We start from the raw sequence: 55,240 nt of genomic DNA on the forward strand, positions 1-55,240 counted from the left end.
ATGCGGTAGAGCGGCGGCGCGACCGCCTGCGGCGTGCTAGGTGCATGCCGCCGGGGGCCGCCTTGCGGGACGGTTGGATGATCGCCACCCCGGCGTTGCGGGCCATGGGAAGAACGCCAGCCGGTTAACACAGGCGATCTGGGGTAGGTCGGGAGGTATGACGAGATCGCAGCCCCGGCGCGCCCGTGGCACGGTCGGCCACGCGTACAGCGCGCTGAACCTCCGGCTCACCCTCGCCGGCTTCGGACTGGTGATCATGGTGCTCTTCGCGGTGCTGGCGTTCTGGGCCGACCTCGCCTGGCTCGGCGTGCTCTGCGCGATCTTCGCCGTGGTCGCCGTGGTCGACCTGGTCGTGATCCAGCGCCGCCGCGCCGCCCGCCGCCGCGAGCAGCCGGGCGTCCGGCACTCACTGTTCGAGTGACAGGAGGACGAGATGCCCATCGCCACCACCAACCCGGCCACCGGACAGGTGCTCAAGACCTACGAAGCGATGTCCACCGAGCAGCTCGACGCCGCCATCGAACGCACCGACCTCGCGTACCAGCAGCTGCGCGAGACCACCGTCGACCAGCGTGCACGGTGGATGCACGCCGCGGCCGACCTGCTGGAGGCCGACCGGGACGAGATCGCCCGGATCATGACGACCGAGATGGGCAAGACGTACGTCGCGGCACAGGCCGAGGTGACCAAGTGCGCCTCGGCCTGCCGGTTCTACGCCGACCGGGCGCCCTCGTTCCTCGCCGACGAGCCGGCCGACGCCAAGGCGGTGACGGCGACCCGGGCGTTCATCCGCTACCAACCGATCGGCCCGGTGCTCGCCGTGATGCCGTGGAACTTCCCGCTCTGGCAGGTGATGCGCTTCGCCGCGCCGGCGCTGATGGCCGGCAACACCGGCCTGCTCAAGCACGCCTCGAACGTGCCGCAGACCGCGCTGCTGCTGGAGGACGTGTTCCGTCGGGCCGGCTTCCCGGAGGGCGCGTTCACCACCGTGCTCGTCGGCTCGGAGGCCGTCGACCGGATCCTCAGCGACCCCCGGGTACGCGCCGCCACGCTCACCGGTAGCGAGCGCGCCGGCCGGTCAATCGCCCAGGTCGCCGGCCGGGAGCTGAAGAAGACCGTGCTCGAACTCGGTGGCAGCGACCCGTTCGTGGTGATGCCCTCGGCCGACGTGGACCGGGCCGCCGAGGTGGCCACCACCGCCCGCTGCCAGAACAACGGCCAGTCCTGCATCGCGGCGAAGCGGTTCATCGTGCACACCGACGTCTTCGACGCCTTCGCCGAGAAGTTCGCCGCGAACATGGCCGCCTTGCGGGTCGGCGACCCCATGGACCAGGACACCGACGTGGGGCCGTTGGCCAGCCAGAGCGGTCGCGACGAGGTCCACGCTCAGGTACGCGACGCGGTGGACAACGGCGCGACCGTGCTCTGCGGCGGCGAGTTGCCGGCCGGTGACGGCTGGTTCTATCCGCCGACTGTGGTCACCGACCTCACTCCGGAGATGCGGATGTGGCGCGAGGAGGTCTTCGGCCCGGTCGCCGGCCTGTACCGGGTGTCGTCGTACGAGGAGGCGATCGAGGTGGCCAACGGCACCTCCTTCGGGCTCGGCTCGAACGCGTGGACCCGGGACGAGGCCGAGCAGGAACGCTTCGCCACCGACCTGGACGCCGGCAACGTCTTCATCAACGGCATGACCACCTCCTTCCCGGAGCTGCCGTTCGGTGGCGTGAAGAACTCGGGCTACGGCCGAGAGCTGTCCGCGCTGGGCATGCGGGAGTTCTGCAACACCAAGACGGTCTGGGTGGGACAGGGCGCGGCCTCGGCCGGCGCCGGCGCGCACGCCGAGTAGCCCGCGGTTCCTTGCAGGCATCAGCGGGGGCGGTCGCGGGTAGGAAGTGCCGGCATGACGCTGTTCGGATTTCACGCCTCGCACGAGCAGATCGGTCCGCGTGCCCTGTTGGAGGCGGTGCTGCACGCCGAACGGGCCGGCTTCGACGCCGCCATGTGCTCCGACCACTTCTCCCCGTGGAGCGCCCGGCAGGGCGAATCCGGCTTCGCCTGGTCCTGGCTGGGGGCCGCGTTGCAGGCCACCGGCATGTCGTTCGGTGTGGTCAACGCCCCCGGCCAGCGCTACCACCCGGCGATCATCGCGCAGGCGATCGGCACCCTCGGCGCGATGTACCCGGGTCGGTTCTGGGCCGCGCTGGGCACCGGTGAGGCCAGCAACGAGCACATCACCGGCGACCCGTGGCCGCGCAAGGACGTACGCGCGGCCCGGCTGCGCGAGTGCGTCGACGTGATCCGGGCGCTGCTGGCCGGCGAGGAGGTCAGCCACGACGGCCTGGTCCGGGTGGACCGGGCCCGGCTGTGGACCCGGCCCGAGCAGCCGCCCGCACTGGTCGGCGCCGCGGTCAGCGTGGCCACCGCCCGCTGGTGCGCCAAGTGGGCGGACGGTCTGATCACCGTGAACGCGCCGGTGGCGCACCTGCGCGAGATGATCGACGCGTACCGGGACGCCGGCGGGCGCGGCCCACTGCACCTGCAGGTGCACGTCAGCTGGGCGCCGGAGCAGGCGCAGTCCGAGGCGCTCGCGTACGACCAGTGGCGCAGCAACGTCTTCGCCCCGCCGGTCTGCTGGGACCTGGAGACCGTCGAGCACTTCGACGTGGTCTCGGCCGACCTGCCACCGCAACGGGTCGCGGAGGTCGTGAACGTCTCGGCCGACCTGGGCCGGCACGTGGGCTGGCTGGAGGAGTACGCGGAACTCGGGTTCGACCAGATCGCCCTGCACCACGTCGGGCAGGAGCAGCGCGGGTTCATCGACGCGTTCGGCGCCGAGGTGCTGCCGAAGTTGCGCCCGGCCGGCTGACCAGGGGTCCACTACCTGGGACCCCTAGGCTTCTGTCCCATGGAAAGCCTGTTTCCGGTCGTCGTGTTCCTGGCGATCGCCACCCTGGGCGCGGCGCTGGCCCGCCGGCTCGGCCTGCTCGCGCCGATCCTGCTGGTCGTACTCGGTCTGGCGCTCTCCTTCGTGCCGGGCCTTCCGCAGGTGCACCTTGACCCGGAGCTGGTGCTGGTCGGAATCCTGCCGCCGCTGCTCTACGTGGCAGCGCTGGAGACCTCGGTGCCGGCGTTCAAGAACAACATCCGGCCGATCCTGCTGCTCGCCGTCGGCCTGGTGCTGTTCACCGCGTTCGTGGTCGGCCTCGTGCTGCACCTGCTGCTGCCGCAGCTGCCGTTCGCGATCTGCCTGGCCCTCGGCGCGGTGGTCGCGCCCCCGGACGCGGTGGCCGCCACCGCGGTCGCCCGACGGGTCGGGCTGCCCCGCCGGGTGGTCACCATCCTGGAGGGGGAGAGCCTGATCAACGACGCGACGGCGCTGGTGCTGCTGCGGGTCGCGACGCTGGCGACCGCCGGTTCGGCGGTCGGCACCGCCGACGTCGCCATCGAGGTGCTGCGGTCCGCCGGCGGCGGCATCCTGATCGGTCTGCTCGGCGCGCTGGTCTTCGGCTTCCTGCACCGGCGTATCCACGACCCGCTGCTGGACAACGCGTTGTCGTTGATCATTCCATTCGCCGTGGTGTTCGGCGCCGAGGAGGTGCACGCCTCCGGCGTCGTCGCGGTGGTGGTCACCGGGCTGGTGCTCGGCCACAAGCTGCCCCGGTTGCTCTCGGCCGCCTCCCGGCTGCAGGTCGGCGCGTTCTGGCGGCTGGCCCGCTTCCTGCTGGAGGGGCTGGTCTTCCTGCTGGTCGGGCTCCAATTGCCGGACGTGCTGCGGGACCTCGACGAGCCGTTCGGCTCGCTCACCGCGATCACCCTCGCCGTGCTCGCCACGGTCTTTTTCACCCGGTTCGTCTGGCTCTTCCCGGCCACCTACCTGGCCCGGTTGGTGCCCCGGATCCGTCGCCGGGATCCGGCCCCGCCGCCGAAGTTCCCCATCATCATCGGCTGGGCCGGGATGCGCGGTGTGGTGACCCTGGCCGCCGCGCTGGCCCTGCCGCTGACCCTGGCCGACGACGAGCCCTACCCCCGGGCGTTGTTCATCTGGCTGGCCTTCGCGGTGATCGTGGTCACCCTGGTCGGCCAGGGAGCCACGCTGCCGGTCGTCGCCCGCCGGCTGAAGCTGCCGCAGGACGACCCGGTGCAGGACGCGCTGTCGGCCGCCGGGGTGCAGCAGCAGGCCAGCCGGGCAGCCCAGGACCGCCTCGACGAGTTGGCCGACGACGCGCCACCGGCGGTGGTGGACCGGCTGCGCCGGGCGCTGGACGACCGCACGAACATGGCCTGGGAACGGCTCGGTGGCTCCGAGCGGGAAACCCCCTCGCAGGCGTACGGTCGGCTGCGACAGGAGATGATCGACGCCGAGCGGGACGTCTTCCGGGCTGCCCGGGACGCCGGTCAGATACCTGAGGAGGTGCTGGTGCAGGCCTATCGTGACCTGGACCTGGAAGAGTCGTTGCTGCGGGAGGTCGAGAAATGAGCTGTCAGCACCTGACCGAGGCCGGAGCCGCCGAGGCGCGTACCGCCGACGAGTGCGCGGACTGCGTCGCCATCGGCGACACCTACTGGGTGCACCTGCGCACCTGCCTGAGCTGCGGGCAGGTCGGCTGCTGCGACTCGTCGCCGAACCAGCACGCGAGCAAGCACTTCGCGTCCACCGGTCACCCGGTGATCCGTTCGGCGCAGCCCGGCGAGGCCTGGCGCTGGTGCTACGTCGACGAGGAGATCGGCTGACCGGGCTCGCGGCGACGTGCCTCCACCCGAACGTCAGTCACGGGGTAGCGCACGCCGAGTGAGCGCAGGGCTGGCCAGGCCCACCACGGCGAAGAGCCCTCCGACGGCCAGCCAACCGGGCACGCCACCGTCGAGCACCACCAGCGTCAGCAGAGCCGGGGCGACGGCGCGGGCCAGACCGGCGAACATCCCGTCCGCCCCCTGGTAGGCGCCGATCGCGTCCGGCGGCGCCAGATCGTAGGTCAGTCCCGCCCCGGCGGCGCCGTGCCACAGGTCGCCGACGGTGTAGACGACGGTGGCGACCAGCAGGAGCGCGACCGCCGGCGCGGTGGGGAGGCCGGCGGTGGCGGCGTACAGCAGCATCGCCGTGGCCAGCACCAGGCCGGCTCGGCGCATTTTCCGGGCGGCCGGCGCGGCGGTGTCCGCGCCCCGACTGAGCCGCACCGCCAGCAGTACGGTGAGCACGGTGTTGGTCAGCAGCACCGCCGACACGATGGGCGGGGGCGCCCCGAGCAGGTTCACCGCCCAGAGCGGCACCACCAGCGTGAGCACCGTCTGATGGAGGGCGAGCACCGCCGACGCGCCGCTCACCGCGAGGAAGCGGCCGTCACGCAGCGGCCGCCCCCGGCGAAGGGCGGCGGCCGTCGACGGACGCGTGGGTGGTGCGAGGGCCGGCAGCCGCATCAGCAGGGCCGCCGACACCAGATAGGTGGTCGCGTTGCCGGCCACCAGGATCTGGTACGCCAGATGCGTGTCGGTGGCCAGCGCGAACCCGGCCAGCCCCGCCCCGACCGCGATGCCCAGGTTCGCCACCGCCCGCAGCGTGGCGAAGGCGTGCACCCGTCCCTGCGGGCCGGCGACGGCGGCCACCAGCGCGGCACGAACCGCCAGGTTGCCGGAGACCAGCAGCGCGTCCAGAGTCGCCACCAGCAGAAAGACTGGAAACGAGCCCACCAGCAGGTACGCGACGGCGACGGCGGCCTGCGCCAGTTGAAGGACCGCACGGAGGGTCCGTGGGTCGCGGCGGTCGGCCAGCCCGCCGAGCGGCACACTGGCGGTCAGCCCGACCAGGCCGGCCAGGGTGAGCCCGAGCCCCACCTGTGTCGGGGTCAGCCCGACGACGCGGGTGAGGTAGAGCGCCACACCGGTCAGCCAGAGCCCGGCACCGACCGTGTTGGCGAGGGTGGCCAGCGACAGGGTGCGCAGGTGGCCGGGTGGCGGCAACGGCGACAATGACCGCCATCGGCCACGAATCCCCGCCTGGGTACACACACAACGACCCTATGGCCGACGTATACGCATCGACGTCCCTCGTGGTGCGGTGCCCGTCACAGACCGACTCCGGCGCGTTCGTCGAATTCTGCGGTGGACAGGTCGACGTGGGACCAGTGCGGGCGGGCGCCCGGCATCGAGCCGGCGGGAGCCCGGGTGCCGCAGTCATGCCTGGTGTATGGAGTGTCTTCACGTGCGCCGGTGGTATTGGTTGCGGCGGGGGAGGCGGTCGGGATCGAGCCAGGCTGGTGGGACGAATTCCGGGTGGCCGTCGCCGCTCTGTCGGACGGTCCAGTCGTCGTGGTGGATGTGTCGGTGGTGGTGTGCGCAGAGCAGCACGGCGTTCGTCAGGCTTGTGTCGCCGCCGTCGGCCCAGTGTCGGATGTGGTGGGCGTCGCACCAGCGGGGTGGGCGGTCGCAGCCGGGGAAGGCGCAGCCGCGGTCTCGCAGGACCAGGGCGCGTCGGAGGGGCCCGGTGATGAGGCGGCGTTGTCGGCCGACGTCGAGGACCTGGCCGGTGCTGCCTAGAACGGCGGGCAGAATGGTGGCGTCGCAGGCGACACGGCGCACGGTTTCCGGGGTGAGTTCGAGGCCGGTGTCGAGAGTGCCGCCGTTGAGCTGACGGACGAGGCCGTCGAAACTGGTGGTGACGACGAGATGTGCGGGCTCGCCGCCATGTTCGGGTAACTGCCCGGAGCGCAGGGCGAGTCGGCAGAGGTCGGCGAGCGCGTCGTGGCGGCGTTGCCCGGGTGATCTCGGATCGTCCACACCCGACGGCGCCGTCAACGGCTCGATCGCGGCGCGCAGCAGGCCGGCCGCCTCGGCGTCCAGGGTGCCGCTCAGCCGCAGGCAGCCATCCCGCAGCCCGGACAAAGTGACATGACGGTCTCGACAGGCCCGGCGGGCATCGGCCTCAATCGTCGCCCGAGCCGCGGCTTCGGCGACCTCCGGCGCGACGTGATCGAGGACCCGGGTGCCCAGCTTGCGCAGCAGGGTCGGCTCGAACTGCCTGGCCCACTCAATCAACACCGCAACCGCCTTCTCGGCCACGTCGGCGCCGGCGGTCGTCTGCACGGTGCTGACCGTGTCGCCGATGACACGGGCCTGCCCCACATTGATATCGCCGCTGGCCAGAGCGGCCCGCACCTCGGGCACCCCCGGTGTCCAGAGCTGCAGCGAGGTCAACCAGCCGACGAGCGGCGGGGACGGTGAGCCGGAGCCGGTCACGCAACCACACCGACGTCGACGACGCGCCCTGCGTCGCGGCCGTGCCACGGCCGTCCAACTCTCGTACCGCGGTGAACTTCACCGCTGCCAGACGCTGTTCGAGGCGGTGTGCGGCATCGAGCGCCGCGATGAGGTCGTGCTCCGGCAGGGCCCACGTCGCCACGTCGACGCACACGGCGACTGCCGCCTCAGCCTGCGCCAACTCCTCAACCACGTCCAAATATTAGAACAGCCGTACGACAACTTCTGGTGCTCGGTGTCGGCGGAATTCGTCGGCATTCTGAGCGTGCTGAGTGCCGGCGGTCGGGGTCGTTGTGCGGTCGATTCAGCGCTCGACGCAGTCGACGAGGCGTTCGGTGGCGAGGCAGGAAACGAGGCAGCGCTCCTTGGCGTCGCCGCTCAGCCGGGCGGTCCAATCGGTGAAGCCGCCGTCGCCGACCTCCAGGCTGCCGCCCAGGACGGTGATCCGCAGTGCGCAACCCGTGTAGTAACCCCGGCCGCGCTCCCGCTCCGACTCGTCCACGAGCAGCACCGCGTTCTCACCAAGTGCCGGTCGGACGGTGTCGGCCAGTCGCTCGCCGATGATCCGGTCGTCGAAGACCGTGACATGCAGCTGTGGTGTTGCCGCTGGTGCCAGTTCGGCGAGGACGGTCCGCCAGTAGGTGAGGTGCCGGATCAGCAGCCGGGCCTCGGTGCCGCCCGAGCCAGCGTCCCGGGCACTGGACACCAGGGCGAAGAGTCGGAAGTGCGCCGACGCGCCGGTGCCGAAGTCCTGCGCCCGCAGCACCCGGTGGGCGGCGGCAAGGTGCACTTCGCTCTGCCGACGGCGACGCACAGCCGCCTCGATCGCGAGCGCGTTGGTGGGATCGCTCAGCACCTCGCTGGCACGCATCGTGGTGACGATCCTGTTCTGGCTGACCGGTGCGACCGTCGCGCAGGTGCCCACCGGTACGACCGGCGACAGCTCCACTCCAGAGACGTCGGCCGGTAGGAGTCGCCACATCCGCGCTTCGACCTGAGCGAGCGCGCGGGGGTCGGCGCCGGCCGGGCGGACGAAACGGTCCTCGCGCCAGCGGCGAACCAGATCGGGCGGGCGCATGGTGGCTGCGCGGTCGCGGGCCACGGTCAGCAGCAGGGTGCGTAGGTCCGCGCTGGGTAGGCCGGCGAGTGCGGCCCGTGTCCCCGCCGGCATCGCCGCCCACACCCGACGCTCCGCGCCGGCCAGTTCGCCGCCATCCATGGCCCTCACCATGGTCTACGGGGCCAGCCCGGTCCACCTGGTTTGTGAACGGCTGGCGGCCGCCCTTGCGGGAGGCCACCAGCCGTTCCGGTCAGGTCAGGGAGCAGGCAGCGCCGTTGACCGTGACCAGGCCCGGGTTGGGGTTGGCGCCGCCGGTGGTCGTCGCGTTGAAGCCGAACGTCACCGTGCCGCCGGGCCCGATCCGGGCGTTGTACGACTCGTTGCGGGCGGTCACCGTCGCCCCGGCCTGGGTGACCTTCGCCAGCCACGCCTCGCGCACCCGCTGGTCGCCGGTGAACGCGAACCGCATGGTCCAGCCGTTGACGGTGGTGGCGCCGGTATTGCGTACGGTCAGTTGTGCGGTGAACCCGCTGCCGCCGTGCCAGGCGCCGTAGTTGGTGTAGCGGATCGCGCAGGTGGTGGCCGGCACCGCGCCGGCGTCACCCTGGTCGGCCAGGAACGAGGCGATCCAGGCCAGCGCCGAGTTCCAGTTGATCGCCACCTCGTTGGTCGCGTACGAGTTGATGTCGTCGACATAGCAGAACATCGGCTTGCAGCCGGCGAGCAGTTGCGCCGCGAACGGGTCCTGGAGGGCAGCGTTCGCGCCACCGGCGAGGGAGCCGGCGGGCGGACGCGGCAGGTTCGGGTCGAGCTGGTGGCCGAAGATCCGGCTGTGCTGGTTCTCCGCCGCGTGCTCGCCCCACCCGGTGACGTACGAGATGTTCAGCGCGTTGCGCCCGAGCAGGTAGTCCATCGCCTGCACGGCGCCGTCCCGGTAGGTGGCGTCGCGGGTCAGGTCGAAGGCGGTGACCAGCACGACGGCGTTGTTGATGATGTTGCTGTTGGCGCCCCAGAAGTAGCTGCTCTCGTCCCCGGGCATCGGCAGCCCGTACGCCTGCCGGCGCAGCTCGGCGAGGTACGCGTCGGCGGCGCCGGTGACCGAGGCGCGGATCCGGGTCAGCTCGGCGGCGGGCAGCCCGTTCGGCACGGTGGCCAGGTCGAGGCGGCCGAGCGCGGCGGTGCCCTGCCAGCCGAATTCCTGTGGGGCGAACACGTCCCCGCTGTGGTGCGGCGAGGCGGTCAGGTCGGTCAAATAGGCCTGCCCACCGGTGGTCAGGTACAGCTCGACCGCGGCCCAGTAGAACTCATCGGTGACGTTGGTGTCGTCGTACGCGCCGCCGCCGGTGCTGTCGCTGGGGCTGGCGTACACCGCCGGGTGTGCCTTGGCGGCGGCGTAGGCGGTCGTCGCGGTAGTGCCGCAGCGGGCCGCGAACGCCGCGTCGTAGGGGGCGTAGAGCCGTGCGCACTGGGCGGCGGTGGCGGCCAGGTTGAGGGTGGCCGCGGTGGACGGCGGGTGCAGCTCGCGGGGCTGCGGGTCGTCGTGCGGGGCGAGCGGCAGGCCGGTCCAGTTCCGGTCGTGGATCTTGTGGTGGGCCATCCCGGCGAGCGGCTTGCCCGCCGGCACCTGCATGCGCAGCAGGAACTCCAGCTCCCAGCGGGCCTCGTCGAGGATGTCCGGCACGCCGTTGTCGTGCTCGGGCACCCGCAGCGTGCCGTCGGCGAGACCGACGCCGCCGGCCGCGGTGACCGCCGTCCTGGTCCGCTCGAAGGTGCTCAGCAGCTGGTAGGTGGCGATGCCGCCGTTGACCACGTACTTGCCGTGGTCGCCCGCGTCGTACCATCCGCCGCGCACGTCGAGGGAGTAGTCGCAGACGCCCGGCTGGCAGGGCACGGTGGTGTCGCCCTGGTTGGGCGCGACGCCGAGGTGGCCAGCGGGCCGGGTGTACTCGTCGCCGATCAGGTGGCCGTCGATGGCGATGCCGCTGCGTTGGGCGTAGAAGAACTGGAGCGAGTCGGCGCGCAGCCGGTCGTAGAGGGTGCCGGAGATGTCGAACGGGTGGCTGGTGTCACCGTCCACGGTGAGCGTCAGACCGCTGCCGGGTGTGCGGTAGCCGGAGAAGTCGGCCGTGTGCACGTTCTGCCCGGAGGCGGCGTCCACGCCGCGCGCGGTGGTGGTGCCGCTGGCCAGGACCGTGCCGGCGGCCGAGCGCAGCTGCCAGGGGAGCGGCTCGGTGGCCTCGGTGACCACGGTGGCGTTCTTCGGCCCGCCGGGCAGGTAGCCGACCTGGTTGACCCGTACCCGCGGCCCGGTGTCCGGCTCGTACGGCTCGGGCGGCTCACCGCCGCGCAGTGAGACGTCGTCCAGGCAGACGGTCTGCGTCTCGGCGGCGCCACCGACCTGGAAGATCAGCTGGGCGCCCGGGTTGTCGTCCGGGACGGTGAAGGTCTGCTCGACCCGCTGGGCGGTGCCCGTGGCGGTGGCGTCCACGGCGGCGTACGTGGTGTACGGGGCGCTGCCGAGCTGGAGGACGGCCTTGACCGCGGCGCCGGGGGTGGCGGACACGGTGAAGCCGAGGGTGTATTCGGCGCCGGCGATCAGCGGTACGCCGTCCTGGCCGATGCCGGCGTCCCACGGGTTGGCCAGTCCGCCGGGAACGGTGGTGCAGAGCCGGCCGTCGGTCACCGCGAGCGCGCCGGTGCCGTAGGAGAACCAGGGGCTCACGCCGGCGCTGAAGTCGCCGTTGTCGATCTGTTCGGGGGCGTCCGGCGGCGGGTCGGCGTGGGCCGCGCCGGCGCCCGCGCCGGTGAGGGCCAGGGTGGTCGCCGCGGCCAGTAGGAGGCGGCGTCGGGATGGCGTCACGGGGAGTCCTTCCGGGACGGGATGCGGGGCGGTGGTGGTGAAATCTGGGAGCGCTCCCAACTCTCGGCTCGATGTTTCCAGCGTCCGTGCGCCGTGTCAATCGATCTGACTGGATGGGTTGTGGCGTACGACGAGGGCGGCCAGCCCGGCCGGGTCCGCCATGACGCGCCAGGGCGGACACGTGAGATTGGCCGCGCCACGCGCCGTCGTCCTGATCTCCTAGAGACAACTGCGCCCTTCGCCTGGCAGGCTGCCTCCCATGACCCTGAAGCTGCGTTCCGTGGGAACGAGCGACCGTGGGCTGATCCGCAGCGGAAACCAGGACGCCCTGCACGCCGGGACCTGGCTCGTCGCCGTCGCCGACGGCATGGGCGGAATGGCGGCCGGCGACCTGGCCAGCGCGCTCACCATCGACGCGGTCGCTCCTCTGGACGTGGAGACCCCCGAGGACGCCCTGGTGGCCGCGCTCCAGGGTGGCATCGCGCTGGCCACCACCCGGATCCGGCAGGCGGTCGCCGAAGACCCGGAGCGCCAGGGCATGGGCACCACCCTGACCGCCCTGCTCTTCGCCCGCACCGGCAGCTGCCTCGCCCTCGCGCACGTCGGTGACTCGCGGGCCTATCTCCTCCGCGAGGGAGTGCTCAAGCAGGTCACCCGGGACGACACGTTCGTCCAGATGCTGGTGGACCAGGGCGTGATCACCGCGGACCAGGCCAGCAGCCACCCGCGCCGGGCGGTGGTCACCCAGGCGTTGCAGGGCGACGACGTCTCCCCGTCGTACGCGACGATGGTGCCCCGGGTCGGCGACCGGTGGCTGCTGTGCAGCGACGGGCTGTCCAACGTGGTCCGCTCGGACACCCTCGTCGAGGTGCTCACCGGCTACCCGGACCGGGCCGCCTGCGCCGGCAAGCTGATCGACCTGGCACTGCACGCCGGCGGGCCGGACAACGTCACCGTCGTGGTGGCCGACGTGGTGGAGGAGTAACCGGCCTCAACGCCGGCGCGGTGTGGCGCGCCGGGTGGGCGTCGCGGTCGTCGGATCCTCCGGCCACGGGTGCCGGGGATAGCGGCCGCGCAGCTCGCCGCGCACCTGCGGATAGCCGGTGCGCCAGAACGACGCCAGGTCGGCGGTGACCGCCACCGGCCGGCCGGCGGGGGAGAGCAGGTGCAGCAGCACGGGCACCCGGCCGCCGCCGATGCGCGGGGCCACCGGCCAGCCGAACGTCTCCTGCAGCTTCACCGCCAGCACCGGCGCCGCCGGGTCGCTGTAGTCGAGCCGGATCCGGGAACCACTCGGCACGGCGATCCGTTCCGGGGCCAGTTCGTCCAGCTGGGCGGCCTGTGCCCACGGCAGCAGCCGGCGCAGCGCCGAGGCCACGTCCACCCGGGCAAGGTCGGCGCGGCGCCGGGCGGCGGAGAGCTCCGGGCCCAGCCAGGTCGGCGCGGCGGCGAGCAACGCCTCGTCGCTGACGTCCGGCCACGGTGCGCCGAGGTGGTGCCGGGTGAACGCCAGCCGCTCGCGCAGCGCCCGGGCCGCCGGCGTCCAGGACAGCAGCCCCAGCCCGTCCTGGCGCAGGCCGGTCAGCAGCGCCGCCGCCACCTCCGCCCGGTCCGGACGATCCAGCCGGCGCTCCTGGAGCAGGATCGCCCCCAGCCGGGTCACCTCCCGGGCCACCACGTCCCCCTCGGACCAGCCGACCTCCCGGCGCGTGGACAGCAGCGGGCCGGCCGCCTCCCGGGCCGTCGCCTCGTCCAGCGGCGTGGCCCGGCGGATCCGCGCCGAGGGCGCGCCGGGGGTGCGGTCCGCGACGGCCACCGCCAGCCAGTCCGACCCGGTCAGCCCCGATCCCACCGCCAGCTCCGCGGCGGTCCCACCGGTCATCAGGTACGCCGAACCGCCCGACCGCCGCGCCCGGGCCAACCGCTCCGGGTACGCCAACCCGACCAGCAGCCCGGCGGCTAGGTCGTCAGTGAGCCCACCGGCGTCGGCGCGTCCGTTGGCCCCCGGGCCGACCGTCCGGCCGGGCTTACCGGCGGCGGCGCGGCCCTGCGGCGGGGAGCCGGCGGGCAGGGCACCTCGCAGGCGGCGCACCTCGGCCCGCCAGCGGGCGGTCGCGCCCGCGTCCGCCCCGGCGCGCAGCCGACGCCAGCCGGCGACCAGATCGTCGCCCGGGCCGGCCGCGCTCTCCTCGGCGAGCAGGGCCACCACCTCGGCCGCGCGGTCGGCGCCGACCCGGCCGGCGCCGTCGAGCAGCGCCCGGGCGAGCCGTGGGTGCGCACCGGCGGCGGCGATGGCCCGTCCCCGCCCGGTGATCCGGCCGTCCGCGTCGACCGCGCCCAGGGTGACCAGCGTGTCCCGGGCCACCGACAGCGCCGCCGGCGGCGGCGGATCGGGCAGTGCGAGCCCGACGCCGTCCGGCCGTCCCCAGGCGGCCAGCTCCAGCGCGAAGCCGGTCAGGTCGGCGGTGGCGATCTCCGGCTCCGGCCGGGCGGGCAGCCGCTCGTGGGTCGCCGCGGACCAGCAGCGGTAGACGGCCCCGGGGGCCTCCCGGCCGGCCCGGCCGGCCCGCTGGGTGGCGGCGGCCCGGGAGACCGGCACGGTGATCAACGCGCCGAGCCCACGGGCCAGGTCGGTGCGGGGCACCCGGGACAGCCCGGCGTCCACCACCACCCGCACGCCCGGCACGGTCAGGCTGGTCTCGGCCAACGCGGTGGCCAGCACCACCCGGCGTCGATCAGCCGGGCGCAGGGCCGCGTCCTGCTCGCTGCCGCGCTGTCGGCCGTGCAGCGGCAGCAGCGCGACGGTGTCCCGCAGGTCGGCCAGTCGGCCGGTGACCGCCGCGATCTCGCCGGCCCCGGGCAGAAAGACCAGCACGTCGCCGTCGCGCTCGCGCAGCGCCCGTCGGACGGTGGCCGCCACATGGTCGAGCAGGGCCCGGTCCACCGGCCCGCCCCCGGGCGGGGCGATCGGCCGTGCCGGCGGTGCCCAGATCCGCTGCACCGGGTGCAGCGCCGACTCGGCCCGGACGACCGGGGCCGGATCGGGTCCGCCGAGCAGCGCGGCGAACCGGTCCGTGTCCGGGGTGGCGGACATTGCCAGCAGCCACAGGTCCGGCCGGAGGGTGGCCCGGGCCTCCACCGCGAAGGCCAGCGCGAGGTCGGCGTCGAGTTGCCGCTCGTGGCACTCGTCGAGCAGCACGGCGCCCGTGCCGGGCAGCTCCGGGTCGTGGTGCAGCCGGCGGACCAGCAGGCCGGTGGTGACCACCTCCACCCGGGTGGCACGGCTGACCTGGCGCTCGCCGCGTACCGCGTAGCCGACCCGGTCGCCCACCCGCTCGCCGAGCAGCTCGGCCATCCGGCGGGCGGCGGCCCGCGCGGCCACCCGGCGGGGTTGCGCGATCACGACCCGCCCGCTGACCCGGTCGGCCACGGCCAGCGGGGCGAGGGTCGTCTTACCGGTGCCCGGTGGGGCCACCAGGACACCGGCGCCGGCCGCGTCGAGTGCCGCGACCAGCGCCGGCAGCACCGGGCGTACCGGCAGGTCCAGGGTTACGTCGGAGAGCACGGCCCAGTCTCGCACCGGCCCCGGCGGCTCAGCTGCGGCGGACCTCGCCGACGCCGTGCAGGAACGCGCGCCAGGCCGGCGCGTCGAAGGTGAGCACCGGGCCGGGCCGGTCCTTGCTGTCCCGGACGGCGACCCGACCGTCGGCTGTCGCGACCTCCACGCAGTTGCCGTTGCCGCTGCTGCGCGTGCTGGTCCGCCAGTCCGCCCGGGTCAGGTCGTGCGCCGTCATCCGCGATACCTCTCGTCTGCGTCGGCGTGCCGCAGACGCGGTCACGCAAAGTTACGAGAAGCCTGCTCAAGACGGGTCAGCGACGCCGCCGGATCGAGCGCCAAGCGGCACAGCTCCTCATGCAGCAGGCTATACCCGAGCACCTGGTCGGCATCCTCCAGCGCCAGGCCCATCGTGAGGTTATCCAGGTAAACTACGGACGCGTCGGCGGCGTCGGCGAAGTTGAGGATCACGTACGGGGTGCTCATCGCGGGATGCCCGCCGGCCGCGAATGGAAGTACCTGGATTGTCACGTTCGGTAGTTGCGCGATCCGGGTCATGTGGACCACCTGTTCGGCCATCACGGCGTTGCCGCCGACCGGGCGCAGGAGCACCGCCTCATTGAGCACCACCGACAACTGGACCGGGTCGTCGCGGCGCAGCACCTCCTGCCGGTGCAGCCGTGCCGCCACCTTGCGCTCCACGCCGTCCTCGCCCGCGGTGCGCCGGTAGATCTCCCGGGCGTACGCCTCGGTCTGCAACAGCCCCGGCACGGACTCGGCCTCGTACGTGCGCAGCGCCGCCGCCTCGGCCTCCAGCCCGACGTAGAACTCGAACCACTCGGGCAGCACGTCGCTGTAGTTCTGCCACCAGCCCCGCTGCTGTGCGCTCCGGGCGATCTCGATCAGCGCCTCGGCGTCGGCTCCGGTCACCTGGTAGAGCGCGAGCGCCGCTCGGACGTCGCGCGGCTTGATGCCGATCTGCGCGGTCTCGATCCGGGAGAGGTTGCTCTTGGACATGTCGAGCTGGCGGGCCGCCACATCGAGGGTCATGCCCGCGCGTTCGCGGAGCTGGCGCAGCTCCCGGGCGATGCGTCGACGGCGCACGGTCGGGCTGGCGGCGAGTGGGACGGCGGGGGTGGCGGTCACCCTCCGAGTCTGTCACGACAAGATCCGCAGGTCGGACCTGCACGGAGTGCAACTTTCAAATCTGGGAGTTGCATTGCGGTAGCTGTCGGTGCATCCTTTGCCGGTCGCGATCACTGTGGACACACCCGTGCGGGAGGACCGTTTGCTCATCGCCGACGAGTTTTTCCTGATCGCTCACAACGACAGTCGCGGCAAGGCAAAACTCCACCCGGCCGCGACCGGGCTCGGCCTGGCCGGCGGGCTGCTCGGCGAGCTGATCCTGTATGGACACATCACCGTCTCCGGCGGGCACGTCACCGTCATCGACCGGCGCCCGCCGGGCGACGCGCTGGCGCACACCGTGCTCGACCAGTTGATCGGCGAGTCCCAGCACCAGGCGGTGCGTACCTGGCTCAGCTTCCTGGCGCAGAGCGCGACGACCTCGGTGGGGGAGCGGCTGGCCCGGGCCGGCATGCTGCGCCGCCAGGAGAGCCGCCGGCTGCTGCGCACCTCGGTCAGCTACCTGCCGGTCGACCTCAACGCGGTGGCCTGGCCGGCCACCCGGCTGCGGGCCCTGCTGGACCGGCCGGACCCGCCGAGCGTGCCGGACGCCCTGCTGCTCGGCCTGGTGGTGGCCGCCGGGCTGACCCGTGAGGTGCTGTGGAGCGCCGGCCCCCGTGCCCACCACCGGCTGAACGTCCTCCTCCCCGCGCTGCCGGCGCCCCTGAAGGAACTCGTCGGGCACACCGAGGCTGCGGTCGGCGCCGCCGTGCTTCGTGGCGTCCCATGATTCCCCGGTAACCCCCACCCTCCCCTCGACAACCGGAGTAGTCGTATGCCCCCGACATCGACAGTCGACCGACCCAGCAACGTTTCCGAAGCCCTTGCCCGAGGCCGCCTCGGCGTCCCCTCGGTGATCTTCTTCGTGCTCTCCGCCGCGGCGCCACTGACGGTGGTGGCCGGTGTCGTCACCACCGGCTACGGCGTCATCGGGGTGACCGGCATCCCGCTGGCCTTCCTGGTGGTCGCCGCGGTGCTCGCCCTGTTCTCGGTGGGCTACGTGGCGATGTCCCGCCGGGTGGAGAACGCCGGCGCCTTCTACGCCTACATCTCCCGTGGCCTGGGCCGGCCGGCCGGCGTGGGCGCCGCCTGGGTGGCGCTGATCGCGTACAACGCGCTTCAGGTCGGGCTCTACGGCACCATCGGCGTCGCCGCCGAGCCGGTGCTCGACCGGATCTTCGGTGGGCACCCGCACTGGTCGATCGTCGCCCTGGTGGCGTGGGCGCTGGTCGGCCTGCTCGGCCTGCTCCGGGTGGACATCAACGGCCTGGTGCTGGCGGCGCTGCTGGTCGCCGAGATCGTGGTGATCCTGATCTTCGACCTGGGGCAGCTGGGCAACCCGGCCGACGGCCAGGTCAGCTTCGCCGCGTTGTCGCCGGACAACCTCTTCGTGCCCGGATTGGGCGCGGTGCTGGTGCTGGCCATCCTCGGCTTCGTCGGCTTCGAGTCCGCGGTGGTCTTCAGCGAGGAGAGCAAGGACCCGAAGCGCACGGTGCCGCTGGCGACGTACCTCTCGGTCGCGATCATCGCCGGGCTGTACGCGCTCTCCTCCTGGACCATGACGGTCGCCGTCGGACCGGACCGGATCGTGGCCGAGGCCGGTGAGCAGAGCGTCGGGCTGATCTTCAACCTGGCCGGTGCGCAGCTCGGCGACACCGCGGTCACCATCGGCCAGGCGCTCTTCCTGACCTCGGTGCTGGCCGCGATGATCTCGTTCCACAACACCACGGCCCGCTACACCTTCGCGCTCGGCCGGGAGCGGGTGCTGCCGGCGGTGTTCGGGCAGACCTCGCCGCGCAGCGGCGCGCCGCGGGCCGCCTCGCTGGCGCAGAGCGTCCTCGGCCTGCTGGTCATCCTGCTGTACGCGGTCAACGGCTGGGACCCGGTGGTCAAGCTGTTCTTCTGGGGCGGCACCACCGGCGGGTTCGGTGTGCTGCTGCTGATCGCCACCACCTCGGTGGCCGTGATCGCCTACTTCCTCCGCTCCGGTGGCGGGGAGACGTTCTGGCGGCGGGTCATCGCACCCGGGCTGGCCACCATCGCGCTCTTTGTGATCATCTGGCTGGCCGTGTCGAACTTCGCCAACCTGCTCGGCGTCGCGCCGGACTCCTCCCTGCGCTGGGCGCTGCCCGCGGTGTACCCGGTGGCGGCCGCGTTGGGCGTCGGCTGGGCGCTGGTGCTGCGCGGCAGCCGTCCGGACACGTACGCCCGGATCGGCCTCGGCGCGGAGAGCGCCGCGGCCGCCGTGCAGCCGGTGGAGCAGTCGCCGGCACCGGCCGGCTCGGAGGCGCCGCGATGAGCGTGGCCATCGAGCGGCTCGGTCCCGAAGACACCGCGCTGGTGGCCGGCCGGACCGCGCAGGCGTTCACCGTCCTGGAGGTGACCCGCTGGCTGGTGCCGGACGCGAGCAAGCGGGAGGCCGTGCTGGCCGGGAACTTCGAGATCCTGGTCGAGCACGCGATGCGGCACGGTCTGGTGTATGCCAGCGCGGACCGGGCCGCGGTCGCGGTCTGGTTCCCCTCGGTCGGCGACTCGGCTCCGCCGCCGCCCGACTACGACGCCCGGCTCGCCGCCGCCTGCGGTGAGTGGACCGACCGGTTCGAGCATCTCGACGAGTTGTTCGCGGCGAACCACCCGCATCCGGACCACCACCATCTGGCCTTCCTGGCGGTCCAGCCGGACCGGCAGGGGCAGGGGCTGGGCACCGCGCTGCTGGAGCACCACCACGCCTGGCTGGACGCCAACGGGATGCCCGGTTACCTGGAGGCGAGCAGCCCGCGTAGTCGGGACCTGTACGCGCAGCACGCCTACCGGGCCGGCGAGCCGTTCCGGGTGCCCGATGGCACGCCGTTCTGGCCGATGTGGCGGGAGCCGGTGAGCCGCTGACGGGACCGGCCGGGCGCTGCCGCCCGGTGCGCAGAGCTGACGTGCTGTAATGCTCGCGTGACAGTTCGTACGCGCGATCGAGGGCCGGGTCCGCGGACCCGGCCCTCGATCGGAACCGCTTAGTACGTGCCGTCGAGCTGGCCGCGCAGCTTGGTGAGCGCCCGGGCCAGCAGCCGGGAGACGTGCATCTGCGAGACGCCGATCTGCTCGGCGATCTGCGACTGCGTCAGGTTGCCGTAGAACCGCAGGGTGAGGATCTTCTGCTCCCGCTCGTCGAGCGTGGCTAGCGCCGGGCCCAGGGCGACCCGCAGCTCAGCCAGCTCGAACTCCGCGTCCTCGCCGCCGAGCATGTCGCCCAGCTCGGTGGCGCGCTCGCCGTCGCCGGTCGGGGTGGACAGCGACACCGCGTTGTATGCCCGGGCGCCTTCCAGACCCTCCAGCACCTCTTCCTCGGTGAGCCCGAGGTGGGTGGCGATGTCGGCGACCGTCGGCGAGCGGCCGAGGGTCTGCAGGAGTGAGCTGTTGGCGTCGGAGATGGACAGCCGCAGCTCCTGGAGCCGGCGGGGCACCCGGATGTCCCAGGTGCGGTCGCGGAAGTGCCGCTTGAGCTCGCCGATGATCGTGGGGATGGCGTACCCGGCGAAGTCGACGCCGCGGGACGGGTCGAACTTGTCGATGGCCTTGATCAGGCCGACCGCGGCGGTCTGTGCCAGATCGTCGGTGGGCTCGCCCCGCCCGCTGTAGCGGTGGGCGAGGTGGTTGGCCAGCGGCAGCCAGGCCTCGATCGCCCGGTCCCGCAGCGCGGCGCGCGACGGGTGGGTGGTCGGCAGTGCGGCCATGGCGTTGAGCAGATCCGTGGCGCTGTCGGTGAGCGTCCGCGGGTCGAGCTTCACGCTCTTGGCGGTGGCACTCGGCTGCTCGCTGATCGTTGGCGCGGTCATTGGGTGGTCCTCCCTGCACCTCGTCCGCGGACAAAAAGACGTGACGCTTTGGTTTAGCTTCGTATGGGCCGTTCGGGACTCACCTTAACCTGATCGTCTCCCCAAAATCTAGCCGAAAGGCTGATGTACTTAAGCCGTTTCAGGTCGTAAAACATACAAAATGGGTGGCTGCTTTGGCTGTTGTGAGGTCTCTTGCGGGTTGCGGCACCCATTGCTCGGCCGCCCGGCCACCCCGCGCCGGCCTGACCGGTCGGCCCACGGCAGCCGGCCGAGCGGTCAACATAAAATCCGACATCTGGGCCGAGGTGTCTACTATCCGTCGTTGTCCCGCCGGTGGGACTGGCCGTAACGTCGCCTCTACATACCCGGTTCGGAGGCACCGTGCTCGATCCAGCCGCTCCCCAGCTAGTCGTGAACAGTCGCACGCTCTACTTCAGCTGGTTGCCGGCGGATCCGGACGCGGTGGCCGCTCTGGTCCCGGCCGGCCTGCGGCCCCGCCCGGACCGGCAGGTGTTCCTCAACCAGTACATCGTCGACGACGAGACGCAGACCTCCGGCTTCGGCGCCTACTCGCTGACCTACCTCGGCGTCTCGCTGACCGGCGTGGACGCCCCCGGCGGCCTCAGCCCCGGCGGCTGGTGGACCCACTACGTGGCATCCAGCCGCACGGTCCGGGAATACGCCGCCGCGCGCGGCGCCCCGGCGATCACCGGCCGCACCAGTATCGAGGTGCGCGGCGGCCACCTGGTCTCGGTGACCGAGGCCGACGGGGCGCCGCTGATCCGGGCCCGCTGCCAGGTCGGCGAGACCGGCCATGTGATCAACAGCGGGCACCACCGCTACTTCACCCGCCGCGACGGTCAACTGCTCAGCGCCGTCTACCCGTTCGTGGCGGAGCCGGTCGCACCGTTCGAGATCGAGTCGGTCGAGTTCCTGGAGCCCGGCCACCCGATGTACGCGCTACGGCCGGCCAACCCGCTGACCATCGGCTTCGGCTACTACTCGCCACGCTCCTCGTTCGCCTACCCCGGCGGGCTGAGCGTGTATCCGGGCGCGAGCGGCCCGCCACCGGCGACGGCCCGGCCGGCTCACCATGTGCCGGCCAACCTGGCCCGCAGCGGCCTGCCGTCCGGGTCGTAGACCAGCCGGTACACCGGCAACGCCCAAATGCGGGTGTACCAGGGAAGTCGATCGGGACGATGCGGGCGTAACCGGCCGGGAGGACGGGTGCCCACCTGGCCGCCGTCGTACCACCGTTGCAGCGCGTCGGCAGCGGCCGTGACGGCCGCGACGGCGTCGGTGGGGTCCAGCAGGTCGGCGTCGTCCGCGCCGCCCGGGTCGCGGTCCAGGTGTTCGCGCCAGAGCCGCAGCCGCAACTCCCGGGCGAAGACCCGTGCCCCGTCGCCCTGCCCGGCCGGGTCGGTGGGCTCCCGCTGGTCGCGGGTGTCGTCGAGCACCGCACAGGACAACTCGCTGTCGTGCGTCCACGAGCGGCGGTTGAAGTTGTCGCTGCCCACGCTGGCCCAGACGTCGTCGACCACGCAGATCTTCGCGTGCACGTAGACCGGGTCGCCGGCGTGGTTCTCCACGTCGAACACGTGCACCCGGTCCGGCGCTGCCCGCTCGCACAGCGACAACGCCTGCTCACGGCCGACCGTGTTCGGTGGCAGCGCGAGCCTGCCGTCCACGTCCGGGTGCCGGGGCACCACGGCGATCAGGTGCAGCTCCGGGTTGTCACGCAGGGCGTGCGCGAACAGGTCCGCCACCTCGCTCGACCAGAGGTACTGGTCCTCCAGGTAGATGAGCCGGCGGGCACGGCGTACCGCCTTGGTGTAGCCCCGGGCCACGGACCGTTCGCCGTGCGGCGCGAAGGAGTAGCGCGGTCGGACGGCGGGGTAGGTGCGCAGCACCTGGATCTGGTGCGGACCGCAGGGCTGCGGGTCGGCCGGCTGCTCGGGCAGCGGGTCGGGGCGCAGGTCCGCGCCGCGCAGTCGGTCCCGCAGGTAGGCCGTCGGGTTCTCCGAGTCCAGCGGCATCGGGTCGGTCCAGCGCTCCCGGAACACGGTGTCCAGTGCACCGACCACCGGGCCGCGCACCGCGAGCTGCACGTCGTGCCAGGGCGGGTTGGGGCCGTACCGGGGAGACATCCGCACCGGCTGCGGGTCGCCGTGGTGCCCGGCGTCGTCCCGCCGGCTGTGGCACAGGTCGATTCCGCCGGCGAACGCGATGTCCCGTTCCGGGGCGCTCGGATGCCGCAGCACCACCAGCTTCTGGTGGTGCGAGCCGCCACGGCGGACCCGCTGGTCGAGCAGCACCTCCCCACCGGCCGCGGAGATCACCTCGCTGAGGTCGCGGTTCTCCGCTTCGCTGTAGGCCAGCGCGTCGAGGTGCGAGCGCCAGATCAGCCCCTTGACCACCACCCCGCGCTGCGCGGCCTGGGCGAAGAGCTGGGCCACGGTCGGGCCGTCCGGGCGTAGCCGCTGGTCCGGATCGCCCCGCCAGTCGGTGAAGAAGAGGTGGTCGCCGGCCGTCAGCGCCTCCACCTCGTCGACCAGCCGGTCGAAGTACGCCGCACCGTGAATTAGTGGCTCGGCGAGGTTTCCGCTGGCCCAGACGGGTAACCCAGAGATTGGGTTGGCCCGTTCCTGCGCGGTGAGGAACCAGTCCTGCAACGGCAACGTCCAGCCCCCCGGAGGTCGGCAACGTCCTCACCGTAGGACCCCCGACCCGGGTCCGCACGCCAGGGCCGGCAGACCGGCGACCTGGCCGACGCGACAACAACCGAGGAGGCCACACCATGCCCCGCGAGACGACGAACCCCGTGACCGAGTACCGCGAGCCGGCGGTGGAGAGCGAACGGGGGGCGTTGGTAGCGGTGTTGCTCATGGTGATTCTCGGCGTGGCTGGGATTTTCGCCGTCTCCTGAGGCGGCGCCGGCGCCCCGGGTGTACGGGGGCGCCGGCGCCGATCTCAGCGGTTGACGTGGTCAGGGCCGGGCGCCCTGGCCGCCGGTGTGCGGCAGCCGCTCGGTGGGAATCACGCCGAGCCGACCGGCCTGGTAGTCCTCGAACGCCTGGACCAGCTCGTCCCGGGTGTTCATCACGAACGGGCCGTACTGTGCCACCGGCTCCCGGATCGGCTGGCCACCCATGATGTAGAGGTCCAGTGCAGGGGTGTTGCTGTCCTGCGTGGTGTCCGCGCTGAAGCGCAGCGCGTCGCCCGGACCGTGCACCGCGAGCTGCCCGGTCCGTACCGGCCGACGGTCGGCGCCGACGGTGCCGCGCCCGCCGAGCACGTACACCAGGGCGTTGAACTCCGGCTGCCACGGCAGGTCGACCTGCGCTCCCGGCTGCACGGTGACGTGCGTGATGGTGATCGGGGTGAAGGTGGAGCCCGGGCCGCGGTGCCCGGCCACCTCACCGGCGATGACCCGGATCAGCGCACCGCCGTCGGCTGTCGTGAGCAGCGCCGACTCCCGGCCCCGGATGTCCTGGTAGCGCGGCGGGTTCATTTTGGCCGCGCGGGGCAGGTTGACCCAGAGTTGGGTGCCGTGGAAGAGCCCACCGCTCATCACGAGGTGCTCCGGCGGGGCCTCGATGTGCAGCAGTCCACTGCCGGCGGTCATCCACTGGGTGTCGCCGTCGGTGATGGTGCCGCCGCCACCGTGCGAGTCCTGGTGGTCGAAGACGCCGTCGATGATGTAGGTGACGGTCTCGAAGCCACGGTGCGGGTGCCAGGGGGTGCCCTTCGGCTCGCCCGGCGCGTAGTCCACCTCACCCATCTGGTCGAGGTGGATGAACGGGTCCAGGTCGGTCGTCGGCACCCCCGCGAAGGCCCGGCGGACCGGGAAGCCCTCGCCCTCGAAGCCGCTGGGCGCGGTGGTCACCGTGCGGACCGGGCGGATCTTGGCGGACTCGTCGAGCTGCGGCAGGCGGGGCAGGACGAGGACGTTCTCAACGGTGATCGCGGGCATCGAAGGCTCCTAGTTCGTGGCGTGGGTGGTCGACGTGGCCCGGGCCGCCCGTAGGCGGTCGCCGAGCCGGCCGAAGACCCGGGTGAGGCAGGCGACCTCGGCGTCGTCGAGGTCGTCCATCAGGTGGGTGCGCACCGACGCCAGATGGTGCGGCGCGGCTTCCCGTAGAGCGAGCAGCCCGGCGGCGGTGAGCACCGCCTCGCTGCCCCGTCGGTCGTCCGGGCAGGGCTCCTTGCTGACCAGGCCGCGGCGTTGCATTGAGGAGATCTGGTACGTCAACCGGCTGGGTGAGAAGACGAGTCGGCCGGCCAGCTCACCCATCCGCAGCCGCTGCCCCGGTGCCTCGGAGAGCAGGACCAGCACGTGGTAGTCGGCGAAGCTGAGATCGCTGTCGGCCCGAAGGTCGTCTTCCAGCTGGGTGTAGAGGCGCTGGCTGGCCTCGATGTAGGCGCGCCAGGCGGCCTCTCGGGTGCTGTCCAGGCTCTCTGTCACGTCCACGACGATAGCACTCATTCAAAATTTAACTAGTGCCCTTGAGCGTCGTCTGGATCACGTCCACGCCGCCCTGGTACAGCGCTCGTACAGCTTTGAAAGGAGTCGTCGGTGGTCCGGCGGTGGAGCCGGCGGGTGATGTGCCAGACTCCGCCCTCGTGGAACACGTGGAGCTCACCGCCGCCGACCTGTTGCTGCGCCCGTGGCGGGACGCGGACGCCCCCTCGGTGCGCGACGCCCTGCGCGACCCGGCCATCGCCCAATGGAACCCACACCGCGGCGGCCCGATCGACGACGAGGCCGCCCTGTCGTGGGTACGCCACCGGGCCGACTGGTCCGGCGGCGACCACGCCTCGATGGCGGTAACGGCCGCGGTCGGCGGGGAACTGCTGGGCTCGGTGTCCGTGTACCACATCCACCACGGCGACGCGTCCATCGGCTACTGGACGGTGCCGGCGGCGCGCGGGCGCGGGGTGGCGGTGCGGGCGGTCGTCCGGCTCACCGACTGGGCGTTCGCCGACCTCGGGCTGCACCGGGTGGAGCTGTGCCACGCGGTGGCCAACCAGGCGTCCTGCCGGGTCGCCCACCGGGCCGGCTACCTCGCGGAAGGGACGCTGCGCGAGTCGTACCGGTACGGCGACGGCCGCCGCCACGACGAGCACCTGCACGCCCGCCTGTCCACCGACCGATAGGCCCTCGGTGGACGGCGGCTCACTCGATCACCCTCCGCAGGAACGCGCCGAGGGTGGTCGTCGTGCGGTCGATCTTCTCCTCCAGGGTGATCGTCTCGTCCAGGCGGCGCCCGGCGTCCTTCTTGCCCCGCAGGTAGTACGAGCAGGCCAGGTCGGAGCAGATGTAAACGCCGACGGAGTTGCCCTGCCGCCCGTCCCGGCCTGCTCCGCGGGCCGTCATCAGCGCGACGCCGTACCCGGTGTGCGTGGTCAGGCACAGCGAGCACATGCTGCGCCGGGCGCGCCCGGTGTGCGGGGCCACCCGCAACGCCACCCCGACCAACCCGCTGTCGGACTCGGCGACCAGGTAGGCCCGCTGCGGGGCGGCGCCGTCCCGCCACCCGAAGAAGTCGAGGTCGTCCCACGGTCGCACTTCGAGATCGTTCGGTACGGCCAGCCGCTTCGCCTCGCCCTGGGTGCAGTTGACGAAGGACGCGCGGATGGCGCGCTCAGTTATCGCTAGCATAGGTAGTAGCCTAGCTCTCCTAGGCAAGCAAATAACACGACTAGGTTGGGAGTGTGCGGCATGGCACGTGCGGGGGTGACCGCCGAGCGTCTGACCCTGGCCGCGGCCGAGCTGGCCGACGAGATCGGCATGGAGAACGTGACCGTCGCCGCGCTCGCCCGGCGCTTCGGCGTCAAGGACGCGAGCCTGTACTTCCACATCAGGAACGCACACGACCTGCGGGTAAGGGTGGCGCTGCTGGCGCTCGCGGAACTTGCCGACCGGGTCGCCGCCGCCCTCGCCGGCCGCGCGGGCAAGGACGCGTTGGTGGCCTTCGCCAACGCGTACCGGGACTACGCGACGCGGCACCCGGGCCGGTACGCCGCGATGCAGATCGACCTCGACCCGGAGACGGCCGCCGCGAGCGCCGGCGTCCGGCACGCGGAGATGACGCGAGCGATCCTGCGTGGCTACCGGCTCTCCGAACCCGACCAGACCGACGCGGTACGGATGATGCACAGCACGTTCCACGGATTCGTGAGCCTGGAGAAGACCGGCGGCTTCCGGCACACCCGCCGGACGACGGACGCCTCCTGGGCTCGAACGCTGGACGCTCTCGACGCGGTCCTCAGCAACTGGCCGTTCACGGGGAGCACCGGTGCGGAGACCGCTCGGTGACGGACGGCGACCGCCTAGGCTCGACGGCGTGGACGAACTGGAGCTGGCCGACTGGCGGGAACGGATAGCCCGGCTGTACCTGTCCGACGTCGACCTGGCCGGGTTCCGCGCCGGCCGTGATCAGCTCTTCGCCACCCACCCGCAGAGCCCGATCCCGGCGGCGGAGCGACCCGGCTTCACCGGAGTGCGCTACTTTCCGCCCAACCCGGCCGCCGTGGTGGAAGCACCCCTGCGCCCGGCCAGCGGCGAGCTGCGGATCGACACCGGCGGCCCGGACGGGGTGGTCGCGTACCGGCGGGTCGCGGTCGCGCAGACGTCGTGGGGGCCGCTGACCCTGTGGTGGATCGAGGCGTACGGGGGCGGGCTGTTCGTGCCGCTGCGCGACGGGACCTGCGGACAGGACACCTACGGCGGAGGTCGGTACCTCACCGACACGGTGAAGGGCACCTTCGGCCGGGGCGTCGAGCTGCTGCCCGGCGACCGGGTCCGGCTGGACGCCAACTATCTCTACAACCCGAGCTGCGCGTACGACGACCGCTGGGCGTGTCCGTTGGCGCCGCCCGAGAACCGGCTCGACGTGCCGCTGCGGGCCGGCGAGCTGGCGTACCACGACTGAACGGCCGCCCCGGCGTGCTGCCGGGACGGCCGTTCGAACCGCTCTCAGCCGGCGTCCGTCGCCGAACCGGACATCTGCATCCGACCCAGCAGCTGCCGGGCCTGGTCGGCGAGTTGCGCGTCGACGATCACCGCGTACTGGCCGGCGCGGAGCGAACTGGCCGAGGTGAAGTCCCGCTGCCCGCCGGTCATCGCGTGCGCGACCGCGCCGAACACCGCACCCCAGATCGCGCCGATGACCAGCCCGACCAGGATCACCGCCAGCCAGTTGCCCACGGTGAAGATGCCGAACAGCAGGCCGATGAAGAGCCCGAACCAGGCGCCGGTGCCGGCGCCGAGCAGGGCGGACCGACCGGTGGTCATCCGCCCGAGCACCGTCTCCACCAGCGTGAGGTTGGTCCCGACGATCGCACTGTGCTCCACCGGGAAGCGGTTGTCGGCGAGATAGTCGACCACCCGCTGTGCGGCCGGATAGTCCGGATACGAGCCGATCGTCACGGTGGGCGGGCCGGTCTCCGGTCCGTGCCCGTCACCGGACGGTGCCGACGGACGGCCGGCCGGGCCGGACGGCAGCAGATCGCCACCCTGTGTGCCGGGCCGCCACGCGGCGGCCGGCCCCGAAGCTGACGTCATGAGCATCCTCCCTCGTCAAGTCGTCCGGGTTCCCGCCCGCGCCGGCCGGTAACGCCAGCAACCAGGGTGGATGCCGTGCCGCCCGCCAGGAATGCGCCTGGATGCCCCGGGTAGGTAACCGGGTGCGGAGCGGACAGATCAGCGACCACGGCTTCCTCGCCGACGGCCGCAGCGCGGCGCTGGTGGACCGCTCGGGCTCGGTGAACTGGTGGTGCCCGGGCCGGTTCGACGCGCCGTCGGTGTTCGGGCGACTGCTCGACGACGACGCCGGGCACTGGTCGATCCGGCCGGAGGGCGATTTCAGCGTCGATCGCTGCTACCTCGACGACACCCTGGTGCTGCGGACCGTCTTCCGCACCGGGCAGGGGGAGGTGGCGCTGACCGACGCGCTCGCCTTCGAGCCCGGGGCGCGCGGCCACGACATCGGGATGCGCTCGCCGCAGGTGCTGGTCCGCAGCGTGCGGGGCCTCTCCGGCGAGGTCCCGATGCGGGTGCACTACCGGCCACGCTTCGAGTACGGGCGGACCACCGCGTTCCTCGTGGAGCGGGGCGGCATGCTGGATGCCGTCGCCGGGGCGGCGCGGCTCACCCTGCGGGGAAGTGTGCCGCTGTGCTGTGGCGAGGGCGAGGCCACCGGCACCTTCACCGCCCGCGCCGGTTCGATCCACAACTTCACGCTCGGGTACGCCCCGACCTACGACGCGCCGGCGCCGGAGGTGCCGGACGCCGATCGGACGATCACCGACACGGCCGCCGGGTGGCGGTCCTGGGTCGAACAGCACGAATACCGGGGGTGTTACTCCGAACAGGTGCGACGCAGCGCGCTGGTGGTGCAGGGCATGACGTACCGGCCCAGCGGAGCCGTGGTGGCCGCGGCGACCACCTCGCTGCCGGAGAAGCTCGGCGGAAACCGGAACTACGACTACCGCTACGTCTGGGTGCGCGACTTCAGTCTCACCCTGCGGGCGCTGTGGCGCTCGGCCTGCTTCCACGAGGTGCAGCGGCAGTTCTCCTGGGTGAGCCGGGCGATGGGCCGGATCGGCGACGAACCGGTGCCGATCATGTACGGGGTGCAGGGGGAGCGGGACCTCACCGAGCACCGCCTGGAGCACCTCGCCGGGTACCGCGGCAGCCCGCCGGTGCTCATCGGCAACGACGCGTGGCGGCAGCGGCAGACCGACATCTTCGGCGAGGCGCTGGACGCCGCCTGGCTGATGCGCGACAAGTTGGAGCCGATGGAGCCGGACGTGCGCAACGTGCTGCGGGTGCTCGCCGACCAGGCCGTGGTGGACTGGCGGAAACCGGACGCGGGCATGTGGGAGGAGCGCGGGATCGAACACCACCACGTGTCCTCGAAGGTGCAGTGCTGGGTCGCGCTGGACCGCGCGGTCCGCTTCGGTGACGAGCTCGGTGGACCGGAGGACGTGGAACGCTGGGCGGCCGCCCGCGACGAGGTGCGCGCGACGGTACTGGAGCAGGGGTGGAGCGACCGGCTCGGTGCGTACAGCGGGAGTTTCGGATCCGACGACCTGGACGCCTCGGTGCTGGTGATGCCACTGGTGGGTTTCCTGGCGGCCGACGACCCACGGATGCGCGCGACGGTCCGAGCGGTGGAGCGGCGGTTGTCCCACGACGGCCTGCTGCGACGCTGGGACGGCGACCCGGCGGGCTTCGTCATCTGCTCGTTCTGGCTGGTGGGCTGCCTGGCGATGGGAGGGGAACTGGACCGGGCGCACGGGTTGTTCCGCCGGCTGGCCGGGCGGGTCAACGACCTCGGCCTGTTCGCCGAGCAGATCGACCCGCTGACCGGCGAGCAGATGGGCAACTTCCCCCAGGCGTTCTCGCACATCGGCCTGATCAACGCCGCCGGTCAGCTCACGGACGTCGAACGGGACCCGGCGCTGCGGCATCGCGGCGTGCCACCGCCGCACTTCACCCCGACGCGGTCCTGAGCGGGCTGGGGGACAATGCCGGGATGCGGCTGGTGCTCACGGCGGACACCCACCTACCGAAGCGGGCCCGGGATCTGCCCGGGCCGCTCTGGCAGGCGATCGAGGCGGCGGACGTGGTGCTGCACGCCGGCGACTGGGTGGACGAGTCGCTGCTCGACGCGATGACCGCGCGCTCCCGTCGGCTGATCGGGGTGTACGGCAACAACGACGGCCCGGCGCTGCGCGCCCGGCTGCCGGAGGTGGCCCGGGCTGACCTCGACGGCCTGCGGGTGGCCGTGGTGCACGAGACCGGCCCCCGGGCCGGCCGCGAGCAGCGCTGCGCGGCCCGCTTCCCCGACGTCGATTTGCTCCTCTTCGGGCATTCGCACATCCCCTGGGACACCGAAGCCCCCGGTGGCCTACGCCTGCTCAACCCCGGCTCACCCACCGACCGCCGCGCCCAGCCCCACGCCACCTATCTCACGGCCGAGGTGGACGCCGGCCGCCTGACCCGGGTCGAGCTGCACCGGCTGCCCCGCCGCTGACCCCGGTCGCGCTTGGTTGCTGCGGTCCGTCAGCGTCATCACCCTCTCTTCGAACAAGCGTGCCAATACCCGGATCTTCGCGCGTTCATGCCTGCTCGGCGCGTCCGCCGGCACCTACGATCACCCGATGAGCGTGGACCGGTCAGGTGTGGTGGTGGTCGGAGCGGGCATCGCCGGGGTGGCCTGCGCCGTGGAGCTGGCCGCGGCCGGGGTGCCGGTGCAGGTCCGGGAGCGGGGGCACGTCCGCGGCGGCCGGATGGCCAGCAAACGCTTCGACGGCCGCCCCGCCGACATCGGCGCCGCCTACTTCACCGCCAGCGACCCCGACTTCGCCGCGCTGGTCGAGCAGTGGCGCGCCGCCGGCCTGGTCCGCGAATGGACCGACACCTTCCAGGCGTACGACCAGGACGGGCGCCGCGACGTGCCCGGGCCGATGCGCTTCGCCGCGCCGCGCGGACTGCGTTCACTGGTCGAACACCTGGCCGGCGCGGTGCCGGTGACCGTCGACCGGTTGGTGCTCACCGTGGAACCCGGGCCGGTCGTGGACGGGCAGCCGTGCGCGGCGGTCGCCCTGGCCATGCCGGGCCCGCAGGCCGCCCTGCTGCTCGACCCGGCCCTGGCCGACGCCACCCGCGTCGCGCAGGCGCAGCGCTGGTCGCCCTCGCTGGCCGCGGTGCTGCGCTTCCCGACCCGGCGCTGGCCGGACTTCCGGGGCGCGTTCGTCAACGACCACCCGGTGCTCAGCCTGGTCTGCGACGACGGCGACCGGCGGGGCGACGGCGCCCCGGTGCTGGTCGCGCACACCGTGCCGGAGTTCGCCGCCGGGCACCTCGCCCAGCCCACCGGAGCCGGCCCGGTGATCGAGCATGCGGTCCGGGACCTGCTGGGGTTGCCCGAGGTGGCGGCCGACGTGCACGTGCACCGATGGACGTACGCGAAGCCCACCACCGCCGGGGGCGGCACCCATCACCTGGACGCCGACGGGATCGGCCTGGCCGGCGACGCGTTCGGCAAGCCCCGGGTGCAGAGCGCCTGGCGCTCCGGTCGGGACCTCGGCCGTGCCCTGGCGGCCCGCCTCAGCTGAGGACGCCGACCGCCGGCTGGCCGCCGGTTTCCGATGGGCCGGGGCTCAGGCGTGGCCGGCGACGCGCTGGGCGGGCACGCCTCGTTCGGCCGGGTCGCTGGTCCGTGCGCCCTTACGGTCCAGCAACTGCATGACCGGGGTCGCCGCGACGCCGTGCACCACCACGGAGACGAGCACCACCAGCCCGACCGTGGCCCAGAGCAGCTCCGCCTGCGGGAAGTCCGCCTTCGTGGTCGCGTACGCCAGGTAGTAGAACGAGCCCACACCGCGGATGCCGAACAACGAGATGACCCAATGCTCGGCCGGCCGGCCCGGCGCGCCCCGCAGCGACAACCAGCCGACCAGCGGTCGGACCAAGAACACCAGCGCCACCCCGACGGCCGCAGCCGGCCAGGTCAGCGGAGCGAGCAGGCCCCCGACGATGGCGCCGCCGAGCAGCAGCAGCAGCACCAGGGTGAGCAGCCGTTCGATCTGCTCCGCGAAGTCGTGCAGCACCGAGTGGAACTCGTGGGTCCGCTCGGCGGCCCGGATCGCGCGGGCGGCCACGAACACCGCCAGGAACCCGTACCCGCCGACCACCTCCACCAGCCCGTACGCCAGGAAGGTGGCGGCCAACGCCAGGAAACCCTCGGCGTGCCGGGCCAGCCGCAGATGGCTGGGCGCCCGGAAGAACAGCTTGCCGAGCAACCAACCGATGAGCAGGCCGCCGCCGACCCCGACGCCGACCTTCCAGAGCACATCGACGGTGAACCAGTCGACCAGCCAGTCCCGCGGCGCGAGGCTGGTCGAGGCGATGGCGATGGCCGCGTAGACGAACGGGAACGCCAGCCCGTCGTTGAGGCCCGCCTCGGAGGTCAACGCGAAACGGACCTCATCCTCGGAGTCCTCCACGTCGGTCGGCTCGCCGACCTGCACGTCGGCCGCGAGCACCGGGTCGGTCGGGGCCAGGGCGGCGCCCAGCAGCAGCGCGCCGGCCGGCACCAGCCCGGCCCACCACCAGCCGAGCAGCGCCACCGCCGCGATGCACAGCGGCATCGCGATGACCAGCAGGCGCCACGTGGACGACCACTTCGCCCAGCTCAACGGTCGGTCGATCTTGAGCCCGGCGCCCATCAGGGCGACGATCACCCCGATCTCGGTCAGGTGGGTGGTCAGCTCGGGGTGGGCCAGCGGGTCCGGTGTGGGCAGTCCGACCGGCAGCAGGAAGACCAGCATCCCCAGGGCGAGGAAGGCGATCGGCATGGACAGCGGCCGCCGCTCCAGCACCCGGGGCAGGATCCCTGCGAGCAGGGCGCCCAGGCCCACCAGCGCGAACGCCACGTCTACCGGCTCCACCGTGCCACCCTCCGACCACGGGTTGCGGGCAGGTGGTGACACACCATGCCCCGCGAGTCGTACGGGTAAGCCTCCGCGACGAGCCGAACAGGAGGGTCGCGACCTGTTGGCCGCCGAGCGTGCATGAGTGTGCACGGGGTGACTATAGTTGCGTATGATGCTCCTGTGAATCTGACGGAGTGGGCACGTGCGCAGGGGATCAGTCCCCACACGGCGTATCGCTGGTTCCGTCAGGGCACCTTGCCGGTCCCGGCTCAGCGGGTTGGCCCCCGCATGATTTTGGTGAATGTGGACGCCAACAGCGCGCCGGCCTCCACGGGTGGCCTGGGTCTGTACGCCCGGGTCTCGTCCCACGATCAGAAGACCGATCTGGAGCGCCAGGTTGCCCGACTGTCGGGGTGGGCGGCCAAGGCCGGCCACCGGGTGGTGCGTGTGGAGTCCGAGATCGGCTCGGGCATGAACGGCGCCCGGTCGAAGGCCCGGCGTCTGCTGGCCGACCCGGACGTGAGCACTGTCGTGGTTGAACATAAGGACCGGCTGGGTCGCATGAACGTCGAACTGGTCGAGGCCGCGCTGGCCGCCCACGGTCGCCGGCTGGTGGTGCTGGACGAGGGCGAGGTCGATAACGACCTGGTCCGCGACATGGTTGAGGTGCTGACGTCGTTTTGTGCTCGCCTGTACGGGCGCAGGTCGGCCCGCAATCGGGCCAGGAAGGCGCTGGAGGCCGCCGAACATGGCTGACCTCCGCTCGATCGACGAGCCGTTCGTCGCCCTCGGCCCGACCGGGGTCGCCATCCGCGACCGCCTCAAAGGTCTCACGGCGCGAGACGAGGAGATCCTGCGCCTGGTGGGTGCACACCTGGGCTCGCTCGCGGCGAAGGACCTCAAGGTTCGGTGTGCCGACCGGCTGGAGCACTCCACGCACGCGTGGGCGGCGCGTAAGCGCGACCTGACGCCTGGCTCGTCGGCCCGGTGGGCAGGGGCGATCACCAAGGCCACGCACGACCAGTGGGCGCTGGCCCGCAGGTGCCAGCTAGTACACATCGGTAACCTCGAAGCTGGGGTCGCGATGATTCGACATCGGCTGTCCCTGCCGGTCGGCCAGCGCGGCACCAAGGGCGTACCGGGCGGCTACCGCAGTCGGCAGGAGTGGTTCGCCAAGAGTCGCCGTCTGCACGTGCTGATGGAGCGGCTGGAGCGGGAGCGGGCCGACCGTGAGGCCGGGGTCGTGCATGTGATGCGCGGCGGGAAGCGGCTCGCCCGCAACCGCCACAACCTGGCCCAGGCTGGACTGACCGGGGCGCAGTGGCGCGACCGCTGGGAAGCGCAGCGCTGGTTCCTTCAGGCCGACGGGGAGTCGGGTAAGCGGTACGGCAACGAGACGATCCGCGTCACCCCCGGCGGCGAAGCGTCGATCAGACTGCCCGCACCGCTGGCCGGACTGGCGAACGCCCCCCACGGCCGGTATGTCCTCGCGGCGAAGGCGCGGTTCCCACATCGGGGCCAGGAGTGGGTCGACCGTATCGAGACCAACCGGGCGGTCGCCTACCGTATCCACCACGACGCGCGGCGCGGACGCTGGTACATCACCGCGTCCTGGCAGTACGCGCCCACCAAGACGGTCCCGCTGCAGGCCGCCCTCGCCGACGGCGCGATCGGGGTGGATACCAATGCCGATCACATCGCCGCCTGGCGGCTCGACGTTCACGGCAATCCAGTCGGCAACCCACGCCGGTTCCACTACGACCTGTCCGGCACCGCCGAGCACCGTGACGCCCAGCTGCGTCACGCCCTGACTCGGCTGCTGAACTGGGTGAAGGTCTGCGGCGTGAAAGCTGTCGCCATCGAGGACCTGAACTTCGAAGCGGAGAAGACCCGGGAGAAGCACGGCCGCCGCAAACGGTTCCGCAGTCTCATATCCGGGATGCCTGTCAGTAAGCTGCGCGCCCGGCTCACGTCGATGGCCGAGGCGCCCGGCATTGCGATCGTCGCGGTCGACCCCGCATACACCTCCAAGTGGGGCGCCCAGCACTGGCAGAAGCCCCTAACCAGCAGAACCCGCACCGCAACTCGCCACGACGCCGCCGCCGTGGCGATCGGACGACGCGCCCAGGGTCACCCGATCCGGCGTCGGACGGCACCGCCCCCAGCTCACCAGAGTGATGGGCAGGGGCATCGGACCGTCCAGGCCGGACCGGGTGACCCTGAGCGCGAGGGAACCCGCCCCCGTAACTTCGGACCGCGGACACGATCCGTGCGCGCCGGATACGGGGCGAACGCGGGAGACCAGCGTGCCCAACACCGTTCGGGACACGCGGCTGAAAACACGCAACTCGTGCTCAGTCCCTAGGAACGGTTCCTCAGCGCGGGCGGGTGACCGGCGAATCGTCCAACGTGGCCAGCAGCGCGGCCGGGTCGTCGTACACCGCCACCGCGCCGGCGCCGGCCAGCTCGCCCCGGCTGGTGCCGCCGCAGGTCAACCCGACGCACGGGATGTCCAGCTTGCCGGCCGCCGCGACGTCCCAGACGGAGTCGCCGACGAAGACCAACCGCTCGGCGGCCAACTCGGACTGCTGAAGCGCGGCGACCAGGATGTCCGGGGCCGGTTTGCTCTGCTGGGCGTCCGCCGACGAGGTGACCGTGTCGACCACGTCGTCGGCGTTCAGCGCGCGGCGCAGCGCGCTGACCTCGTGTTCCGCGGCGGAGGTGGCCAGCACCACCCGCAGACCCCGCTCGGCGCAGGCCCGCAGCAGGTCCGCCGCCCCGGGCAGCGGCGTCAGCCGTTCCCAGTACTCGGCGTACAGGGTGTCGTGCGCGTCGCGCAGCTTCGCGTCGGCGTCGCGGTCCCGCTCCGGGCCGAGCAGGTGGTCGAGGAGCTTGTCCGAACCCATCCCGATCGACCGGTGCACGGTCGCCATCGGCACCGGCTGGTCGGACTGGCGCAGCGCCTCCCACCAGCTCACGGTGTGCAGATAGTTGGTGTCGACGAGCGTGCCATCGACGTCGAAGAGGACCCCGGCGGGTCGGTCGGTGCGCATGGGCGTCCTCCTACCCGTTCGGTGGCCGGCTGACCCTCCGGCCCTGGCGCGTTCGACCCGGGTCTCAGTGACCCTCGGTCGGCGGGACGAGGATCTCGAACCAGACCGTGGAGCCGCGGACCGAGGGGTCGGTGCCCCAGGCGTCGCTGAGCTGCTCGATCAGGCCGAGCCCTCGCCCGCGACTGCTCAACGTGTCGGTGCGGGCCCGGGTCACGGTGCCCCGGGTGCCGGAGTCGGCGACCGAGACCAGCAGCCGCTCGGGGCTGAGGTCGATCTCCACCCGGGCGGCGGTGCCGGCGTGCAGCAGCGCGTTGGTGGTCAGCTCGCTGGTGCACAGGACCGCCGCGCCGATCACCGCCTCGGGCACCTGCCACTCGGCGAGCTGGCCGGTCATCCAGTGCCGGACGCGGCTGGGGGCGGTCGGCTCCGCCGGCACTTCCATGCTCGCCGAGCGGCTCGGCTTGAGCGCGTGCTCGACCGCCAGCACGGCCACGTCGTCCTCGGTGCCGCCGGGGACCGCGGCGGTGGCCACGGCGCAGAGCGCACGGGGGTCGCTGCCGCCGGCCTTGGCGACCGCGTCGCCGAGCGCGTCCAGCCCGACGGTGAGGCTCTGCCTGCGGCGCTCCACCACACCGTCGCTGAACAGCAGCAGGGTGTCGCCGGGGCGGAACGCGACGGTGGTGGTGGCCGGCCGGCCGCCGAGCCCGAGCGGGGGGCCGATCGGCATCTCCACGTACTCCGCGTGTGAGCGACCGTCCGGGGTGCAGCGGCGGATCAACGGCGCCGGGTGCCCGGCGCTGGCCAGCGTGAACTCGCGCCGATCGGCGTCGACCACCCCGAACACCACGGTGACGAACAGTTCGTGCGTGCCGGCCTCCGCGCCGAGGCTGGTCACCAGCCGGTCCAGCCCGGCCAGCACCGCGTCCGGCGTCGGGTCGGCCAGGGCCAGCGCGCGCAGCGCCGCCCGGACCTGTCCCATCCGTGCGGCGGCCTGTACGTCGTGCCCCGCGACGTCGCCCAGCACGACACCGAGCCCGCCGGTGGGCAGCAGGAACGCGTCGTAGAAGTCCCCGCCGGCCGCGTTGCCGTCCACGCCCGGGTCGTAGCGGGCCGCGATCCGCAGCCGGGGCAGGTCCGGCAGGTTCGCCGGCAGCATGCTGCGTTGCAGCAACTGGGCGGTGCCGTGCTGAGTCTCGAACCGTCGGGCCCGCTCCGCCGCCTGGCCGATCAACTCGGCCGAGGCGGCCAGCAGCGCCCGCTCGGCGGCCGACCAGGTGTGCGGCACCTGGTAGCCGACCGCCAGCCCGCCGCGGACCACCGAGGTGCCCAGCGGCACCGCGGCCAGCGAGCGGATCTTCTGGTCGTGGCGGTCCACCGCGGTCTCCCGCAGCGGCTGCCCGTCCCGGGTGAACGACGGACCGCCGGAGCGGGCCGCCTCCACCACCGGGGTCGACCAGTCCGCCGGGATGCGCCGCCAGAGCGGTGGCAGGCGCTCGTCGGCCTCGTCCATCAATTCACCGCGCACCCGGCGCACCATCCGCCATCCGCCGCCGCCCTCATCGACCGCGAACGCGATCTGGTCGGCGTCGAAGGTGGTGATCGCGTAGCGCAGCGCCACCCGGGCCACGTCGTCGAGGGTGAGGGTGCCGGCGAGCGCGGCGGCGACCTCGCTGAGGCTCTGCAGCTGCCTGGTGACGGGGGTGGTTTCGGCGGCGACCGTCAGCATCCCGACGATCTGTCCGGTGCTGTCGCGGACCGGGGAGTAGCTCCGGGTGAAGACGGCCTGCTCGGCGACGCCGGAGCGGCCACGGACCATCGGGAGGGCGCTCTCCTTCTCCAGGAACGGCACGCCCTGCCGGTAGGCGTGCTCGATCACCTCGCCGACACCGGGCAGCGCCCAGATCTCGGCGTACACCTCGGCGGAGGGGCGGCCGAGGGCCGTGGGGTGCTTACTGCCCAGCAGTTCGGCGTACCCGTCGTTGTAGAGCAGGACGAGGTCGTCGCCGTACGCCAGCGCCATCGGCATCGGGGAGGCGAGGATCAGATCGACCACGGCCCGGATCGCCGGGTCCCACCGCTCGGGCGGGCCGAGCGAGGTGCCGGCCCAGTCATGGCCGAGCACGGCGGCAGCGCCCGGTCCGGTGGATGCCCCCGGCACCGGAGTTGCTGGCGTGGGAACTCGCCCGACCGTTCCTGGCATGTTCGCAGCCTAGCCGGCTGCCGGAGAGCCGCATCCGATCATGGCCGCGGGTCGTGGCGAGCGCCGACGCGGTGCCTGTTCGAGCAGTTCACAGCCCTGTCCGGCGACTTGTCGGAAAAAACGTGGCGACCCGCGCGGACTGCCGCACCGGTGGCCGGGTATGCGCCCGACGCAGTCCATGCGACAGGAGGGACATCATGCTGAAAACCCTCGCGGTCGGGCAGGCCGACATCGGTGACGCCATCGCCGACACCTGGAGGTCGGTGCTGCTCTTCATCCCGAAGGCCGTGGCCTTCATCGTGATCCTCGTGGTCGGCTGGCTCATCGCCAGAGCGGTCCTGAAGATCGTGGACACGGTGCTGGAACGGGTGCGCTTCGACGAGGCGGTCGAACGCGGCGGCATCAAACGGGCACTGGAGAGAACGAAGTACGACGCGAGCGACATCCTCGCCAGACTGGCGTACTACGCGGTACTGCTGTTCACGCTGCAGTTCGCGTTCGGAGTCTGGGGACCCAACGCGATCAGTGACCTGATCAGCGGCGTGGTGGCCTGGCTGCCGCGCGCATTCGTGGCGATCGTCATCGTGGTGGTGGCGGCCGCGATCGCGAACGCCGTCCGGGATCTGGTCACCGGGGCGCTGGGCGGGCTCTCGTACGGCAAGGTCCTGGCCGACCTGACGGCGATCTTCATCATCGCGCTCGGCGTGATCGCCGCGCTGAACCAGGTGGGTATCGCCACCACGGTCACCACGCCGGTGCTGATCGCCGTGCTCGCCACGGTCGCCGGCATCCTGATCATCGGTGTCGGTGGTGGCCTGGTGCGGCCCATGCAGAACCGGTGGGAGGGCTGGCTGAACCGGGCGGCCGAGGAAGCTCGGGCGGTGCAGGAGAACCGGCGGGCGACCACGGCCGGTCGCGGTGACATGGAGCGGCAGATGGCCGACCGTGCGGGCGACCGCACCCAGGCCATGCCGCAGGTCGAGGAGCAGGCGACGCAGTACCGCCCGTAGCGGGGTAGAGCAGCACGCGGTCGATGGGAGGGTGTTCCGCGCACGGCGCGGGCGCCCTCCCCGCGCGCTACCGGTCGGTGCCCGCTGCTGCGGCCGGTCGACCCTGCGGCGGCGGCCCGCCCGTTCGGCAGATCGTCAGGTTCGGTCCAGCGCGCGAGCCAGGGCGCAGACCGCGACCAGCCGGGTGAGCGGCCACTCCGGCTCGCTCCAGTCCACCGGGCCGCTCGGCGGCACCCACCCGTGCTCGTCGGCGGCGGCGCGGACCCCCTCCGCGTAGCCGGCGAGCGCCGCGGCCGTCAACGGGCGGCGGTCCCCGTCGAGGCTGTCCCGCACGGCGGCGGCGTGCTGGTCGACCAGCGCCAGCAGCCCGGGGCGCGCGGCGGCGGCGGCGAGCCCGGCGGTGCCCACGGAGACGGTGAGAGCGGCCAGGGTGGACCGCGCCGAGTCGACGGCGGTACGGGAGGCGACCCGGTTGAACGGCACACGCATGGTGACCGAGGCTAACCGACCGGTGACCGGGCCGACCTCGGCCGCTCGGCGGGTGTCGGCTGCGCCACCGGCCGACTCGGGCTGACCGCGAGGGTTGATCCGGCACAGACGGGGCAGCAGGAGAACCACGGCACACGGCGGCACAGAGCACCGGAGGAACGGATGGGACAGCAGGCGGACGGGCCGGACGAGCAACATCGCCGGCCGGCCGGGGTGAGCGACGCGACGGTCGCCGCGCTCGGCAAGCTCAGCGAGGCGCTGGAGTGCGTCGAGCGGGCCCGGGGGCACCTGTACTCGCTGCACCAGCTGATCGGGCACGCCGACCTGATGCTCGACGACGCGGTGCAGCAGTTCCGCGCCGCCGGGCATCCGCGGCTCGCCGACCGGATCGACACCGAGCTGCTGGGCCGCAACGTCATCGCCGGCCGGTGGACGTTCCAGATCGTCGAGGACTTCGACGACGGCTACCACGCGCTGTTCCGGGAGCTGGACCGGCAGGCCCGCGAGGAGCTGGTGGGCGGGCGGCGCCACCTCTACGAGGCGGAGATGAAGGAGCGACGCCGCAGCCGGGGCCGGCCAGGGCACGAGGCCCGGCCGGGCAGCGAAGGCTAGTCCCCGGCCGTGTCCGCCGGTCGGCGCCGCGCCGCGTCGTCGGCGATGATCACGGTGGCCACCATCAGCGCGACGCAGAGGCTGAACAGCCAGGACTCGTCGGAGACGAGCCAGGCGGAGACCGGTGCCTGCAGTGCGGCGAGCAGAAAGCCGAGCCAGGCGAGTCGGCGCTGACGCGTGGAGAGGATTCCGGAGCCTTGATGCATCCCGAAAGTCTTGCGCGATCCGGTCGGCTTGCCGTCGTCCGATCGGCCGATTCTGGATGAGCTGTCCGTTTTCTCGACCGTCCGGGCACCACTTCTTGTCACCGCGGGCGACCGGCCGGAGCTGGCGGTAAGGTGCGGCTGCGGCAGGATGATGTTCCGTGTCCACCGCACCTGCGCCACCCCGCGCCTCGCTGCTCCTGCTGGCCTATCTCGCCTTCGTCAGTCTCGGCCTGCCCGACAGCCTGCTCGGCGTCGGCTGGCCCTCGATCAGCGCCGACTTCGGCGTACCGACCGAGGCGGTCGGTCTGCTGCTCACCGCGGGCACCGTCGGCTACCTGACCTCCAGCGTGCTGGCCGGGTTCACGCTGGCCCGGGTCGGGGTGGGCGCGCTGCTCGCCGGTAGCACCCTGCTGTCGAGCCTGGCGCTGACCGGGTACGCCACGAGCCCCGGGCTGGCCGTGCTGGTGGGCTGCGCGCTGGTGCTCGGTCTGGGCTCCGGCGCGATCGATTCCGGGCTCAACGCGTACGCCGCCGGGGCCTTCGGTCCGCGCCACATGAACTGGATGCACGCCTTCTTCGGGCTGGGGGTGGCGATCGGCCCGCTGATCATGACGGCGGTGCTGAGCGCGGGGCTGGCCTGGCGGTGGGGGTACGGCATCGTGGCCGCCGCCCAGCTCGCCCTCGCCACCGCGTTCGCCCTCACCGTGCGGGCCTGGCGGCGCCGCGTCCCGGGCCCCACCGAGCCGGGTGCCGCGCCCGCCCCGCCAGCCGTGAAGGTCCCGATCCGGGCCACGCTGCGGCTGCCCGCGGTCTGGTCGGGGGCGCTCGCCTTCGCGCTGTACGTGGCCATCGAGGTGTCCGCCGGGCTGTGGGCGTTCCTGCTCCTGACCGAGGGGCGCGGGCTGAGCGCCGTGGTGGCCGGTGGCTGCGTCTCCGCGTACTGGGGCAGTCTCTTCGTCGGCCGGGTGGTGCAGGGCGTGGTGGCCGAGCGGCTGGGGGCCCGGTTGGTGCTGCGCGGCAGCCTGGCCGGGATGGCGGCGGGTGCGGTGCTGATCGCCGTACCCGGGCCGGGCGCGTTGGCCGTGCTCGGTCTGGTCGTGGTCGGTTTCGCCGCCGCGCCGGTGTTCCCGCTGCTCACCCTCACCACCGCCGACCGGGTCGGTGCGGCGCACGCGGACCAGGCCATCGGGCTCCAGATCGGCGCGGCCGGCCTGGGCGCCGCGTTCGTTCCGGCCGCGCTCGGCGTGCTGATCGGCAACGTGTCGGTGCAGGTGCTCGGCCCAGCCCTGCTGGTGCTAGCGCTGGCCCTGATCGTGCTCTACGAGTTGGGCGCCGGCCGGCCCGGCCCGGAGCGGCCGGTGCCCGCCGTGGCCGGGCCGGATCAGCCCACGTCGCCCGCTCCGGCCGGAACCGGTACGGCGGCCGGTGCAGCCGGTGAGGCCAGTGGGGCTGGTCAGCCGGTGTCCGGTCCGGTCCTGCCGGTGGTGGAGGGGCGGTAGGCGCGGTCCGGGTCGGTCGGCTCCCGGCCGGCGCCCCTGGCCTGACCGCCGCGGTCCGCTGCCGCCGGCCCGTGCCCGAACGCGGCCTCCTCGCCGGCGTCGTTGCCGGTCACGTCGTCGGCCTGCCCGTCGATGCTGGAGCCCGCCACGGCCCGTTCCAGTTCCTCCAGCGGAATCCGTTCCTCGTCGCGCCACACCCTGTCGTCGGTCATGCCTTCAGCGGTACCCGGGCGCGATGATCGCAAACGGATGGTGCTTGGTCCGAGACACGGCGATGGCCGCCGGGGACTCCGGCGGCCATCGGATATCGGTGCTGGGGATCACGGCTGCGGGCGGTCCACCCTGCCGCGCCAGGCGCCGGTCTCCTGACCGCGCCGCTCGATGTAGGTCTTGAACCGTTCCAGGTCGCCCTTGGCCCGCCGGTCGACGATGCCGAGCTTGTCACCGGCCTGCTCGACCACCCCGTGCGGCTCGAACTCGAGCTGGAGGGTGACCCGGGTCTTGTCCTCGTCCAGCCGGTGGAAGGTCACCACGCCGGCCTGCTGGGTGCCGCCGGTGGAACGCCAGGCGACCCGCTCGTCCGGCAGTTGCTCGGTGATCTCCGCGTCGAACTCGCGCTTCACCCCGGCGATGTCCACCGTCCAGTGGGTCATCGTCTCGGAGAGCTGCCGGACCTCCTGCACACCCTCCATGAACTCGGGGAACTCCTCGAACTGCGTCCACTGGTCGTACGCGGTGCGAACGGGGACTGACACGTCGACATGTTCGGTAACGCCACTCATCAGAAATCCTCCTTCGGCCGCCGGTCGTACGGATCGGGGGACGATCCGGTCACCAGCGGGTTGTCTCGTTCTTGTTGCCGAGCGCGGCCCACACCTCGGAGACCGTCTGGTAGCGGGTGCCGTCGGGCAGCCGCTCCAGCGCGGCCACGATGTCGTCCGGCGCGTCGTTGTCGCGCGCGTTGGCGACCAGCGTTTCCCGGTCGCCGGGCAGGGCGCTCATCGTGATGAACCGGCCCAGCCGGCTGCGCTGTTCGACGTCCTCGGAGCTCATCCCCTGCGGGGAGCCGGTGCGCAGTTCACCGGCCGGGGCGGTGGTCGCCTCGGGCTGGTCCTCGCCGGCCGGTTCCGGCACGCGGGACTCGTCGACCCGAGAGCCGCCGGTCCCCGGCCCCTGCACGAGGCCGCTGACCTCCTGGCTCATCTGCTCGTCGATTCTCGGTCCGTGCTTGCTGTTGCCACGCTCCATGCCTTCTGCGCTACCCGGCACCCCGGCCGGTAAACCGGCACCGGGTCACGAACGGGCCCTCGGGCCGGCCCCGGATCGGACACGAGGCCCGGTACGGCGCTCAGGACTCGGCCGGCTTCCGCGGCGGCAGCACCGGCTCGTCCGGGTCCGGGTCGCCGGCCTGCAACCGCCGACCACGTTGCACCTCGGCGTTGATCTGCACGCCCAGCATCAGGGCCGAGTTGGACAGGTAGAGCCAGACCAGGAACGCGATGGCCGCTCCCAGGCTGCCGTAGGTGGCGTCGTACGAGCCGAAGTTGGCGACGTAGAGGCCGAAGCCGAGGGAGGCCACCGCCCAGGCGAACAGGGCCACCGCGCCGCCCGGGGTGAGCCAGCGGAACCGGGGCTGCCGCACGTTCGGGGCGATCCAGAACAGCAGTGACAGCAGCACCATCATGATCAGGGCGAGCACCGGCCACTTCGCCACGCTCCACACCGTGCGGGCCAGGCCACCGGCGTTGATCAGGTCGCCGACCGCGTCGGTGACCGGACCGCTGACGATCAGCCCGAGGGCGACCACCGCGAGCAGCACCAGCGTGATCGCGGCCAGGCCGATCTGCAACGGCCGCAGCCTCCAGACCGGCCGGCCCTCGGTCACGCCGTAGATGGCGTTGGAGGCGCGGGTGAACGCGCCGATGAAGCCCGACGCGGACCAGAGCGCGCCGAGCAGGCCGAAGCTCAGCAGCACCTTGGCGTTGCTCTGCTCGACCACCACGGCCCGGATCACCCCGACCACGCCGTCGTCAGCCACGATCGACCCGGCGCCCATCTGCTTGGCCAGGTCGACCACCGTGTCCACGGTCCGCTCCCCGGTGGAGACCAGGCCGACCAGGGCCACCACCACGATGGCGGACGGAAAGAGCGCGAGCACGCCGTAGTAGGTCAGCGCGGCGGCCCAGTCGGAGCAGTTGTCGGTGACGAAGTTCTGCGCGCTACGGACCACCACCCCACGCCAGGTTCGCCAGCTCAGCTGCCGTATCCGCCGGGGTACCCGCGTGCCGAGTGTGCCGCCGAGCGTCGTACCGGGACCCGTGGTCGTCATGCCCGCTCCCTGCGCCCCGGCCGCCGGATGACCGGTCATCCGGTCGGGCCTGGCCCGGCCGGTACCCGCGCGGGGAAATCGACAAACCCGCCCTCCGTCGGCTGGCCGCCGCGTATGGTTTGCCGCCCCGTCACCGGGGAACGGTCATGGGTGATCCTGTCGACACGGAGGAGGACGAGATGCCCGGGCGCGAGGACCTGCCCAGCACGCTGCGACGCTCCCCGGACAAGGCGCAGCGCACCTGGGAGAAGACGCACGACTCGGCGGTGGAGACCTACGGCGAGGGGGAGCGGTCGCACCGCACCGCCTTCGCCGCGGTGAAGCACCAGTTCGAGAAGGTGGGCGACCACTGGGAACCGAAGGGCCGCAAGGGCCCGAGCGATCGCCAGGCGGCCGGCGGCGGGCCGGAACGGCGGGCTCCCACCGCGGGTGGGGTGGACGCCAACGCCAGCAAGGACCACCTGATGTCGGTGGCCCGCGAGCTGGACGTGGCCGGCCGGTCCAGCATGTCCAAGCCGGAGCTGGTCAAGGCGATCGAGAAGGCCAACGATCGGGCCACCCGCAAGGCCCGCGGCGACTGACCACCGCGACGCCGGTGCGCGGCCCGCACCGGAGGCACACGCATGCGGTACGGGCGGACGCGGCGACCCCGCGCCCGCCCGTGCCGTTCACCAGTGCCCGCCGCCCGGCGCCTCGATGTGCACGGCCTTCGTGGCGGTGAACTCGTCCAGCAGCTCCGGGCCGTACCCGAAGCCCTGCCCACTGGCCCGGCGCGGGTGCGCGGCGCCGCCCGGTGCGCCCCCGAACACGGAATTGATCTTCACGGTGCCCACCGGCAGCTCACGCCAGGCCCGCTGTGCGTGGCTCATCGACGCGGTCAGCACCGTGGCGGCCAGCCCGTACGGGGAATCCGCGGCGCAGCGCAGAGCCTCGTGGAACGAGTCGACCACCACCACCGGGGCGACCGGCCCGAACGTCTCATCCCGCACCAGCGGCATGTCGTGCCGGCAGTCGGCGACCACGGTGGCCGGATAGAACGCGCCCGGACCGTCCGGCAGCTCACCGCCGGTGCGCAGCCGCGCGCCCGCCGCCACCGCCGCGGTGACCTGACCGTGCACGTGGTCGCGGTGCCGCCGGTCGACCAGCGGACCCAGGTCGGTCCCCGGGTCGCGGCCCGGGCCCATCCGCAGCGCCTCGGCCCGCTCCACCAGCGCGGCCACGAACTCCTCGGCCACGTCCCGGTGCACGTAGATCCTCTCCACCGCGACGCAGATCTGCCCGGCATTGGCGAACGCGCCCCGCGCCGCCTGCTCCGCCGCCCAGATCGGGTCCACGTTGGCGTCGATCACCAGCGGGTCGCTGCCGCCGTTCTCCAGCAGCGCCTTCGCGCCGGTGCCGGCGCAGGCCGCGGCGATGGCCCGGCCGGTCGCCGTGGACCCGACGTGCGCCACCAGGTCCACCTCCTGGCCGGACAGCGCCGCGCCGACCTCGGGGCCGCCGGTGAGCAGGGACAGCACCCCGGCCGGCAGGGCCTGGTCCAGCGCCCGGGCCAGCAGCCAGCCGGTCGCCGGGGTGCGCTCGCTGGGCTTGTAGAGCACCACGTTGCCGGTGACCAGGGCCGCGCCGAGCAGCCCGCAGGACACCGCCACCGGGTCGTTCCACGGGGTGATCGCGGCCACCACGCCACGCGGCTGCGGGGTCATGAAGTCCAGCGCGTCCGCTACGCCGTGCAGCGTCCGCCCGCCGCGCAGCGGGGCCAGCTCGGCGTACTGTCGCAGGGTGCCAATGCCCGCCTCGACACCGCCGCGGGCATCCGCCAGTGGCTTGCCCATCTCCGCGGTGACCGCCGCGGCCAGGTCCTCGGTCACCGCCGCCACCGCGTCCGCGGCCCGGTGCACCGCCGCCGCCCGCGCGGCCGGGGCGGTCGCCGCCCACTCCGCCGCCGCTTCGCGCGCCGCCCCCACCGCCTTGGCGACCTCGTCGGCCGTCGCCACCGGCACCGAGCTGACCGGCGAACCGTCCGCCGGGTCATGGACGACCAGCTCACCACCACCGCCGCCGGCGCCCCACACCCCGCCTATCAACTGCGCAACCGTGTACATGCGGCGCTGGATGCCCCGGCCCCGGCGAGGCAAACGCGTTTCGCCCGGTTGCACGCCGGGTAGGCGGATCGGATGACCACCACCGGCGCGGAGAGCGCGGACGCCGTCGTCGTCGGCGCCGGCCACAACGGCCTGGTAGCGGCCAACCTGCTGGCGGACGCCGGATGGGACGTCGTGGTGCTGGAGGCGACCGCCGTGCCCGGCGGCGCGGTCCGCTCCGCCGAGGTGACCGCGCCCGGCTACCTCAGCGACCTCTACAGCTCCTTCTACCCCCTCGGGTACTCCTCGCCGGTGCTGGCGGGGCTCGACCTCGACCGGTACGGGCTGTCCTGGCGGCACTCGCCGGATGTGCTGGCGCACCTGCTGCCGGACGGCCGCGCCGCGGTGGTCAACCGGGACCCGGACGTCACCGCCGCCTCGCTGGAGCAGTTCGCGCCCGGCGACGGCAAGCGTTGGCTCAACGCGTACACCGACTGGCTCGACGTGGCCGAGCCGATGCTGACGACCATCACCGCGCCGTTCCCGCCGGTGCGGGGCGGGCTGGCTCTGCTGCGGCGGTTGCGGGTCGCAGGAGCGCTGCGGCTGGCCCGGCGGCTGGTGGTACCGGTCCGCAAGCTCGGCGACGAGCTCTTCGACGGCGACGGTGGGCCGGCGCTGCTCGCCGGCTGCTCCCTGCACACCGACCTGTCCCCGGAGGAGGCCGGCTCCGGGGTGTACGGCTGGCTGCTGGCCATGCTCGGTCAGCAGGTCGGCTGGCCGGTGCCCGACGGCGGCGCGCAGCAGATCACCAACGCGCTGGTGGCCCGGCTGCAGGAGCGGGGCGGCAGGATCGTCTACGGGGCACGGGTCGACCGGGTGCTCACCGCCCGGGGCCGGGCGATGGGGGTACGCACGGAGGGCGGCCTCCTGTGGCGGGCCCGGCGAGCCGTGCTCGCGGACGTGCCCGCGCCGGCGCTCTACCTCGACCTGGTCGGCGCGGCCGCGCTGCCGTCGCGCCTGGTGGAGGACCTGGCGCACTTCCGGTGGGACGGCTCGACCTTGAAGGTCGACTGGGCGCTCAGCGCGCCGGTGCCGTGGACGAACCGGGAGGTGGCCGGCGCCGGCACCGTGCACCTGGGCGCGGACCTGGACGGGCTCACCCGGTACTCCGGTGAGCTGGCCCGCGGCGAGCTGCCGCGCGACCCGTTCCTGCTGCTCGGGCAGATGTCGGTGGCCGACCCCAGCCACTCCCCGCCGGGCACCGAGTCGCTCTGGTCGTACACCCACCTGCCGTTCCGCCGGGACTGGCGGGCCGAGGAGGTCGCCGGGCACGTCCAGCGGATGGAGGACGTGCTGGAGGCGGCCGCGCCGGGTTTCCGGCAGCTCATCGTCGGCCGGCACGTGGCCGGTCCGGCCGACCTGGAGAAGGGCAATCCGAGCCTGGTCGGCGGCACGCTCGGCGGTGGCACCGCCGCCGCGTACCAGCAGCTGTTCCTGCGCCCGATCCCCGGCCTGGGCCGGGCGGACACCCCGGTGGACCGGCTCTTTCTGGCCAGCTCGTCGGCGCATCCCGGCGGCGGGGTGCACGGCGCGCCCGGCGCGAACGCGGCCCGTGCGGCGCTCGCACGCGACCATGCGCTGACCGGCCGCGCCTACGCCGCCACCATCGCCACCGCGCACCGGGCCGTCTACCCCGACTGACCCGCCGCGCCCTGGCCGACCCGCCCCGCGAAGGGGCGGGCCGGAGGCCAGGTCAGCTGGTGATGTTGCGGTGCTTGCTGCGCAGGCGGAACGGCATCAGAGCACTCTCGATCTTGGTTGCCGTGGTCATCTTGGATTCGCCGTCGCGCCGCTCCTCGAAGCGGATCGGCACCTCCAGGATCGTGTGCCCCAGCTTGGTGGCCAGGTAGTGCATCTCCACCTGGAAGCTGTAGCCGTTGGACTGCACCCGGGTCAGGCCGATGTCCCGCAGCGCGTCGGCCCGCCAGATCTTGAAGCCGGCGGTCAGGTCCCGGATCCGCACCCGCAGCAGCGTGTGCACGTAGAGGTTCGCCCAACCGCTCAGCGCCCGGCGGTACAGCGGCCAGTTCTCGTCCAGCTCGCCGCCCGGCACGTACCGGGAACCGATCACCACGCCGGCCTGGGTGGAGAGCAGCGCGCCCAGCATCCCCGGCAGTGCCTCCGGCGGGTGGGACAGGTCCGCGTCCATCTGCGCCACGTACTCGGCGGCGCCGTCGAGCGCCCGCCCCATTCCGTCCACGTAGGCGCGGCCCAGGCCCTCCTTGCCAGCCCGGTGCACCACCTCGATCCGGTCCGGGTGCTCGATGGCCAACTTGTCGGCCACCTCGCCCGTGCCGTCGGGAGAGTTGTCGTCGGCAACGAGGATGCGCAGCCCCGGCAGCGGCAGTGCGAGCAGCCGCTCGACCAGCGCCGGGAGGTTGCCCGCCTCGTTGTAGGTGGGCACCACGACGGTCAGGCGCGCGTCCCGCCACGGCGACGGCAGCTGCACGGGCTCGATCATGTCGGACATCCTCGGTTTGCGGACAGGGCTACCTGAGAGGGTAGCCAGTTGCCACGTCCGGCTTGGAAAGGCTCCCCTTCCGGGCGTTGCGGACGGTGTCCCTCCGCTGGGTGCGAGCCCTGCTCCGCTGCTCCGGGCGCAGGTCAGCGAGGGCGTCGGGCGGCGGCGGCGAGGGCCAGCGCCACGCCGACGAGCGCGAAACCGGACAGCGCCGGCTTGTGGGTGCCAACCCAGAGCGCCGCCGAGCGACCGCGCGCCCGGTCGGTGAAGACGCCCGCTGCGCCCCGGTCGCGGTCCTCGTCGCCGGGGTGGTCGAGATTGTCCCGCCAGGTGGCCGGGTCGATCTCGTCGCCGGTCTGCTGGCTGTCGTACCCGTCCCGGGCAAGCTTGCGGTCCAGCAGGCCGGGGATCAGGATGTCGCCCAGGCGGGCCCGCCAGGTCGGGCCGCCCACGTTCAGCTCCCGGGTGCCGTGATCGGCGGCCCAGACGATCGCCCGCGCGGCCAGCTCCGGCGTGAAGATCGGCGGCACGGGCTGCGGATGCCGGGGCAGCCGGGTGCGGACCCAGGAGAACTGTGGCGTGTTCACCGCGGGCAGCTGCACCATCGACAGCTTCACCCCCGGGCAGTCGTGCAGCAGCTCGGCCCGCAGCGAGTCGTTGAACCCCTGGACGGCGTGCTTGCTTGCGCAGTACGCCGACTGCAGCGGGATCCCCCGGTAGGCCAGCGCCGAGCCCACCTGCACGATCGCGCCGCAGCCGTGCGCCCGCATGTGCCGCAGCGCCGCCAGCGTGCCGTACACCGTGCCCAGGTAGGTGACCTCGGTGACCCGGCGGAACTCGCGCGCCGGGATCTCCCACGCCGGTGCGAACACCGACACCATCGCGTTGTTGATCCACACGTCGATGCGGCCCCACCGGTGCACCACGTCGTCGGCGGCCTGCAGCACGGCACCCGCGTCGGCGACGTCGACCCGGTACACCCGTACGTCGGTGGCGCCGCGCCGCCGGCACTCCCGCTCGGCCGCCGCCAGGCCCGCCTCGCCCCGGGCCAGCAGCGCCAGCCGGGCGCCCCGGGCCGCGTACGCGTGTGCGACGGCCCGTCCGACGCCGGCGCTCGCGCCGGTCACCACCACGGTCTGCGTCACGGCGCACCCTTCTGCCGGGTGGCGATGTCGGACAGCCGGTTCAGCGTCTCCCGGTTACGCAGGTGCAGCACGAGATCATTGATCTTGTTGCGGACCCAGCGCAGCGGACCGGCGGCGAAGTCCTCCCCGATGCGGACCCGGGTGGCGCCCGCGCCGACCGGTTCCAGGGTGAAGGCCACGATCGCCTCGCCGGCCGGCCAGAGACCGGCCCGGAGGACGAGCCGGTGCGGTGGCTCGCAGGCCAGCACGGTGGAGGCGTCCTGCAACGAGAACGGCCACGGCCCGGCCCGGTGGTGCAGCTGGCTGCCCACCCGCGGCCAGGCCTCGTCCACGTCCCGGACGTGTGCCGTGCCGACCACCCAGTCGCTGTACGTCCACCCGTCGGCCAGCACGTCGAAAACCTGCTGGGGGGGAGCGTCGATCACTTTCTCCACAATCGCCACTGGACTCCCATACCCTGCGGGAAAGGTGGCTAACGGCCCGGCGGGTTAGCTTCTCGGGGGCGGCGGGTAAGGCCGACGCGGGGCACCGCCGGCGGCGCTGGCCCACCGCGCCGACGACCACGTTTACTCCTCGGGGCGCAGGGAACCCGCCGCCTGTGCGACAGGACCAGGAGGATCCGGATCAGCGCAGGTCAGCCCGGGTGTACGCCGGTGCTGGCCGGGCCGGTTCCGGGCCTGTCGAGGGCACCCGCCCCGTCCTGTACGACGCGGTGCTGCTGGACCGGGACGGCACCCTGATCGAGGACGTGCCGTACAACGGTGATCCGGAGAAGGTGCGGCCGGTGCCGGGGGCGCGAGCGGCGCTTGACCGGCTGCGGGCCGCCGGGCTGCGGCTGGCGGTGGTGACGAACCAGTCCGGCCTGGCCCGGGGCTACTTCGGCGACGAGCAGATGCGGGCGGTGCACGCCCGGATCGAGGAGCTGCTGGGGCGCTTCGACGCGTGGTTGGTCTGTCCGCACGACGACGCCGACGGCTGCGACTGCCGCAAGCCCGCCCCCGGCCTGGTGCACGCCGCGGCACGGGAGCTCGGCACGCGCGCGTCGCGCTGCGTGCTGGTGGGCGACATCGGTCGGGACGTGGCCGCCGCGCTGGCGGCGGGGGCGGCCGGTGTGCTGGTGCCCACCCCGGTGACCCGGCCGGAGGAGGTCGCCGCCGCCGGGTGGCTGGCCAGCGACCTGCCGGCGGCGGTGGATGAGATCCTGCGCCGCCAGCAGGCGGTGCACACCGTGCCGGGTCGGGTCGGCGAGCGGGTGGGCACAGCGCTGGTGGTGCGGTCGGACTCGGCGGGGGACGTGCTGGTCACCGGGCCGGCGATCCGCGCCGTCGCGGCCGGCGCGCAGCGGGTGGTGCTGCTGTGCGGGCCACGCGGGCGGGCGGCCGCCGACCTGCTGCCCGGCGTCGACGAGATCCTCGAACATCCGCTGCCGTGGATCGATCCCACTCCGGCGCCGGTCGACCCGGACGCCATGCGGACCCTGGCCGCGCGCCTCGCCGCTATAGGCGCGGACGAGGCGGTGGTCTTCACGTCGTTCCACCAGTCCGCGCTGCCGCTGGCGCTGCTGCTGCGGATGGCGGGGATCCGCCGGATCTCCGCGATCAGCGACGACTACCCGGGTTCCCTGCTGGACGTCCGCCACCGGGTGCCCGTCGGCGTCCCCGAACCCGAACGTGCCCTCTCCCTCGCCGCCGCCGCCGGCCACCGGCTGCCCGGCGACGACGAGCCCGTGCTCCGGCTGCGGCCGGACGCCCTGCCGCCCCGCCCGGCCGACCTCGGTGACCCTGGCTACGTGGTGCTGCACCCCGGCTCGGCCGCGTCGAGCCGGGCCTGCCCGCCCGAGCTGGCGGCCCGGATCGCCGGGTCGCTGACCGCCGCCGGGCACCGGGTGCTGGTCACCGGCGGCTCCGACGAGCGCGACGTCACCGCCCGGGTCGCGGCGGCCGGCGGCACCGATCTGGGTGGCCGGACGGACCTGCCGGGGCTGGCCGCGATCGTCGCCGACGCCGGCGCGGTGGTGGTGGGCAACACCGGGCCGGCACACCTCGCCGCGGCGGCCGGGGTGCCGGTGGTGAGTCTCTTCGCGCCGACCGTCCCGTTTGGGCAGTGGGGGCCCTACCGGGTGCCCACAGTCCGGCTCGGCAACGCCGACGCGCCCTGCCGGGACACCCGGGCGGCCAGTTGCCCGGTGCCCGCGCACCCCTGCCTGAGCGGCATCGACCCGGCCGAGGTGGTCGAGGCGTTGCGGGTGCTGGCCGTCAGCGGTGGTGGCGGCCGATGAACGTCCTGCTCTGGCACGTGCACGGTTCCTGGACCACGTCCTTCGTGCACGGCAGCCACCGCTACCTGATCCCCACCACACCCGACCGTGGCCCCAACGGCCTCGGCCGTGCCCGCACCTACCCCTGGCCGGACAGCGCCGTCGAGGTCGCCCCCGCCGACCTGCCCGGCGCCGGCGTCGACCTGGTGATCCTGCAACGCCCCGAGGAGGTCGACCTCGCCGAGGAGTGGCTGGGCCGCCGCCCCGGCCGCGATGTCCCGGCCATCTACGTCGAACACAACACGCCCAAGGGCGACGTGCCGAACACCCGGCATCCGATGGCCGACCGCGACGACCTGCTCATCGCCCACGTCACCGGTTTCAACCAGATCTTCTGGGACACCGGTGGCACCCGCACCACAGTGGTCGATCACGGGATCGTCGCCCCCGCCGTGTCGTACACCGGTGAGCTGGACCGGCTCGCCGTGGTGATCAACGAGCCGGTACGGCGGGGCCGGGTCACCGGCACCGACCTGCTGCCCCGGTTCGCCGAGATCGCTCCGCTGGACGTGTTCGGCATGGGCGTCGCCGGCCTCGCCGACCACCTCGGCCTGCCCGCCGAGCGGCTCACCAGCCACGACGACGTACCTCAGGACCGGATGCACGCCGAACTGGCCCGGCGGCGCGCGTACCTGCACCTGTGCCGGTGGACCTCGCTGGGGCTCAGCCTGATCGAGGCGATGGCGATCGGCATGCCGGTCGTCGCGCTCGCCACCACCGAGGCGGTGACGGCGGTGCCCCCGGCGGCGGGGGCCCTCGCCACCCGGATGGACACCCTGCTCGACGCCGCCCGCCGGTTCATCACCGAGCCGGAGGCCGCGCGTCAGGCCGGCGCGGCGGCACGGACGGCCGCGCGGGACAGGTACGGCCTCGACCGTTTCCTCGCTGACTGGGACCGGCTGCTGGAGGAGGAAGTATGCGGATCGCGATGATCTCGGAGCACGCCAGCCCGCTCGCCATCCTCGGAGGGGAGGACGCCGGTGGCCAGAACACGCACGTCGCGGAGCTGTCCGCCGCGCTCGCCGACGCCGGGCACGAGGTGCGGGTCTACACCCGCCGGGACGCGCTCGACCTGCCGGTGACCGTCCGCAGCCCGGACGGGTACGACGTGGTGCACGTGCCGGCCGGTCCGGCCGAGCCGGTGGCCAAGGACGCGCTGCTGCCGCACATGCGGGAGTTCAGCCGGTGGCTGGTGGAGCGGTGGCGGGGCGGGGACTGGATGCCCGAGGTGATCCACGCGCACTTCTGGATGAGTGGCCTGGCCGCGCTGAACGCCGGCCGGCAGACCGGCGTGCCGGTGGTGCAGACGTACCACGCGCTGGGAACCGTGAAGCGCCGCTACCAGGGCGTGCAGGACACCAGTCCGGCGCGGCGGATCTCCTACGAGCTGGAGTTGGGCCGCTCGGTGGACCGGGTGGTCGCGCAGTGCCGCGACGAGGTCGGTGAGCTGGTCCGGATGGGAGTGCCCCGGTCCCGGATGACAGTCGTTCCGTCCGGGGTCAACCTCGCCTCGTTCGCCCCGCTCGGGCCGGCCGCGGACCGGGAGCCGGGTCGGCCCCGGATCCTGACCGTGGGCCGGTTGGTGGAGCGCAAGGGCTTCCAGACCGTGATCCGCGCGATGGCGCTGGTGCCGGACGCCGAGTGTGTGGTGGTGGGCGGGCCGCCCGAGGGGCTGCTGGAGACCGACCCGTACGCCCGGCGGTTGCGGGCGCTGGCCGAGACCTGCGGGGTGGCCGACCGGGTACGGCTGGTCGGCGCGGTGCCCCGGGAGGAGATGGGCCGCTGGTACCGCTCGGCGGACCTGCTGGTCGCCGCCCCCTGGTACGAGCCCTTCGGGTTGACGCCGCTGGAGGCGATGGCCTGTGGGGTGCCGGTGGTAGGCACCGCCGTGGGCGGCATCCGGGACACGGTGGTCGACGGGACGACCGGCGATCTCGTGCCGGCCCGCGATCCACGTGCCCTGGCCACCGCGATCCAGCGGCTGCTCGACGACCGCATCCGGCGCTTCCGGTACGCCACCGCCGCGCGTGAGCGGGCCCGGTCGCGGTACTCGTGGGCCGCCACGGCCGAGCGGCTGGCGGAGCTCTACGGCGAGGTGGCCGCGGTGCGCCGGCCGACCCGGGTGGTGGCCTGATGCCGGCGGGCAGCCCGCTCGACACCCACCTGACGAACCTCGCCGCGGCGCTGGTGCCCTACCGACGGTGCGAGTCGCAGCTGGCGCGCTGGGGTGCGCAGCTGGCGCACCGGCTGGCGGGCGGGGGACGGTTGCTGGTCGCCGGCAACGGTGGCAGCGCGGCGGAGGCCCAACACCTCACCGCCGAACTCGTCGGCAAGCTCCACCACGACCGGCAGCCGCTGTCCGCCATCGCCCTGCACGCCGAGACCAGCGCCGTGACCGCGATCGCCAACGACTACGGCTACGCCGACGTCTACGCCCGCCAGGTCCGCGCCCACGGCCGACCCGGCGACATCCTGCTGCTGCTCAGCACCAGCGGCACCAGCGGCAACCTGCTCACCGCCGCGCACGCCGCCCGGGACGGCGGCCTCACCACCTGGGCGCTCACCGGGCCCGCCCCCAACCCCCTCGCCGACGCCTGCGCCGACGCCCTCGCCGTCGCGTCCCCCGACTCCCAGGTCGTCCAGGAACTGCACCTCGTCACCAGCCACCTGCTCTGCGAATACCTCGAGCAGGAGTTGCCCGCCGCGCTGGCCGCGTCCACCCGGCACGCGCCGGCCGAGCCCGCACCGGCCGGTCGGCTCCCGTCCGGGCCGGTGCGTACCGGGGTCGAGGTGGTGCTCGACGGCGGGACCGGACAGCAGGTCGACGCGTGAGGATGAGGAGGTAAGCGTGAGGGGACTCGTGGTGGTGGTCGGGGACACCCTGCTCGACCGGGACGTGGAAGGGGTCGTGAACCGGCTCTGTCCGGACTCCCCGGTGCCCGTGCTCGACGAGACCGCGGCCGCTGACCGGCCCGGTGGCGCTGGCCTGGCGGCGGTCTTCGCCGCCGCGCAGGGCGCGGAGGTGGTGCTGGTGACGGCGCTCGCCGACGACGCCGGCGGCGCCCGGCTGAGCGCGTTGCTCGCCGCCGCCGGTGTGCAGGTGTACCCGCTGACCCTGTCCGGCGCGACGCCGGAGAAGGTCCGGCTGCGGGCCCGCGGCCGGGTGCTGCTGCGCCACGACCGCGGCGGCGTACCCGGCGAACCGGGCCAGCCCTCCGACGAGGTGCTGCGGGTGATCGGTGCGGCGTCGGCGGTGCTGGTCAGCGACTACGGTCGGGGGGTCGCCCGCCAGCCCGCGCTGCGCGCCGCGCTGGCCGCGACCCGCGCCCCGGTGGTGTGGGACCCGCATCCGCGTGGACCGGCGGCGGTGCCCGGCGTGCATCTGGCCACACCGAACGAGTCGGAGGTGCGCGAGCTGGTCCCCACGCTGCCCGGGGCGTCCCGCCTGGCGACCGCTTCCCGGGGCGCGCAGGGTCTGCGCCGACGCTGGCGGGCCGGTGCCGTCGCGGTGACGCTGGGCGGGGACGGCGCGCTGCTCTGCCACGCCGGGTCGACGCCGCTGGTGGTGCCGACCCCGGGCAGCGCCGAGGGG

The 55,240-nt window shown here is 73.1% G+C and carries 54 protein-coding genes and 1 pseudogene (1 of these 55 only partly in view); 29 read left to right on the forward strand and 26 right to left on the reverse strand.

From position 1 onward, the window contains the following. The first annotated feature begins 157 nt into the window (after positions 1 to 157). The 5 genes from ABZU69_RS10320 to ABZU69_RS10340 are packed head-to-tail and all read left to right on the forward strand — an operon-like array spanning position 158 to position 4,731. On the forward strand, positions 158 to 421 hold the full coding sequence (locus ABZU69_RS10320) for a DUF6343 family protein (protein ID WP_089016751.1): 264 nt from the start codon (positions 158 to 160) through the stop codon (positions 419 to 421). 12 nt (positions 422 to 433) lie between these two features. After that, positions 434 to 1,846, forward strand: a complete 1,413-nt coding sequence (locus ABZU69_RS10325) for an NADP-dependent succinic semialdehyde dehydrogenase (protein ID WP_354964079.1) — start codon at positions 434 to 436, stop codon at positions 1,844 to 1,846. A 54-nt stretch (positions 1,847 to 1,900) separates the two neighbouring features. Next, a complete protein-coding gene (locus ABZU69_RS10330) occupies positions 1,901 to 2,866 on the forward strand; it encodes a TIGR03885 family FMN-dependent LLM class oxidoreductase (RefSeq protein WP_354964080.1) in 966 nt (321 codons plus the stop codon). Between the two features lie 39 nt (positions 2,867 to 2,905). Further along, the gene (locus tag ABZU69_RS10335; protein WP_354964081.1) at positions 2,906 to 4,477 is read left to right on the forward strand and encodes a Na+/H+ antiporter; all 1,572 of its coding nucleotides are present in this window, start codon (positions 2,906 to 2,908) and stop codon (positions 4,475 to 4,477) included. Next, positions 4,474 to 4,731: a UBP-type zinc finger domain-containing protein gene (locus tag ABZU69_RS10340; RefSeq protein WP_354964082.1), complete on the forward strand. Its 258-nt coding sequence runs from the start codon at positions 4,474 to 4,476 to the stop codon at positions 4,729 to 4,731. Before ABZU69_RS10335 ends, ABZU69_RS10340 begins: the two co-directional genes overlap by 4 nt. Positions 4,732 to 4,764: 33 nt before the next feature. Here the strand turns inward: ABZU69_RS10340 and ABZU69_RS10345 are convergent, their stop codons facing one another. The 4 genes and pseudogenes from ABZU69_RS10345 to ABZU69_RS10360 all read right to left on the reverse strand — a co-directional run bounded on the left by ABZU69_RS10345 (position 4,765) and on the right by ABZU69_RS10360 (position 11,171). Further along, a complete protein-coding gene (locus ABZU69_RS10345) occupies positions 4,765 to 6,003 on the reverse strand; it encodes an MFS transporter (RefSeq protein WP_354964083.1) in 1,239 nt (412 codons plus the stop codon). A 189-nt stretch (positions 6,004 to 6,192) separates the two neighbouring features. Next, positions 6,193 to 7,444, reverse strand: a pseudogene (locus ABZU69_RS10350) (DUF222 domain-containing protein). A 111-nt stretch (positions 7,445 to 7,555) separates the two neighbouring features. After that, complete coding sequence (locus ABZU69_RS10355) at positions 7,556 to 8,470, reverse strand: hypothetical protein (RefSeq protein ID WP_354964084.1); 915 nt, start codon at positions 8,468 to 8,470, stop codon at positions 7,556 to 7,558. A 91-nt stretch (positions 8,471 to 8,561) separates the two neighbouring features. After that, positions 8,562 to 11,171: a glycoside hydrolase family 9 protein gene (locus ABZU69_RS10360; RefSeq protein ID WP_354964085.1), complete on the reverse strand. Its 2,610-nt coding sequence runs from the start codon at positions 11,169 to 11,171 to the stop codon at positions 8,562 to 8,564. 259 nt (positions 11,172 to 11,430) lie between these two features. Between ABZU69_RS10360 and ABZU69_RS10365 the strand changes: the two genes are divergently transcribed. Next, positions 11,431 to 12,156 (forward strand): protein phosphatase 2C domain-containing protein, encoded by a 726-nt coding sequence (locus ABZU69_RS10365; protein ID WP_354964086.1) that lies wholly within the window; start codon positions 11,431 to 11,433, stop codon positions 12,154 to 12,156. Positions 12,157 to 12,162: 6 nt separating this feature from the next. Here the strand turns inward: ABZU69_RS10365 and hrpB are convergent, their stop codons facing one another. From hrpB to ABZU69_RS10380, 3 genes are read right to left on the reverse strand one after another with little or no spacing between them, the layout of a single operon-like run. Continuing rightward, positions 12,163 to 14,736 (reverse strand): ATP-dependent helicase HrpB, encoded by a 2,574-nt coding sequence (gene hrpB / locus ABZU69_RS10370; protein WP_354964087.1) that lies wholly within the window; start codon positions 14,734 to 14,736, stop codon positions 12,163 to 12,165. 28 nt (positions 14,737 to 14,764) lie between these two features. Next, on the reverse strand, positions 14,765 to 14,965 hold the full coding sequence (locus ABZU69_RS10375; protein ID WP_354964088.1) for a DUF397 domain-containing protein: 201 nt from the start codon (positions 14,963 to 14,965) through the stop codon (positions 14,765 to 14,767). Between the two features lie 41 nt (positions 14,966 to 15,006). Continuing rightward, positions 15,007 to 15,831: a helix-turn-helix transcriptional regulator gene (locus ABZU69_RS10380; protein ID WP_354964330.1), complete on the reverse strand. Its 825-nt coding sequence runs from the start codon at positions 15,829 to 15,831 to the stop codon at positions 15,007 to 15,009. A gap of 169 nt (positions 15,832 to 16,000) precedes the next feature. Between ABZU69_RS10380 and ABZU69_RS10385 the strand changes: the two genes are divergently transcribed. From ABZU69_RS10385 to ABZU69_RS10395, 3 genes are read left to right on the forward strand one after another with little or no spacing between them, the layout of a single operon-like run. Beyond that, positions 16,001 to 16,642, forward strand: a complete 642-nt coding sequence (locus tag ABZU69_RS10385) for a GPP34 family phosphoprotein (protein WP_354964089.1) — start codon at positions 16,001 to 16,003, stop codon at positions 16,640 to 16,642. Positions 16,643 to 16,687: 45 nt separating this feature from the next. Next, positions 16,688 to 18,211: an APC family permease gene (locus ABZU69_RS10390; RefSeq protein ID WP_354964090.1), complete on the forward strand. Its 1,524-nt coding sequence runs from the start codon at positions 16,688 to 16,690 to the stop codon at positions 18,209 to 18,211. Then, positions 18,208 to 18,798, forward strand: a complete 591-nt coding sequence (locus ABZU69_RS10395; RefSeq protein ID WP_354964091.1) for a GNAT family N-acetyltransferase — start codon at positions 18,208 to 18,210, stop codon at positions 18,796 to 18,798. Before ABZU69_RS10390 ends, ABZU69_RS10395 begins: the two co-directional genes overlap by 4 nt. 119 nt (positions 18,799 to 18,917) lie before the next feature. On the opposite strand, the gene ABZU69_RS10400 is transcribed toward ABZU69_RS10395, so the two are convergent. Continuing rightward, on the reverse strand, positions 18,918 to 19,739 hold the full coding sequence (locus ABZU69_RS10400) for a SigB/SigF/SigG family RNA polymerase sigma factor (protein ID WP_354964092.1): 822 nt from the start codon (positions 19,737 to 19,739) through the stop codon (positions 18,918 to 18,920). 411 nt (positions 19,740 to 20,150) lie between these two features. Between ABZU69_RS10400 and ABZU69_RS10405 the strand changes: the two genes are divergently transcribed. Continuing rightward, a complete protein-coding gene (locus ABZU69_RS10405; protein WP_354964093.1) occupies positions 20,151 to 20,879 on the forward strand; it encodes a hypothetical protein in 729 nt (242 codons plus the stop codon). On the opposite strand, the gene ABZU69_RS10410 is transcribed toward ABZU69_RS10405, so the two are convergent. Beyond that, the gene (locus tag ABZU69_RS10410; protein WP_354964094.1) at positions 20,828 to 22,417 is read right to left on the reverse strand and encodes a phospholipase D-like domain-containing protein; all 1,590 of its coding nucleotides are present in this window, start codon (positions 22,415 to 22,417) and stop codon (positions 20,828 to 20,830) included. The genes ABZU69_RS10405 and ABZU69_RS10410 overlap by 52 nt on opposite strands. A 119-nt stretch (positions 22,418 to 22,536) precedes the next feature. On the opposite strand from ABZU69_RS10410, the gene ABZU69_RS10415 reads away from it, so the two are divergent. After that, positions 22,537 to 22,665 (forward strand): hypothetical protein, encoded by a 129-nt coding sequence (locus tag ABZU69_RS10415; RefSeq protein WP_255787601.1) that lies wholly within the window; start codon positions 22,537 to 22,539, stop codon positions 22,663 to 22,665. Between the two features lie 60 nt (positions 22,666 to 22,725). Here ABZU69_RS10415 and ABZU69_RS10420 read toward each other — a convergent pair whose 3' ends face one another. After that, the gene (locus ABZU69_RS10420; protein WP_354964095.1) at positions 22,726 to 23,712 is read right to left on the reverse strand and encodes a pirin family protein; all 987 of its coding nucleotides are present in this window, start codon (positions 23,710 to 23,712) and stop codon (positions 22,726 to 22,728) included. Between the two features lie 9 nt (positions 23,713 to 23,721). Beyond that, positions 23,722 to 24,204 (reverse strand): MarR family transcriptional regulator, encoded by a 483-nt coding sequence (locus ABZU69_RS10425; protein WP_354964096.1) that lies wholly within the window; start codon positions 24,202 to 24,204, stop codon positions 23,722 to 23,724. Positions 24,205 to 24,362: 158 nt separating this feature from the next. On the opposite strand from ABZU69_RS10425, the gene ABZU69_RS10430 reads away from it, so the two are divergent. After that, entirely contained in the window at positions 24,363 to 24,896 is a 534-nt protein-coding gene (locus tag ABZU69_RS10430; RefSeq protein ID WP_354964097.1) for a GNAT family protein, read from the forward strand. 19 nt (positions 24,897 to 24,915) lie between these two features. Here ABZU69_RS10430 and ABZU69_RS10435 read toward each other — a convergent pair whose 3' ends face one another. Then, on the reverse strand, positions 24,916 to 25,401 hold the full coding sequence (locus ABZU69_RS10435; RefSeq protein ID WP_354964098.1) for an FBP domain-containing protein: 486 nt from the start codon (positions 25,399 to 25,401) through the stop codon (positions 24,916 to 24,918). 60 nt (positions 25,402 to 25,461) lie between these two features. On the opposite strand from ABZU69_RS10435, the gene ABZU69_RS10440 reads away from it, so the two are divergent. Both ABZU69_RS10440 and ABZU69_RS10445 read left to right on the forward strand, forming a co-directional pair. Continuing rightward, positions 25,462 to 26,058 (forward strand): WHG domain-containing protein, encoded by a 597-nt coding sequence (locus ABZU69_RS10440; protein WP_354964099.1) that lies wholly within the window; start codon positions 25,462 to 25,464, stop codon positions 26,056 to 26,058. Between the two features lie 28 nt (positions 26,059 to 26,086). After that, positions 26,087 to 26,674 (forward strand): DUF1684 domain-containing protein, encoded by a 588-nt coding sequence (locus ABZU69_RS10445; RefSeq protein ID WP_354964100.1) that lies wholly within the window; start codon positions 26,087 to 26,089, stop codon positions 26,672 to 26,674. Between the two features lie 44 nt (positions 26,675 to 26,718). On the opposite strand, the gene ABZU69_RS10450 is transcribed toward ABZU69_RS10445, so the two are convergent. Beyond that, positions 26,719 to 27,306, reverse strand: coding sequence for a general stress protein (locus ABZU69_RS10450; protein ID WP_354964101.1), 588 nt, complete (start codon positions 27,304 to 27,306; stop codon positions 26,719 to 26,721). A gap of 122 nt (positions 27,307 to 27,428) precedes the next feature. On the opposite strand from ABZU69_RS10450, the gene ABZU69_RS10455 reads away from it, so the two are divergent. From ABZU69_RS10455 to ABZU69_RS10465, 3 genes are all read left to right on the forward strand, one after another. Next, entirely contained in the window at positions 27,429 to 29,258 is a 1,830-nt protein-coding gene (locus tag ABZU69_RS10455) for a glycoside hydrolase family 15 protein (RefSeq protein ID WP_354964102.1), read from the forward strand. 23 nt (positions 29,259 to 29,281) lie between these two features. Next, positions 29,282 to 29,782, forward strand: coding sequence for a metallophosphoesterase (locus tag ABZU69_RS10460; protein WP_354964103.1), 501 nt, complete (start codon positions 29,282 to 29,284; stop codon positions 29,780 to 29,782). Between the two features lie 127 nt (positions 29,783 to 29,909). After that, on the forward strand, positions 29,910 to 30,866 hold the full coding sequence (locus tag ABZU69_RS10465) for an FAD-dependent oxidoreductase (RefSeq protein WP_354964104.1): 957 nt from the start codon (positions 29,910 to 29,912) through the stop codon (positions 30,864 to 30,866). A 45-nt stretch (positions 30,867 to 30,911) separates the two neighbouring features. Here ABZU69_RS10465 and ABZU69_RS10470 read toward each other — a convergent pair whose 3' ends face one another. Beyond that, positions 30,912 to 32,201, reverse strand: coding sequence for a cation:proton antiporter (locus tag ABZU69_RS10470; RefSeq protein ID WP_354964105.1), 1,290 nt, complete (start codon positions 32,199 to 32,201; stop codon positions 30,912 to 30,914). A gap of 165 nt (positions 32,202 to 32,366) precedes the next feature. Between ABZU69_RS10470 and ABZU69_RS10475 the strand changes: the two genes are divergently transcribed. Beyond that, positions 32,367 to 32,942, forward strand: coding sequence for an IS607 family transposase (locus ABZU69_RS10475; RefSeq protein ID WP_354964106.1), 576 nt, complete (start codon positions 32,367 to 32,369; stop codon positions 32,940 to 32,942). After that, a complete protein-coding gene (locus tag ABZU69_RS10480; protein ID WP_354964107.1) occupies positions 32,935 to 34,551 on the forward strand; it encodes a hypothetical protein in 1,617 nt (538 codons plus the stop codon). The genes ABZU69_RS10475 and ABZU69_RS10480 overlap by 8 nt, the downstream gene beginning before the upstream one ends. 10 nt (positions 34,552 to 34,561) lie before the next feature. On the opposite strand, the gene ABZU69_RS10485 is transcribed toward ABZU69_RS10480, so the two are convergent. Then, positions 34,562 to 35,239: an HAD family hydrolase gene (locus ABZU69_RS10485; protein ID WP_354964108.1), complete on the reverse strand. Its 678-nt coding sequence runs from the start codon at positions 35,237 to 35,239 to the stop codon at positions 34,562 to 34,564. Between the two features lie 64 nt (positions 35,240 to 35,303). Next, positions 35,304 to 37,439, reverse strand: coding sequence for a SpoIIE family protein phosphatase (locus ABZU69_RS10490; RefSeq protein ID WP_354964109.1), 2,136 nt, complete (start codon positions 37,437 to 37,439; stop codon positions 35,304 to 35,306). 197 nt (positions 37,440 to 37,636) lie between these two features. Here ABZU69_RS10490 and ABZU69_RS10495 point away from each other — a divergent pair, with 197 nt between their 5' ends. Continuing rightward, positions 37,637 to 38,449: a hypothetical protein gene (locus ABZU69_RS10495; protein WP_089016725.1), complete on the forward strand. Its 813-nt coding sequence runs from the start codon at positions 37,637 to 37,639 to the stop codon at positions 38,447 to 38,449. Between the two features lie 135 nt (positions 38,450 to 38,584). On the opposite strand, the gene ABZU69_RS10500 is transcribed toward ABZU69_RS10495, so the two are convergent. Next, the gene (locus tag ABZU69_RS10500) at positions 38,585 to 38,938 is read right to left on the reverse strand and encodes a DUF6401 family natural product biosynthesis protein (protein ID WP_354964110.1); all 354 of its coding nucleotides are present in this window, start codon (positions 38,936 to 38,938) and stop codon (positions 38,585 to 38,587) included. Positions 38,939 to 39,100: 162 nt separating this feature from the next. On the opposite strand from ABZU69_RS10500, the gene ABZU69_RS10505 reads away from it, so the two are divergent. Next, the gene (locus ABZU69_RS10505; protein ID WP_354964111.1) at positions 39,101 to 39,550 is read left to right on the forward strand and encodes a hypothetical protein; all 450 of its coding nucleotides are present in this window, start codon (positions 39,101 to 39,103) and stop codon (positions 39,548 to 39,550) included. Here the strand turns inward: ABZU69_RS10505 and ABZU69_RS10510 are convergent. Further along, entirely contained in the window at positions 39,547 to 39,756 is a 210-nt protein-coding gene (locus tag ABZU69_RS10510; RefSeq protein WP_354964112.1) for a hypothetical protein, read from the reverse strand. The two genes, ABZU69_RS10505 and ABZU69_RS10510, sit on opposite strands and share 4 nt — an antisense overlap. Before the next feature lie 158 nt (positions 39,757 to 39,914). Between ABZU69_RS10510 and ABZU69_RS10515 the strand changes: the two genes are divergently transcribed. Further along, positions 39,915 to 41,255, forward strand: coding sequence for an MFS transporter (locus tag ABZU69_RS10515; protein ID WP_354964113.1), 1,341 nt, complete (start codon positions 39,915 to 39,917; stop codon positions 41,253 to 41,255). Here ABZU69_RS10515 and ABZU69_RS10520 read toward each other — a convergent pair. The 4 genes from ABZU69_RS10520 to ABZU69_RS10535 form a co-directional block, all read right to left on the reverse strand. After that, positions 41,210 to 41,467: a hypothetical protein gene (locus ABZU69_RS10520; protein ID WP_354964114.1), complete on the reverse strand. Its 258-nt coding sequence runs from the start codon at positions 41,465 to 41,467 to the stop codon at positions 41,210 to 41,212. The genes ABZU69_RS10515 and ABZU69_RS10520 overlap by 46 nt on opposite strands. Before the next feature lie 108 nt (positions 41,468 to 41,575). After that, positions 41,576 to 42,037 carry an SRPBCC family protein gene (locus ABZU69_RS10525; RefSeq protein ID WP_354964115.1) on the reverse strand — a complete coding sequence of 154 codons (462 nt, stop codon included), beginning with the start codon at positions 42,035 to 42,037 and terminating at the stop codon, positions 41,576 to 41,578. 49 nt (positions 42,038 to 42,086) lie between these two features. Continuing rightward, positions 42,087 to 42,503: a DUF2795 domain-containing protein gene (locus ABZU69_RS10530; protein ID WP_354964116.1), complete on the reverse strand. Its 417-nt coding sequence runs from the start codon at positions 42,501 to 42,503 to the stop codon at positions 42,087 to 42,089. Between the two features lie 100 nt (positions 42,504 to 42,603). Next, complete coding sequence (locus ABZU69_RS10535; RefSeq protein WP_354964117.1) at positions 42,604 to 43,584, reverse strand: YihY/virulence factor BrkB family protein; 981 nt, start codon at positions 43,582 to 43,584, stop codon at positions 42,604 to 42,606. A gap of 179 nt (positions 43,585 to 43,763) precedes the next feature. Between ABZU69_RS10535 and ABZU69_RS10540 the strand changes: the two genes are divergently transcribed. Next, positions 43,764 to 44,165: a ChaB family protein gene (locus tag ABZU69_RS10540; protein WP_354964331.1), complete on the forward strand. Its 402-nt coding sequence runs from the start codon at positions 43,764 to 43,766 to the stop codon at positions 44,163 to 44,165. Between the two features lie 87 nt (positions 44,166 to 44,252). Here the strand turns inward: ABZU69_RS10540 and ABZU69_RS10545 are convergent, their stop codons facing one another. Beyond that, positions 44,253 to 45,686, reverse strand: coding sequence for an aldehyde dehydrogenase family protein (locus ABZU69_RS10545; protein ID WP_354964118.1), 1,434 nt, complete (start codon positions 45,684 to 45,686; stop codon positions 44,253 to 44,255). Between the two features lie 72 nt (positions 45,687 to 45,758). Here ABZU69_RS10545 and ABZU69_RS10550 point away from each other — a divergent pair, with 72 nt between their 5' ends. Further along, a complete protein-coding gene (locus ABZU69_RS10550) occupies positions 45,759 to 47,366 on the forward strand; it encodes an NAD(P)/FAD-dependent oxidoreductase (protein ID WP_354964119.1) in 1,608 nt (535 codons plus the stop codon). 52 nt (positions 47,367 to 47,418) lie between these two features. On the opposite strand, the gene ABZU69_RS10555 is transcribed toward ABZU69_RS10550, so the two are convergent. The 3 genes from ABZU69_RS10555 to ABZU69_RS10565 form a co-directional block, all read right to left on the reverse strand. Then, positions 47,419 to 48,186: a polyprenol monophosphomannose synthase gene (locus ABZU69_RS10555; protein ID WP_354964120.1), complete on the reverse strand. Its 768-nt coding sequence runs from the start codon at positions 48,184 to 48,186 to the stop codon at positions 47,419 to 47,421. 143 nt (positions 48,187 to 48,329) lie between these two features. After that, on the reverse strand, positions 48,330 to 49,331 hold the full coding sequence (locus ABZU69_RS10560; protein WP_354964121.1) for an SDR family oxidoreductase: 1,002 nt from the start codon (positions 49,329 to 49,331) through the stop codon (positions 48,330 to 48,332). Then, positions 49,328 to 49,774 (reverse strand): SRPBCC family protein, encoded by a 447-nt coding sequence (locus tag ABZU69_RS10565; RefSeq protein ID WP_354964122.1) that lies wholly within the window; start codon positions 49,772 to 49,774, stop codon positions 49,328 to 49,330. Before ABZU69_RS10565 ends, ABZU69_RS10560 begins: the two co-directional genes overlap by 4 nt. A gap of 200 nt (positions 49,775 to 49,974) precedes the next feature. Between ABZU69_RS10565 and ABZU69_RS10570 the strand changes: the two genes are divergently transcribed. The 5 genes in view from ABZU69_RS10570 to ABZU69_RS10590 are tightly spaced (at most 16 nt apart) and all read left to right on the forward strand, a layout consistent with a single transcriptional unit that may run on beyond the window. Then, positions 49,975 to 51,609, forward strand: a complete 1,635-nt coding sequence (locus tag ABZU69_RS10570) for an HAD-IIIA family hydrolase (protein WP_354964332.1) — start codon at positions 49,975 to 49,977, stop codon at positions 51,607 to 51,609. Beyond that, entirely contained in the window at positions 51,606 to 52,580 is a 975-nt protein-coding gene (locus tag ABZU69_RS10575) for a glycosyltransferase (protein WP_354964123.1), read from the forward strand. Before ABZU69_RS10570 ends, ABZU69_RS10575 begins: the two co-directional genes overlap by 4 nt. Next, entirely contained in the window at positions 52,565 to 53,782 is a 1,218-nt protein-coding gene (locus ABZU69_RS10580) for a glycosyltransferase (protein WP_354964124.1), read from the forward strand. The genes ABZU69_RS10575 and ABZU69_RS10580 overlap by 16 nt, the downstream gene beginning before the upstream one ends. Further along, positions 53,779 to 54,480, forward strand: a complete 702-nt coding sequence (locus ABZU69_RS10585) for an SIS domain-containing protein (RefSeq protein WP_354964333.1) — start codon at positions 53,779 to 53,781, stop codon at positions 54,478 to 54,480. Before ABZU69_RS10580 ends, ABZU69_RS10585 begins: the two co-directional genes overlap by 4 nt. A 16-nt stretch (positions 54,481 to 54,496) precedes the next feature. Beyond that, positions 54,497 to 55,240 carry the start of a PfkB family carbohydrate kinase gene (locus ABZU69_RS10590; protein ID WP_354964125.1) on the forward strand. 765 nt of this gene lie beyond the right edge of the window, so the window shows 744 of its 1,509 coding nt (coding positions 1–744); it begins with the start codon at positions 54,497 to 54,499; its stop codon lies off the right edge, out of view.

Origin of the sequence: Micromonospora sp. NPDC005206 (assembly GCF_040608175.1) — a bacterium.
Lineage (GTDB): Bacteria > Actinomycetota > Actinomycetes > Mycobacteriales > Micromonosporaceae > Micromonospora.

Excerpts from the sequence above, each read along its gene's own strand:
- ABZU69_RS10320 (WP_089016751.1), top strand. The coding sequence starts at position 158 with ATGACGAGATCGCAGCCCCGGCGCGCCCGTGGCACGGTCGGCCACGCG.
- ABZU69_RS10325 (WP_354964079.1), top strand. The coding sequence starts at position 434 with ATGCCCATCGCCACCACCAACCCGGCCACCGGACAGGTGCTCAAGACC.
- ABZU69_RS10330 (WP_354964080.1), top strand. The coding sequence starts at position 1,901 with ATGACGCTGTTCGGATTTCACGCCTCGCACGAGCAGATCGGTCCGCGT.
- ABZU69_RS10335 (WP_354964081.1), top strand. The coding sequence starts at position 2,906 with ATGGAAAGCCTGTTTCCGGTCGTCGTGTTCCTGGCGATCGCCACCCTG.
- ABZU69_RS10340 (WP_354964082.1), top strand. The coding sequence starts at position 4,474 with ATGAGCTGTCAGCACCTGACCGAGGCCGGAGCCGCCGAGGCGCGTACC.
- ABZU69_RS10355 (WP_354964084.1), bottom strand. The coding sequence starts at position 8,470 with ATGGATGGCGGCGAACTGGCCGGCGCGGAGCGTCGGGTGTGGGCGGCG.
- ABZU69_RS10365 (WP_354964086.1), top strand. The coding sequence starts at position 11,431 with ATGACCCTGAAGCTGCGTTCCGTGGGAACGAGCGACCGTGGGCTGATC.
- ABZU69_RS10375 (WP_354964088.1), bottom strand. The coding sequence starts at position 14,965 with ATGACGGCGCACGACCTGACCCGGGCGGACTGGCGGACCAGCACGCGC.
- ABZU69_RS10390 (WP_354964090.1), top strand. The coding sequence starts at position 16,688 with ATGCCCCCGACATCGACAGTCGACCGACCCAGCAACGTTTCCGAAGCC.
- ABZU69_RS10395 (WP_354964091.1), top strand. The coding sequence starts at position 18,208 with ATGAGCGTGGCCATCGAGCGGCTCGGTCCCGAAGACACCGCGCTGGTG.
- ABZU69_RS10400 (WP_354964092.1), bottom strand. The coding sequence starts at position 19,739 with ATGACCGCGCCAACGATCAGCGAGCAGCCGAGTGCCACCGCCAAGAGC.
- ABZU69_RS10415 (WP_255787601.1), top strand. The coding sequence starts at position 22,537 with ATGCCCCGCGAGACGACGAACCCCGTGACCGAGTACCGCGAGCCGGCG.
- ABZU69_RS10420 (WP_354964095.1), bottom strand. The coding sequence starts at position 23,712 with ATGCCCGCGATCACCGTTGAGAACGTCCTCGTCCTGCCCCGCCTGCCG.
- ABZU69_RS10435 (WP_354964098.1), bottom strand. The coding sequence starts at position 25,401 with ATGCTAGCGATAACTGAGCGCGCCATCCGCGCGTCCTTCGTCAACTGC.
- ABZU69_RS10440 (WP_354964099.1), top strand. The coding sequence starts at position 25,462 with ATGGCACGTGCGGGGGTGACCGCCGAGCGTCTGACCCTGGCCGCGGCC.
- ABZU69_RS10450 (WP_354964101.1), bottom strand. The coding sequence starts at position 27,306 with ATGACGTCAGCTTCGGGGCCGGCCGCCGCGTGGCGGCCCGGCACACAG.
- ABZU69_RS10460 (WP_354964103.1), top strand. The coding sequence starts at position 29,282 with ATGCGGCTGGTGCTCACGGCGGACACCCACCTACCGAAGCGGGCCCGG.
- ABZU69_RS10465 (WP_354964104.1), top strand. The coding sequence starts at position 29,910 with ATGAGCGTGGACCGGTCAGGTGTGGTGGTGGTCGGAGCGGGCATCGCC.
- ABZU69_RS10480 (WP_354964107.1), top strand. The coding sequence starts at position 32,935 with ATGGCTGACCTCCGCTCGATCGACGAGCCGTTCGTCGCCCTCGGCCCG.
- ABZU69_RS10485 (WP_354964108.1), bottom strand. The coding sequence starts at position 35,239 with ATGCGCACCGACCGACCCGCCGGGGTCCTCTTCGACGTCGATGGCACG.
- ABZU69_RS10490 (WP_354964109.1), bottom strand. The coding sequence starts at position 37,439 with ATGCCAGGAACGGTCGGGCGAGTTCCCACGCCAGCAACTCCGGTGCCG.
- ABZU69_RS10495 (WP_089016725.1), top strand. The coding sequence starts at position 37,637 with ATGCTGAAAACCCTCGCGGTCGGGCAGGCCGACATCGGTGACGCCATC.
- ABZU69_RS10500 (WP_354964110.1), bottom strand. The coding sequence starts at position 38,938 with ATGCGTGTGCCGTTCAACCGGGTCGCCTCCCGTACCGCCGTCGACTCG.
- ABZU69_RS10505 (WP_354964111.1), top strand. The coding sequence starts at position 39,101 with ATGGGACAGCAGGCGGACGGGCCGGACGAGCAACATCGCCGGCCGGCC.
- ABZU69_RS10510 (WP_354964112.1), bottom strand. The coding sequence starts at position 39,756 with ATGCATCAAGGCTCCGGAATCCTCTCCACGCGTCAGCGCCGACTCGCC.
- ABZU69_RS10520 (WP_354964114.1), bottom strand. The coding sequence starts at position 41,467 with ATGACCGACGACAGGGTGTGGCGCGACGAGGAACGGATTCCGCTGGAG.
- ABZU69_RS10525 (WP_354964115.1), bottom strand. The coding sequence starts at position 42,037 with ATGAGTGGCGTTACCGAACATGTCGACGTGTCAGTCCCCGTTCGCACC.
- ABZU69_RS10530 (WP_354964116.1), bottom strand. The coding sequence starts at position 42,503 with ATGGAGCGTGGCAACAGCAAGCACGGACCGAGAATCGACGAGCAGATG.
- ABZU69_RS10535 (WP_354964117.1), bottom strand. The coding sequence starts at position 43,584 with ATGACGACCACGGGTCCCGGTACGACGCTCGGCGGCACACTCGGCACG.
- ABZU69_RS10540 (WP_354964331.1), top strand. The coding sequence starts at position 43,764 with ATGCCCGGGCGCGAGGACCTGCCCAGCACGCTGCGACGCTCCCCGGAC.
- ABZU69_RS10545 (WP_354964118.1), bottom strand. The coding sequence starts at position 45,686 with ATGTACACGGTTGCGCAGTTGATAGGCGGGGTGTGGGGCGCCGGCGGC.
- ABZU69_RS10550 (WP_354964119.1), top strand. The coding sequence starts at position 45,759 with ATGACCACCACCGGCGCGGAGAGCGCGGACGCCGTCGTCGTCGGCGCC.
- ABZU69_RS10555 (WP_354964120.1), bottom strand. The coding sequence starts at position 48,186 with ATGATCGAGCCCGTGCAGCTGCCGTCGCCGTGGCGGGACGCGCGCCTG.
- ABZU69_RS10575 (WP_354964123.1), top strand. The coding sequence starts at position 51,606 with ATGAACGTCCTGCTCTGGCACGTGCACGGTTCCTGGACCACGTCCTTC.
- ABZU69_RS10580 (WP_354964124.1), top strand. The coding sequence starts at position 52,565 with ATGCGGATCGCGATGATCTCGGAGCACGCCAGCCCGCTCGCCATCCTC.